Source organism: Sphingobium sp. VMM (assembly GCF_056790315.1).
Map to the genome: position 1 here is coordinate 1 of NZ_JBXGSI010000005.1, position 57671 is coordinate 57671.

Annotated in this window: 50 protein-coding genes and 1 tRNA gene; 22 read left to right on the forward strand and 29 right to left on the reverse strand. The window is 64.4% G+C overall.

All coding sequences use genetic code 11. The annotated features are described in order from the left end of the window. Positions 1-686: PQQ-dependent sugar dehydrogenase (locus ACUCV3_RS08015; protein ID WP_482240532.1), on the reverse strand; the 686-nt coding region annotated here is incomplete at its 3' end. Beyond that, a complete protein-coding gene (locus tag ACUCV3_RS08020; protein ID WP_270094069.1) occupies positions 683-1111 on the reverse strand; it encodes a DUF2231 domain-containing protein in 429 nt (142 codons plus the stop codon). The genes ACUCV3_RS08020 and ACUCV3_RS08015, both read right to left, overlap by 4 nt. Positions 1112-1150: 39 nt before the next feature. Here ACUCV3_RS08020 and ACUCV3_RS08025 point away from each other — a divergent pair, with 39 nt between their 5' ends. After that, the gene (locus ACUCV3_RS08025) at positions 1151-1462 is read left to right on the forward strand and encodes a hypothetical protein (RefSeq protein ID WP_482240533.1); all 312 of its coding nucleotides are present in this window, start codon (positions 1151-1153) and stop codon (positions 1460-1462) included. A 228-nt stretch (positions 1463-1690) separates the two neighbouring features. On the opposite strand, the gene ACUCV3_RS08030 is transcribed toward ACUCV3_RS08025, so the two are convergent. The 6 genes from ACUCV3_RS08030 to ACUCV3_RS08055 all read right to left on the reverse strand — a co-directional run bounded on the left by ACUCV3_RS08030 (position 1691) and on the right by ACUCV3_RS08055 (position 11968). Then, positions 1691-4924, reverse strand: coding sequence for a glycoside hydrolase family 2 TIM barrel-domain containing protein (locus tag ACUCV3_RS08030; protein ID WP_482240534.1), 3234 nt, complete (start codon positions 4922-4924; stop codon positions 1691-1693). Positions 4925-4934: 10 nt separating this feature from the next. Continuing rightward, positions 4935-5771: a 5-dehydro-4-deoxy-D-glucuronate isomerase gene (gene kduI, locus ACUCV3_RS08035; protein WP_279728404.1), complete on the reverse strand. Its 837-nt coding sequence runs from the start codon at positions 5769-5771 to the stop codon at positions 4935-4937. Between the two features lie 20 nt (positions 5772-5791). Continuing rightward, positions 5792-6931 carry a glycoside hydrolase family 88/105 protein gene (locus ACUCV3_RS08040; protein ID WP_279728403.1) on the reverse strand — a complete coding sequence of 380 codons (1140 nt, stop codon included), beginning with the start codon at positions 6929-6931 and terminating at the stop codon, positions 5792-5794. Beyond that, positions 6928-8238, reverse strand: coding sequence for an MFS transporter (locus ACUCV3_RS08045; RefSeq protein ID WP_279728402.1), 1311 nt, complete (start codon positions 8236-8238; stop codon positions 6928-6930). Before ACUCV3_RS08045 ends, ACUCV3_RS08040 begins: the two co-directional genes overlap by 4 nt. Positions 8239-8300: 62 nt before the next feature. Continuing rightward, complete coding sequence (locus tag ACUCV3_RS08050) at positions 8301-11162, reverse strand: TonB-dependent receptor (protein WP_482240535.1); 2862 nt, start codon at positions 11160-11162, stop codon at positions 8301-8303. Between the two features lie 92 nt (positions 11163-11254). Then, entirely contained in the window at positions 11255-11968 is a 714-nt protein-coding gene (locus ACUCV3_RS08055; protein WP_279728399.1) for a FadR/GntR family transcriptional regulator, read from the reverse strand. 123 nt (positions 11969-12091) lie between these two features. On the opposite strand from ACUCV3_RS08055, the gene ACUCV3_RS08060 reads away from it, so the two are divergent. The 5 genes from ACUCV3_RS08060 to ACUCV3_RS08080 all read left to right on the forward strand — a co-directional run bounded on the left by ACUCV3_RS08060 (position 12092) and on the right by ACUCV3_RS08080 (position 17719). Further along, the gene (locus ACUCV3_RS08060) at positions 12092-13066 is read left to right on the forward strand and encodes a DUF4861 family protein (RefSeq protein ID WP_279728398.1); all 975 of its coding nucleotides are present in this window, start codon (positions 12092-12094) and stop codon (positions 13064-13066) included. A 2-nt stretch (positions 13067-13068) separates the two neighbouring features. Continuing rightward, positions 13069-14346 carry a DUF2264 domain-containing protein gene (locus tag ACUCV3_RS08065; protein ID WP_482240536.1) on the forward strand — a complete coding sequence of 426 codons (1278 nt, stop codon included), beginning with the start codon at positions 13069-13071 and terminating at the stop codon, positions 14344-14346. 269 nt (positions 14347-14615) lie between these two features. After that, positions 14616-15590 carry an ABC transporter substrate-binding protein gene (locus ACUCV3_RS08070; protein WP_482240537.1) on the forward strand — a complete coding sequence of 325 codons (975 nt, stop codon included), beginning with the start codon at positions 14616-14618 and terminating at the stop codon, positions 15588-15590. A gap of 4 nt (positions 15591-15594) precedes the next feature. Continuing rightward, complete coding sequence (locus ACUCV3_RS08075; RefSeq protein ID WP_279728394.1) at positions 15595-16770, forward strand: acyl-CoA dehydrogenase family protein; 1176 nt, start codon at positions 15595-15597, stop codon at positions 16768-16770. A gap of 4 nt (positions 16771-16774) precedes the next feature. Further along, positions 16775-17719, forward strand: coding sequence for an NAD(P)-dependent oxidoreductase (locus ACUCV3_RS08080; protein ID WP_004207522.1), 945 nt, complete (start codon positions 16775-16777; stop codon positions 17717-17719). A 141-nt stretch (positions 17720-17860) separates the two neighbouring features. On the opposite strand, the gene ACUCV3_RS08085 is transcribed toward ACUCV3_RS08080, so the two are convergent. Further along, entirely contained in the window at positions 17861-18697 is an 837-nt protein-coding gene (locus ACUCV3_RS08085) for a LysR substrate-binding domain-containing protein (RefSeq protein ID WP_004207521.1), read from the reverse strand. A 267-nt stretch (positions 18698-18964) separates the two neighbouring features. Here ACUCV3_RS08085 and ACUCV3_RS08090 point away from each other — a divergent pair, with 267 nt between their 5' ends. The 8 genes from ACUCV3_RS08090 to ACUCV3_RS08125 all read left to right on the forward strand — a co-directional run bounded on the left by ACUCV3_RS08090 (position 18965) and on the right by ACUCV3_RS08125 (position 26067). Beyond that, on the forward strand, positions 18965-19783 hold the full coding sequence (locus tag ACUCV3_RS08090; RefSeq protein WP_279728393.1) for an ABC transporter permease: 819 nt from the start codon (positions 18965-18967) through the stop codon (positions 19781-19783). A gap of 2 nt (positions 19784-19785) precedes the next feature. Continuing rightward, positions 19786-20577 carry an ABC transporter ATP-binding protein gene (locus ACUCV3_RS08095; RefSeq protein WP_482240538.1) on the forward strand — a complete coding sequence of 264 codons (792 nt, stop codon included), beginning with the start codon at positions 19786-19788 and terminating at the stop codon, positions 20575-20577. Next, positions 20574-21188 (forward strand): cysteine dioxygenase family protein, encoded by a 615-nt coding sequence (locus ACUCV3_RS08100; RefSeq protein ID WP_048936661.1) that lies wholly within the window; start codon positions 20574-20576, stop codon positions 21186-21188. Before ACUCV3_RS08095 ends, ACUCV3_RS08100 begins: the two co-directional genes overlap by 4 nt. After that, positions 21185-22447: a rhodanese-like domain-containing protein gene (locus tag ACUCV3_RS08105; RefSeq protein WP_048936660.1), complete on the forward strand. Its 1263-nt coding sequence runs from the start codon at positions 21185-21187 to the stop codon at positions 22445-22447. Before ACUCV3_RS08100 ends, ACUCV3_RS08105 begins: the two co-directional genes overlap by 4 nt. 21 nt (positions 22448-22468) lie before the next feature. Further along, the gene (locus ACUCV3_RS08110; protein WP_279728390.1) at positions 22469-23557 is read left to right on the forward strand and encodes an LLM class flavin-dependent oxidoreductase; all 1089 of its coding nucleotides are present in this window, start codon (positions 22469-22471) and stop codon (positions 23555-23557) included. Position 23558: 1 nt separating this feature from the next. After that, positions 23559-24512, forward strand: coding sequence for an ABC transporter substrate-binding protein (locus ACUCV3_RS08115; protein ID WP_279728389.1), 954 nt, complete (start codon positions 23559-23561; stop codon positions 24510-24512). A gap of 17 nt (positions 24513-24529) precedes the next feature. Next, positions 24530-25321, forward strand: coding sequence for a class II aldolase/adducin family protein (locus tag ACUCV3_RS08120; protein WP_279728388.1), 792 nt, complete (start codon positions 24530-24532; stop codon positions 25319-25321). 95 nt (positions 25322-25416) lie between these two features. Continuing rightward, on the forward strand, positions 25417-26067 hold the full coding sequence (locus tag ACUCV3_RS08125; protein WP_279728387.1) for a peroxiredoxin-like family protein: 651 nt from the start codon (positions 25417-25419) through the stop codon (positions 26065-26067). A 54-nt stretch (positions 26068-26121) separates the two neighbouring features. Here the strand turns inward: ACUCV3_RS08125 and ACUCV3_RS08130 are convergent, their stop codons facing one another. The 8 genes from ACUCV3_RS08130 to ACUCV3_RS08165 form a co-directional block, all read right to left on the reverse strand. Beyond that, positions 26122-27459 (reverse strand): LLM class flavin-dependent oxidoreductase, encoded by a 1338-nt coding sequence (locus ACUCV3_RS08130; RefSeq protein WP_279728386.1) that lies wholly within the window; start codon positions 27457-27459, stop codon positions 26122-26124. A 114-nt stretch (positions 27460-27573) separates the two neighbouring features. Next, complete coding sequence (locus tag ACUCV3_RS08135) at positions 27574-29721, reverse strand: TonB-dependent receptor (RefSeq protein WP_482240539.1); 2148 nt, start codon at positions 29719-29721, stop codon at positions 27574-27576. A gap of 157 nt (positions 29722-29878) precedes the next feature. Further along, positions 29879-30241: a hypothetical protein gene (locus ACUCV3_RS08140; protein WP_234792498.1), complete on the reverse strand. Its 363-nt coding sequence runs from the start codon at positions 30239-30241 to the stop codon at positions 29879-29881. Continuing rightward, entirely contained in the window at positions 30238-32292 is a 2055-nt protein-coding gene (locus ACUCV3_RS08145) for a TonB-dependent receptor plug domain-containing protein (RefSeq protein ID WP_279728384.1), read from the reverse strand. The genes ACUCV3_RS08140 and ACUCV3_RS08145 overlap by 4 nt, the downstream gene beginning before the upstream one ends. Further along, positions 32289-33050: an energy transducer TonB family protein gene (locus ACUCV3_RS08150; protein ID WP_279728383.1), complete on the reverse strand. Its 762-nt coding sequence runs from the start codon at positions 33048-33050 to the stop codon at positions 32289-32291. The genes ACUCV3_RS08145 and ACUCV3_RS08150 overlap by 4 nt, the downstream gene beginning before the upstream one ends. Before the next feature lie 2 nt (positions 33051-33052). Beyond that, entirely contained in the window at positions 33053-33349 is a 297-nt protein-coding gene (locus ACUCV3_RS08155; RefSeq protein WP_048936651.1) for a hypothetical protein, read from the reverse strand. Further along, positions 33346-33636 carry a DUF3325 domain-containing protein gene (locus tag ACUCV3_RS08160; RefSeq protein ID WP_048936650.1) on the reverse strand — a complete coding sequence of 97 codons (291 nt, stop codon included), beginning with the start codon at positions 33634-33636 and terminating at the stop codon, positions 33346-33348. Before ACUCV3_RS08160 ends, ACUCV3_RS08155 begins: the two co-directional genes overlap by 4 nt. After that, positions 33633-35201 (reverse strand): PepSY-associated TM helix domain-containing protein, encoded by a 1569-nt coding sequence (locus tag ACUCV3_RS08165; protein ID WP_048936649.1) that lies wholly within the window; start codon positions 35199-35201, stop codon positions 33633-33635. The genes ACUCV3_RS08160 and ACUCV3_RS08165 overlap by 4 nt, the downstream gene beginning before the upstream one ends. 496 nt (positions 35202-35697) lie before the next feature. On the opposite strand from ACUCV3_RS08165, the gene ACUCV3_RS08170 reads away from it, so the two are divergent. Next, a complete protein-coding gene (locus tag ACUCV3_RS08170; RefSeq protein ID WP_279728381.1) occupies positions 35698-37818 on the forward strand; it encodes a TonB-dependent siderophore receptor in 2121 nt (706 codons plus the stop codon). 103 nt (positions 37819-37921) lie between these two features. Here the strand turns inward: ACUCV3_RS08170 and ACUCV3_RS08175 are convergent. Together ACUCV3_RS08175 and ACUCV3_RS08180 are read right to left on the reverse strand one after the other, a co-directional pair. Next, positions 37922-37996 (reverse strand) — tRNA-Asn (locus ACUCV3_RS08175). A 145-nt stretch (positions 37997-38141) separates the two neighbouring features. Next, entirely contained in the window at positions 38142-38492 is a 351-nt protein-coding gene (locus ACUCV3_RS08180; RefSeq protein WP_234831776.1) for a cupin domain-containing protein, read from the reverse strand. 185 nt (positions 38493-38677) lie between these two features. Between ACUCV3_RS08180 and ACUCV3_RS08185 the strand changes: the two genes are divergently transcribed. Further along, complete coding sequence (locus tag ACUCV3_RS08185; RefSeq protein ID WP_279728410.1) at positions 38678-40825, forward strand: S9 family peptidase; 2148 nt, start codon at positions 38678-38680, stop codon at positions 40823-40825. A gap of 43 nt (positions 40826-40868) precedes the next feature. Here the strand turns inward: ACUCV3_RS08185 and ilvD are convergent, their stop codons facing one another. Beyond that, entirely contained in the window at positions 40869-42722 is a 1854-nt protein-coding gene (ilvD, locus tag ACUCV3_RS08190) for a dihydroxy-acid dehydratase (protein WP_482240540.1), read from the reverse strand. Between the two features lie 114 nt (positions 42723-42836). On the opposite strand from ilvD, the gene ACUCV3_RS08195 reads away from it, so the two are divergent. Further along, positions 42837-43712, forward strand: coding sequence for a LysR family transcriptional regulator (locus ACUCV3_RS08195; protein ID WP_279728379.1), 876 nt, complete (start codon positions 42837-42839; stop codon positions 43710-43712). Positions 43713-43887: 175 nt separating this feature from the next. Here ACUCV3_RS08195 and ACUCV3_RS08200 read toward each other — a convergent pair whose 3' ends face one another. The 8 genes from ACUCV3_RS08200 to ACUCV3_RS08235 form a co-directional block, all read right to left on the reverse strand. Continuing rightward, positions 43888-44442, reverse strand: a complete 555-nt coding sequence (locus tag ACUCV3_RS08200; protein ID WP_279728378.1) for a nuclear transport factor 2 family protein — start codon at positions 44440-44442, stop codon at positions 43888-43890. Between the two features lie 15 nt (positions 44443-44457). Then, on the reverse strand, positions 44458-44871 hold the full coding sequence (locus ACUCV3_RS08205) for an EthD domain-containing protein (protein WP_010338972.1): 414 nt from the start codon (positions 44869-44871) through the stop codon (positions 44458-44460). Positions 44872-44887: 16 nt separating this feature from the next. Then, positions 44888-45403 (reverse strand): nitroreductase/quinone reductase family protein, encoded by a 516-nt coding sequence (locus ACUCV3_RS08210; protein WP_279728377.1) that lies wholly within the window; start codon positions 45401-45403, stop codon positions 44888-44890. A gap of 93 nt (positions 45404-45496) precedes the next feature. After that, on the reverse strand, positions 45497-46360 hold the full coding sequence (locus tag ACUCV3_RS08215; RefSeq protein WP_279728376.1) for an SDR family NAD(P)-dependent oxidoreductase: 864 nt from the start codon (positions 46358-46360) through the stop codon (positions 45497-45499). Positions 46361-46439: 79 nt separating this feature from the next. Continuing rightward, entirely contained in the window at positions 46440-46904 is a 465-nt protein-coding gene (locus ACUCV3_RS08220) for a VOC family protein (RefSeq protein ID WP_279728375.1), read from the reverse strand. Positions 46905-46907: 3 nt separating this feature from the next. Beyond that, the gene (locus ACUCV3_RS08225) at positions 46908-47690 is read right to left on the reverse strand and encodes a sterol desaturase family protein (protein WP_279728374.1); all 783 of its coding nucleotides are present in this window, start codon (positions 47688-47690) and stop codon (positions 46908-46910) included. Between the two features lie 98 nt (positions 47691-47788). Continuing rightward, positions 47789-48418 (reverse strand): TetR/AcrR family transcriptional regulator, encoded by a 630-nt coding sequence (locus tag ACUCV3_RS08230; protein ID WP_279728373.1) that lies wholly within the window; start codon positions 48416-48418, stop codon positions 47789-47791. Next, positions 48415-50049, reverse strand: a complete 1635-nt coding sequence (locus tag ACUCV3_RS08235) for a Na+/H+ antiporter (RefSeq protein ID WP_279728372.1) — start codon at positions 50047-50049, stop codon at positions 48415-48417. Before ACUCV3_RS08235 ends, ACUCV3_RS08230 begins: the two co-directional genes overlap by 4 nt. A gap of 199 nt (positions 50050-50248) precedes the next feature. On the opposite strand from ACUCV3_RS08235, the gene ACUCV3_RS08240 reads away from it, so the two are divergent. From ACUCV3_RS08240 to ACUCV3_RS08260, 5 genes are all read left to right on the forward strand, one after another. Further along, on the forward strand, positions 50249-51808 hold the full coding sequence (locus tag ACUCV3_RS08240; protein ID WP_432215151.1) for an inorganic phosphate transporter: 1560 nt from the start codon (positions 50249-50251) through the stop codon (positions 51806-51808). 67 nt (positions 51809-51875) lie between these two features. Beyond that, entirely contained in the window at positions 51876-52835 is a 960-nt protein-coding gene (locus tag ACUCV3_RS08245; RefSeq protein ID WP_279776160.1) for a transporter, read from the forward strand. A gap of 110 nt (positions 52836-52945) precedes the next feature. Next, complete coding sequence (locus ACUCV3_RS08250; protein WP_048936636.1) at positions 52946-54118, forward strand: hypothetical protein; 1173 nt, start codon at positions 52946-52948, stop codon at positions 54116-54118. A gap of 17 nt (positions 54119-54135) precedes the next feature. Then, positions 54136-55329 carry a sulfotransferase family protein gene (locus ACUCV3_RS08255; protein ID WP_048936635.1) on the forward strand — a complete coding sequence of 398 codons (1194 nt, stop codon included), beginning with the start codon at positions 54136-54138 and terminating at the stop codon, positions 55327-55329. Further along, positions 55326-56336: an alcohol dehydrogenase catalytic domain-containing protein gene (locus ACUCV3_RS08260; protein WP_279728369.1), complete on the forward strand. Its 1011-nt coding sequence runs from the start codon at positions 55326-55328 to the stop codon at positions 56334-56336. Before ACUCV3_RS08255 ends, ACUCV3_RS08260 begins: the two co-directional genes overlap by 4 nt. Here the strand turns inward: ACUCV3_RS08260 and pncB are convergent. After that, the gene (pncB, locus tag ACUCV3_RS08265; protein WP_279728368.1) at positions 56333-57637 is read right to left on the reverse strand and encodes a nicotinate phosphoribosyltransferase; all 1305 of its coding nucleotides are present in this window, start codon (positions 57635-57637) and stop codon (positions 56333-56335) included. The two genes, ACUCV3_RS08260 and pncB, sit on opposite strands and share 4 nt — an antisense overlap. Between the last annotated feature and the right edge of the window lie 34 nt (positions 57638-57671).

The following is a 57671-nucleotide window of genomic DNA, read 5'->3' on the forward strand; positions in this document are numbered from 1 at the left end:
CCCTCCACCGCCATGCCGCGTTCGCCGACATTGCTGTTGGAGCCGATACCGACATAGAGTTTCGATCCGTCCGGGCCGGCTGCCAGCGACTTGGTCCAGTGATGATTGATGCGCGAGGGCAATCTGGTCACCTCGATGCCCGGTATGGTGATGCGCGTCTCGCCCTCGCGATAGGGAAAGCGCAGCAGCGCGTCCTGTGTCGCGACATAGAGCTGGCCCTCGACCAGGGCGAGGCCATAGGGCGCATTCAATCCGGTGATGAGCGGACTGCGCAATTCGGCGCGGCCATCGCCATCGGCATCGCGCAGCAGGGTGATGCGATTGCCACCCTTGACCGATGTCTTCCCCATGGCCTTGATTTGGGTCGCGATGAAATCCTTGGGCCGCAGGGCAGGGGCCGAACCGCCCGACCCTTCCGCCACCAGGATGTCGCCATTGGGCAGCACCATCATCTGGCGGGGAATGGCGAGCCCCGTGGCAAAGGCCGTCACGCTAAAGCCGGCCGGTGCCGTCGGCTTTTCATTGCCCCAGCCAGCGGGCGTCGCGATTTTCATCGGCGGCAGCAATGTCTGGCGCTGATCGGGCAGGTCCGGCCGCGCGCCGGTCTGGTCAAGGCCGGGCTGGCTGCGCCCGCAGGCGGCAAGGGCCAGGAGACTGGCGCCCAGGATGAAGGTACGCACGGTCATGGCCGAACCTCCCGATAGCCGGCGAAGGCCACCCAACCGGCGGCAAGGGCAGCCAGGCTGCTGAGGAGGGAGAGGATAAGGCCGATGGTCCCGACCGAACTCCAGCCGTCGCGGCTATGCTGAAAGGCGTTGATCAGCCCGCAGGCCCACATCAGCGCCAACAGCAGCAGATAAAGGCCATGCTGTCGGCGTGCCGGCCCTTTGGCGCGCGCCAGCGCGATCAAAGCCCATAGCAGTACCAGGCCGCCGCCGATCAGTGCGCCGGTGATCAGCCAGGCCGAAAAATTGCTCCACTGGATTTCCGCGCTGTTGAGATAGGTGATGTCCGACAGCAGGGCAGCGGGAAACAAGGCGACCGGCCAGGCGAGCAGCAGGCCGTGAAGCGGATGGAGCAGGGGCCGGGTGCGCGGCGGGGCGCTGGGCAAGACGGGTCTCCTTGTCGAAGCAAGAATGATCCCTCGCCAATGCGCCGGATGGCTTTTGGTTTCGCCGACACCGGCAATTCATCCACTTGTTACGAAACAGAAATGTTTGAACCGGATGCCGCTTCGCGTGCTGGCATTAAAGACGCTGCACACCGGATGCGGCGCGAAAGGGGTGACGCGGGCGCAATGCGCAATCCATGGCTCTGGACCATTTTACTGCTCGGACTTGGCGCCTGCAATGCGCAGCAGTCGGCCCTCCATGTCTTCGGCGCCGAAGCGCGGCAGGTGCGCTCAGACATCGTAGCGGCATGCGGATCATCTTGTGGCTGGGCGCCATCGGCCCGGCCCTGATCCTTGGCGCGCTGCTTCTCTATGCTTTGCCTGCCATGCGTCCGCGCGAGACAGCGCCTGGCGACCTCACTATTCGGGTCGAGGGTGAGCAATTCTGGTGGCGGGGTTCCTATCCATGTTTGTCACTCACTCCAGTTCTGCGATTTTGTTTGATGTAGGAGTGCGCCTACATCAATCACGCACTTCACAATTTTCGCCGTCAACTGGATGGGAGGTCGCCAGCCTCTATCACTCAATTTCCGTCGCGCGCGCCGGCTTCGCCTTGCCGGGCGTGGTGCCGGTGCCCGCGAAGGAACTCAGGCGGAAGCTGAAGCGCGTCGGCGCGCTGGTGGTGCGATAGGCGGCCATGGGCTTGCCGAACTCGCTCCACTGGGTGTCGCCGCCCACGCCCCATTGCGCCGCGTCGATCAGCAGCGTGCCTTGGTCGTGCGGCCGGATGTCCGACGATTTCCAGGTGCCCGGCTTGTGCCGGTCGAGATCGGCATAGGGGAAGGCGAGGGCGTTCATCATCATCGGCTGCTCGCTCTGCACGCGCAGGCCTGCGCCGCCGCCGGACAGTTCCATCCAGCGGACATCGACCTTGTTGCCGGTCTCCTGCGGTCGGATATAGTCGTGATTCTGGTCCGCCAGCGCGCCGCGCCACAGGCCGATCGGCGCCGATGTCCTGCGATCGACATAGCTTTCATGCGGGCCGCGGCCATACCATTCGACTGTATCGAGATCGGAGGGAAAGCTGAAGACCAGGCCGATGCGGAAGGGCGGCGGCAGGTTTGGTTTGGCAGGGGTGAAGCTGCCGGAGACGGTCACCGAACCGTCGCCGGCCATGCGGTAGATGCTGGTGAAGCTGGCCGCGCCATCGCCCAGTTTATAGTCGACCTCGACGGCGCGGCTGCCGTCGGTCTGGAGCGTCAGGCGGATCGCGCTGACCTTGCGCTGCTCGCTCATCCCCTTCCAGATCGCGAATTGCTTGTCGGTGCCGATGCCAAGGTCATTGTCGGTCACCGCGCGCCAGAAATGCGGCGCGCCACCCTGTGCCAGCATCCGGCCGCCCTTGCTGTAGGAACGGACCAGGCCGCTCGCCCGGTCGATCACCAGCGCTGCGTCACCGGCGTTGAGGCTGATCGCGCCGCCCTTGTCGCTGATAGCAACGGAGCCGCTGGCGGCGGCGGGCAGGGCAGGTGTGTCCTGTTGCAGGGCAAACTGTTCCCACCCGACCAGCGCATTAGTTTCCACGGCGGGGATGGTCCCAGCTTTTGCGCGGGCGCTGATCGTCACGAAATATTCCGACCCGGCCCGGCGCGGCATGGTTGCGATCGGCAGCGTCATTGCAGCCGCGCCATGGGCGGGAACATTGGGCGCGGCGAGCGACTCACGCGCAATCTCCACGCCATCCTCCAGCAGTGCCCAGTCGAAGCTGAAGCCCGACAGGTCGATAAAGTCATGCCGGTTGCGCACGGTCAGGCGGCCGCTCGCCGGATCGAAGCCGTCGAACTGGACCGGCGCGTAGACTTTGCGCAGTTCGTAGAGGGCGGGATTGGGGGTGCGGTCGGACTGGAGCAGGCCGTCGCCAAATTCGATGTCGCCGCCCGGATTGGGGCCATATTCGCCGCCATCACCCCAATAACGCCGTCCGTCCTTGGTGTAGCGATACATGGACTGGTCGACCCAGTCCCAGATGAAGCCGCCCTGCAGCTTGTCGGGATGGGCGTAGATCGCGTCCCAATAATCCTTCAGATTGCCACCCGAATTGCCCATCATATGGGCATATTCGCACTGGATCATCGGCTGCCGGAAATTCCAGTTGGTGGCATAGTCGACCAGCTTGGCGACCGGATCATACATGGGCGCATAGATGTCGGCATAGTCATTGGGGCGGTGATCGCCGATCCCGTCCCATGTGCCCCAGCCCAGATAGCTGATCAGGCGATCGGGATCGCGCGCCTTGGCGGCGGCCGCGGCGGCGGCGAAATTGGGGCCGATCCCTGCTTCATTGCCCAGCGACCAGAAAAGGATCGAGGGATGGTTCTTGTCGCGCTCCACCATGTTGGCTACGCGGCTGACATGGGCATCCTTCCAGGTCGGGTCGAAGCCGATCTGGAATTCGGCGCGCCGTTCGCCATGCTTGTTGGCATAGTCCATATAGGCGTGGCTCTCGATATTCGCCTCGTCCATGACATAGAGGCCATAGCGATCGGCAAGCTCGTAGAGGCGCGGATCATTGGGGTAGTGCGACGTACGGATCGCATTGATATTATTGCGCTTCATCAGCTGGATGTCGCGCTCCATCGATTCCAGCGAGATGACGTGGAAGGTTTCGGGATCATGTTCGTGGCGGTTGACGCCGCGAATGGTGATCGGCTTGCCGTTCACTGTCACGACGCCATTCTGCATCGCCACGGTACGGAAGCCGATCCGCGCATAGCTGGACTGGATGATCCGCCCCTGCGCATCATAGAGTTCGACCAGCAGCATGTAGAGATTGGGCGTCTCGGCCGTCCATGGCTTCACCTTGTCGACCAGGCCGGTCAGTGTCACGCTGCGTTCGGCCTGGCCTGTCGCAACCGGCTGGCGGCCTTCGATCACGGTGCGATCGCCGTCCATCAGGACATAGCGGGCGCTGGTCGCGGCCCCCGGCGTCACCGCGACATCGACCGCAAGCTTGCCAGCGCCCGTCTTATTGTCGAAGCCGGCATGGGCGAAGAAGTCGCGGATGCGCGTCCTGGGCGCGGCCATCAGGAACACCTCACGCTCGATACCCGACACGCGCCAGAAATCCTGATCCTCCAGATAGGAGCCGTCCGACCAGCGGAATATCTGGATGGAGATGCTGTTGCGGCCGGGACGGACGAAGCGAGTGACGTCGAATTCCGACGGCAGCTTGCTGTCTTCGGAATAGCCGACCTTCTGGCCGTTGACCCAGACATAATAGGCTGAACCCGCCGCCCCGATATGCAGCACGACATCCTTCCCGTTCCAGCCAGTCGGCAGGTCGATGTCGCGGCGATAGGAACCGACCGGATTGGTCGCATGGGGGATCAGCGGCCGGTTGGCGGGGAAGGGGTAAGTTATATTATTGTAGCGGGCCTGGTCATAGCCCTCCGCCTGCCAGTCGGCCGGCACCTTGATCGATTTCCAGCCTGACACGTCGAAATCGGGCCGCTCGAACCCGGTGGGCAACGTGTCGGTATCGGGCGAAAAGGCGAATTTCCATTCCCCGTTCAGCGACAGGAAGCGGTCCGATTGGGTGCGATGGCCGGCCAGCGCGCGGTCCCGGCTCTCGAACGGAAAGGCGGTGGCGCGGGCGGGCAGCTTGCCGATTGCGAAGATGGCGGGATTTTCCCAGTCGGGCCGGGCAGGATCGACCTGCACGGGCTGCACCTTCGGCGGCCCGCCCTGCGCCAGCGTGCCGCCCGCCAGCGCCACTGTGCTGACCGCCGCCAGGGTCCAGATCCGTCCGTGCATTGCCATCCCCTTATTTCAACTGGCAGATATCGAGGACGTCCATGTCCTCATAATCGAGATTTTCGCCGGCCATGGCCCAGATGAAGCTGTAGTTGCGGGTGCCCGCGCCCATATGCACCGACCAGGGCGGCGAGATCACGACGTCCTCATTCTCCATCACGATGTGCCGCAATGCGTCCGGCTGGCCCATATAGTGGAAGATTCTATCCTCATCTTCCAGATCGAAATAGAGATAGATTTCCGATCGCCGCTCATGGACATGGGGCGGCATCGTATTCCAGACGCTACCGGGCTCCAGCCGGGTGAGGCCCAGGCACAGCGACGCGCTCTGGCACAGATGGGGCAGGATCAACTGATAGATGGTTCGCTCGTTGGACGTTTCCAGGCTGCCCCGCTGCATCGGGTTGCTATCCGCCTGCGACAATTTGCGTAGCGGAAAGGCAGCATGAGCCGGGACGCTGAGCAGATAGAAACGCGCGCCTTCACCGCTGAAGCTGACCGCCTGTGACCCCATGGGAATATAGAGCGCCTCATAGCGGGCGAGCCTGTGGTCGGTGCCATCGACGCGGACCTTGCCGTCGCCCTTGCCGATATTGACGACGCTCATCTCGCGTCGTTCCAGCAGCGGATGGCCGGCCGCACTTTCCGGTTCGGTCTGGCATGGCAGGTCCAGCGTCCCCGCGCCCGGCACCGCGCCGCCAATGATGAAGCGCTCACCATGGGAGTAGGTGAGGCTGATTTCACCCGCGCGGAACAGGCCTGATACCAGATGCCGGTCGCGCAGATCCTCATTGCTGGCACCGTCCATCATCGCCGGATGGGTGGCGTAATAGGTTTTTTCGAACATGCCGCTGATCCTCCCGCGCGTCAGCGTTGCGCATCGAGCGCGGCCACCGCAGTCGCCGCCATCAGGAAGGCGCCGACGCCATAATATTGGGTGTCGCTGGCGGCCACCTTGTCAGGCCGGTCGCCAACCTGCTGGACCCAGCCCAGTCGGCCGTCGGGTTGGATCGCCTTTTGCAGCGCGGCCCAGCCCTTGCGCACCACCGGCTCATATTCGGCGCGGGGCAGCAGCCCGGCCTTGATCCCCCAGGCAAGGCCATAAGTGTAGAAGGCGGTGCCGCTGGTTTCGGGCGGCGCATTTTCCGGTGCCAGCAGCGAGGGCGCCCAATAGCCGTCGGGCTTCTGCAGCATCTTGATCTTCGCCGCCATCTCCTTGAACAGCGCTTCCATCCGGCTGCGGTCGGGGCTGTCCTGCGCCAGCAGCGGGAGGACGCGGGCGATGCCGCCGAACACCCAGCCATTGCCCCGGCTCCAGAACTGCTTGCGCCCCTTATCGTCGCGTCGCTCGAAGAAGCGGCTGTCGCGATAATAGAGATGCTCGGCGGGGTCGAACAGGAAGTCGGTGGTTGCCCAGAATTCCTTCATCGCAAAGCGCATATAGCGATCATCGCCGGTCTGGCGCGACAGTTCGACAAAGGCGGGCGGCGCCATGAACAGCGCATCGCACCAGCACCAGCGCTTGAGACATTCGGTCGCGCCATAGCCCTGGGGCGGGATGGCGAAGGCAAGGGTGGTGACCGCCGGCTTGTCGACCACCGTGTCGAACGCGGCGCGGGTCGGCGCCAGCGCATCCTTGCCAGCGCCATGGGCCACGGCCCAGAGATAGGCCTGGGCGATCGCCTGGTCGTCGGCGAAATAGAGATTGTCGCCCGGCTTCCAGCCATTGCGCTGGCCCATCGCCATGATCGCCTCCTTGATCCGGGGTGGCGCGCCGGCGTCGGCGAGGGCGGTCATGCCAACCCAGAACACCGCCTGTTCCCAGCCGCGCGTCTTGCGCGTCTCGTCGGTGGCGCTGGGAATGTGCGACAGATCGTCGAGCCGCGCCAATTGCCAGTCGGCCAGCTTCACCGCCGCCTCGATCGGCATGCGGGCTGGCTGGGCGGCATGGGCCGGCGCGGCGATGGCGCAGGCCAGCATGATCGGCGCGAAGGAGCGGAAGGTCATGATGCAAGCTCTCCAGTAGGCAAGAGACGGGGACTGATGATGTGGAGCAGCGCCAGCGCCACCAGATAGGCGCTGCCGGCGACGGCGAAGATCAGGGCATAGCTGCCGGTCATGTCCAGCACATAGCCGACGAACTGGGCGATCAGCATGCCGCCGATCGCGCCGGCCGTGCCGCCGATGCCGACCACCGATCCCACGGCGGCGCGCGGGAACAGGTCGGACGGCAGGGTCAGGATATTGGCGGAAAAGGCCTGGTGCCCGGCGGTCGCAAGGCCGATCAGCAGCACCGCCGCCCAGAGATTGTCGATTGACTGGACGGTCACCACTGGCAACACCGCCAGCGCACACGCCAGCAATGTCGCCTTGCGTGCTGCATTGACGCTCCAGCCCCGCGCGATCAGCCGCGACGATGCCCATCCGCCCAGCACGCTGCCGGCGTCCGACATCAGATAGATGACGACCAGCGGCGGGCCGAAGCTCTTGAGGTCGAGGCCGTAGCGCTTGCCGAGGAAATCGGGCAGCCAGAAGAGGAACATCCACCAGATCGGATCGATACAGAATTTGGGCAGCGCATAGGCCCAGGTCTGGCGGATGGTGAACAGGCGCGACCAGGATATGGGCGCGCTGGCGCGCACCGGATCGCTGCGGATATAGGCGAGTTCACCGGGGGATACGCGCGCATGATCCTCTGGCCGGCGATAGAGGAGCAGCCAGGCCGCCACCCATATCAGGCTGGCGAGACCGGTGACGATGAAGGCGGCGCGCCAGCCATAGGCGATGGTGATGGCGGGCACGATCAGCGGCGTGGCGATCGCGCCGACATTGGCGCCGGCGTTGAACAGGCCGATCGCCAGCGCCCGTTCTTTCTGGGGAAACCATTCGGCCACGACCTTCAGGCCGGCCGGGAAATTGCCCGCCTCGCCAATGCCCAGGGCAAAGCGGACGGCGATGAACTGGGCGATGCCGCTGACCAGGCCATGGGCAGCATGAGCGAGCGTCCAGAAGGTGAAGGCGGCGGCATAGCCGATCCGCGCGCCGACCCGGTCCATGAAGCGGCCCATCGCCAGGAAACCGAGTGCATAGGCGCACTGGAACCAGAAGACGATATTGGCATAGTCGCTTTCGCGCCAGCCCAGTTCGGCCTGCAACACGGGCTTGAGCACGCCGATCATCTGTCGGTCGACATAGTTGATCGCGGTCGCCGCGAACAGCAGCCCGCAGATCATCCAGCGATAGCGGCTGGCCCGATCGCTGGCGCCGGCAATAGCATCATCGATATTATCCGGGGCGGGATGCGGCATGGTCATGATCGTCTCACGAAAAGATGGGCACCGGGGCGTGCAGTCCCCGGTGCCCAAGGGGGGAGGGGTCAGAATTTGCCGCGAATGCCGAGCGAAATGGTGGTGCCGTTGAAGAAGCTGTTGTCGCGCCGCGACTGGCCATTGCCCTTCGGTCCGTCCGGATCCTGATAATAGATGTACACATTCTCGTTGGTGATGTTCAGCGCATCGACGCGCACCTCCAGCGCATCGCTGAACCGGTAGCTGATCGTCCCGTCGAGGAAGCCCTGCGGCGCGGTATAGGGGATCTGGTCGTTGCCGGTATTTTGCGAGGTGATGCCGGTCTTGGCGCGGTAATTATAGGAACCGCGGATCGCGAACGGGCCCTTTTCGTAGAAGAGCGTCGCGCTGTAGCTATATTCCGGCACGAAGGAGATCGGCACGCGCGTTCCTTCGGTGGTGACGAAATCATCGCCCTTCTGGTCGATTAGCGTCAGGCTGCCGGTGAAGCCAAGCCCGTCGAACGGCTTGGGCAGGAAGGTGAAATTCTGCTGATAGGCAAATTCCAGCCCCTTCAGCTTCAACTGGCCCTGATTGATATATTGGGTCCGGCGGATCAGGAAATCATCCGGGATGGTGCCGCTGGGGAAGCCCAGCGAGGTCGTGTTGAACGCGCTCGACGGCAGGCCGAGCGAGCCGAAGGTGACGAAGTCCTGCACCGCGGTTGCGCGATCGGTAATGTCCTTCTTGAACGCGCCGACGCTCAGCAGCGCGCCGGGGGCGAAATACCATTCGACGCCGGCGTCATATTGGGTCGCGACCTGGGGCCGCAAATTGGGATTGCCGACCGTGACGTCGGGATTGAAGACGTTGGGCACGATGGTGCCGCCGGCAATGGCGGTCAGCGCCGCACGGGTGATCGTCTTGCCGGCTGACGCACGCAGCAGCAGATTGGACGTCAGGTCATAGGCCAGGCTGGCCGATGGCAGCCAGTTTTCATAGCCGCCCTCGCGCCGCTGCGGCAGGAAGACGCCGGCGCCCGCGCTCTGATAATTGTTGATGATGGTGCGGGTGTCGGAATAGCGCAGACCGGCATAGCCACGCAGTTCCTTGCCGAACAGCGGCAGGGCGAAATTGCTCTCGAAGAAGGCCGTCTTGACGATTTCCTTCGCGTTGAAGGCAGCGTTGAGATTGACCTTGGCCGCTTCGTTCGCGCCGTTGGCGTCGAGATAGTCCATCACGAAGGAGCGCGGGAAGCTCGCAAATTGGGACGGATAGCCCGAATTGCCGCCGTCGCGGATCGCGCCATATTGGATATAGGGATCCATGTAGGAAAAGACGTCGAGGCCGGCCAGCTTGCCGGCCGCGATGCTGCTGCCGTCCTGGGTCGAGATGCGCTTGCCCGTATTCACATAGCTGCCGCCGATCTTGAGTGCGAACCGGCGTTCGCCATCGTCCAGCAGCGACCAGTCGAGGACGGCGCGTGCCGTCTTCTGCTTGTCGATCTCGCGGTTGAGCGAGAAGCCCAGTGTCGGCGTGGTGTAGTTTGACGGATCGGTGAAATCGACCGGCGAGCTGATGGTCGGATAGGTGACATTGCCGGTCGGGTCGAAGGTGCTGGTCACGCCATAGATGTTGCTGACGATCCGGTTGGCGGTGTAGCGGGCGTTGCTCTCGCTCAGATTGGCCTGGGCCGACAATTTCAGATTGTCGGTGAAGTCATAGACGCCCCGGATGATGCCATATTTGAAGCGGGTGCGGGCATTGCGGAAGAAATTCTCGTTGATGAAGCTGCTGTTCCCGAACGTGCCGTAGAGATTATTATATTCGTCGATCTTCACGTCGAGCGGGATCAGGCCCGAATTGGTGCCGGTGCCCGGTGCGCTGGTCGACCCCGGCACGGTGCGGGAGTTGCGCACTGCGACGCCGAAGGTGAACTCGTCCGCCTGATCCTTGAGCTGCGAGAAGATGCCGTCGGCGCTCAGTTCCAGCCGATCCGACTTATATTGCAGCGACCCGACCAGGCCCAGCCGCTCACGCTCATTGTTCGAGGTGAAGACGCGATAGAAGCGCGGCATATAGGCATTGGCCACCTGGTCACGGGTCAGCGATCCATAATTGGCCAGCGGATTGTCGAGGTCGAGCTGGAACTGGAACGGGCCGCCGGTCGTGGTCGGGCCGGCATAGGCACGCGAACCGATAACCGAGCTGTTATAGCCGCCGGTCGACTGGAAGCCGGACCGTTCATTGACATTCTTGGCATAGGCCGCGCCCAGCAACACACCGAAGTCGCCCCATGTGTCGCTCAGCAGCAGCGATCCGCGCGGCTGCCACTTCTTCGACTGGGTGTTGTAATTGGCCTGGGCGGTATAGCGGATGACCCGGTCCTTGCTGTCGAAGGGGCGGGGCGTCTGCAGGTCGACATTGCCGCCGATGCCGCCTTCTTCCAGATTGGCGAGCGGGGTCTTGTAGACATCGACACGGCCGAACAGTTCGGATGGGAAGACGTCATAATTGAAGTCGCGGGTCGAACTGCCGACATTCTGTGACGATGTCGTGCGCACCGGCGCGCCGTTGATGGTGGTGACGGTGAATTCCGATCCCAGGCCGCGGATGCTGATGCGCTGGCCCTCGTTCGATGCACCGTCGCGGCTGAGGAACACGCCCGGAATACGCTGCAGGGAATCCGCGACATTGGCCTCCGGGAATTTGCCGATGTCCTCGGCAACGATGGAGTCGCGCACGCCCACGGCTTCGCGCTTCAGTTCGATCCCCTTTTGCAGGCTGCCGCGAAAGCCGGTGACGACGATGTCGGCGGTGGTGGCTTCACCCTGTGATGCATCGGCCTGGGGTGTCGGCTGGGGTTCTGCCTGGGCCAGTGCGGGGGCCGAGGCCGCAATCATGGCCAGCATGCTCACCGACATGGCGACGCACGGAAACGCCTTGTTCATATCCATCCTCCCTCATCACGACTCTGATCGTGTTGATCAGGTTATCATACAACTTTGAGGAGGATGTCAATTGTCAGACTTTAGTCATGCAATCATTCGTCCCGGCTGATCAGGTCGTTGAGTTCGGAATGGCGCAAAAGGCTTTCCTGCATGTGATGGCGGGCGGCATGGCGCGCCTTTTCGATGTCCATGCGGACGATGGCGTCAAGCACCGCGTCATGCTCGTCGCTGACCTTGTGGGTATAGGCGTCGTGCGATCTTTCTGGCTGATATTTGAGGTAGAGGCTGCTTGGCGGCACTAGGCGGACGCCCAGAAATTCGACGAAGCGGGCGTAATAATCATTCCGGGTCGCGCGGGCGATCGCCATGTGGAACTGGCTGTCGGCTGTGGCAGCGACGGCCGGATCCTCGGCCTCGCGGATGTGGCGTAGTGCGTCGCGCATCGCCGAAATATCTTCGTTCGTGCGGCGGGCAGCCGCAAGACCGGCCATTTCGGTCTCGATCGCCAGGCGCATTTCCAGCAATTTGATCACGTCCGATAGCTCGGACAATTCATCCTTGGTGACCTGAAAGGCGCGGTAGCGCGCGGCATCTGACACGAACACGCCCGATCCCTGGCGGGCGACGGCAAAGCCCTGTGCCTCCAGCCGGGCGACCGCTTCGCGGACCACGGTGCGGCTGACATTTTCCTGCTCGGCAATGTCCTTTTGCGCGGGCAGGCGCGATCCGGGCGGGATGCGGCCGGACAGGATATCCTCTTCCAGCTTGGTGTAGAGCATGTCGGCGAGTGAGGCGGCTTTGGCCATGATGTCGTTCCAGTGAATATTCTTTTTCGAGCCTGCCAGCCTGCGGCAATGTGAGCAAGGGCTTGGCAAGTTTGATTCGATGATTTATCAGCTTATCATACAAATAATCGAGAGGAGCCTGTGGTGAACCGCCCCCAGCCAACAGCATCGTCACGCCGGATCCGGACGCCCTATCTGTCGATCGGATTGGTGGCGATCGGTCTTTGCGTCGGCGCGGCCCTGGCGCAGGGCGATGGGGCGGGCGATCGTCTGCCGGTCGAGAAACGCCTGCCGCCACCGCCCAGCCAGGTGGCGGCCGCCGTCGCACTGGTTGCATCCTATCGCTATGACGACCTGCTGTGGGAAAATGACAAGACCGCCCATCGCATCTATGGCCATGCGCTGGAGGCGGCCGAGCCGCCATCGGGATCGGGGATCGACAGTTGGGGCAAGAATGTCGCCTGGCCCTTCGCCGATCGCCAGCTACGCAGCGGCGACCAGCATGGCTATCATGGCGAGGGGCTGGACTTCTACAATGTCGGCACCACGCGCGGCGCGGGCGGCCTTGGCATCTGGCATGACAACAAGCTGTGGACGTCGCGCAACTATGTTCGTGCCCATATCCTGAAATCGGGCGGACAGGTCGCCGACTTCAGCGTCGATTATGCGCCCTGGCCAGTCGATGTCGATCGCAAGGTATGGGAAACGCGCCGCTTTACCCTTCCGCTTGGTACCCATTTCACCCGGCTGGTCTCGACCATAGGATCGGACAAGGCGACGCCGCTGACGGTCGGCATCGGTATCGGCAAGCGCACCACGGGGCAGGGGGCGGGTGACCTGACCGTCGATCGTGCCGGTGGCCTGATCAGCTGGTGGGGGCCGGAAGATGGTGCGCATGGCCGGATGGCGCTGGCATTGCGGGTCGATCCGGCACAGATCGCCGATATCCGCGCGGATGCCGACAATCAACTCATCCTGCTGACGGTCAAGCCGGGTCAGCCCTTCGTCTATTATTCCGGCAGTGCCTGGAACAAGGGGGAGGGTGGCTTTTCCACCCGTGCCGCCTGGGATGCCTATGCCGCCGGCCAGTCGCTCGACTTCACCCCGCCCAAGGATTGATCATGACCAGCCATATCGACCGTCGCGCGATCCTGACCGGCATGGCGACCGGCACTGCCGCTTTCGCCGCCATGCCCTCGCTTGCCAACGCCGGGGAGGCCGCGCCGGTCGCCGCCGATGCGGACGACCGCAGCTATGCCCTGGCGCTGCTCGAACGCATGGCCAGCCCCGTGCTGTCGCGCATGGCCAGGGGGCAGTTGCAGGCGCAGTGGAAGCCCGAACTCAGCCCGACCTGGGATGGCCGCAATCCCAAGGTCGCCTTTCTGGAAGCCTTTGGCCGGCTGATCGACGGCATTGCGCCCTGGCTTGCGCTGCCCGATACCGATGGCGCGGAAGGGCGACTGCGCGCCCGGCTGCGCGATCAGGCGCTGGCGAGCTATGCCCACAGCGTCGATCCCAAGAGTCCCGACTATCTGCTCTGGCAGGCGGAGGGGCAGCCGCTGGTCGATTCCGCCTATTTTACCAGCGCCCTGCTGCGCGCGCCGCAGACATTGTGGGAGCCGCTCGACCGGACAACCAAGGACCGGATCATCAAGGAGATACAGGGGCTGCGCCGGGTCGCGCCGCCCTATACCAACTGGCTGCTGTTTGCGGCGATGAACGAGGTGTTCCTGCTGTCGGTCGGGGCGCAATGGGATCCGATCCGGGTCGACCTGGCGCTGCGCAAATTCAGCGAATGGTATGTCGGCGACGGCTGGTATGCCGACGGCGAGCATTTCCATTTCGACATGTATAACAGCTATGTCATCCACCCGATGCTGACCCAGATTTGGGACGTGCTGGTCCGCTGCAATGCGCGCTTCAACGCGCTCGATCCCAAGGAGCGGCTCGCCATCCAGATCCAGCGGATGCAGCGTTTTGGCGAGGCGCTGGAGCGGATGATCGGCCCGGATGGCGCCTTCCCGCCGGTCGGCCGTTCGCTGACCTATCGCACCGCCGTTCACCAGCCGCTCGCCTATCTTGCCTGGCGCAAACTGCTCCATGCCAAGCTGCCCGAGGGCCAGGTGCGCGCCGCGACCATGGCAACCCAGCGCCGTATCTTCGTCGATCCCAGCAATTTCGATGCCAATGGCTTCCTGACGATCGGCTTCGCCCGGCACCAGCCGAGTCTGGGTGACGTCTATTCCAACGCCGGCAGCATGTATATCACTTCGGAAAGCCTGCTGGCGCTCGGCCTGCCTGCCTCCGACAGCTACTGGACCGCGCCGGCCCAGCCCTGGACCATGCGCAAGGCTTATGCGGGCCAGGATTTCCCGAAGGACTATTATATCGCCAATTGAGGTGGCCGCCGCCGCCCGATGAAGGTCAAGCGTTTCTAATAAGCGGCCCAGCAAAGCTTGACAGACATATCTCTACTTAATTGGCAGATAAAGTCCTCTCATATCAGACGAGGACTTGGATATCATGGGGTGGACGCAGCGGTGGACGGATAGGCTGGCCCGGTTCAGGGCGGCGGCCCGGCGCGACTTGCTGCGCGATCCGACGGTAATCTTGTTCGGATGCGGCCCGAGCGCAGCAGGCGTGCGAGAAACGAGCGGCGGTCGCTGAGATGTTGTCCAGACGCAATCTGCTGGGCGCGGCGGCGGGCAGCCTGCTGCTCACCGCCTGCGGCAGCGCTGGCGAGGGCCGGCCCAAATTGCGGGTGTCGATCACCGGCAAGGGCGACGGGGACACGCGGCTGCTGTTCAAGGCGGCCGGCATCCAGCCCAAGGACTTTGACCTTGTCTATAGCGAGTTCCAGTCCGGCCATCTCGTGGTCGAGGCGCTCAATGGCGGATCGCTCGACTATGGCGGGATGAGCGAGATCCCGCCGATTTTCGCCGCCGCGTCGACCATCCAGAGCTTCCGCCAGATCGCGGTCGCCCATGGCGACGTCAACAATCAGGTGGTGCTGGTTCCGAAGGGATCGAGCGCGCGCTCCATCGCCGACCTCAAGGGCAAGCGCGTCGGCTATGTCCGCGCTACCACCGCCCAATATTTCCTGATCCGGATGCTGGAGGAGGTCGGTCTGAGCTGGGACGACATCACCCCGGTCGCGATGGGCGTGTCCGATGGCGCCGCCGCCTTCTCGCAAGGGGCGCTCGATGCCTGGGCGATCTATGGCTTTCCGATCCAGCGGGCGATCGCGACCGAGGGCGCGCGGATATTGCGCACCGCCGATGGCATTCTCTCGGGCAATTATCTCGTTTCCGCCCATGTCGATGCACTGGCCGATCCCGACAAGGCGGCGATCATCCGCGAATATCTGGCGCTGGTGCAGCAGGGCTTCGGCTGGGCGGCGGCGCATCAGAACGAGTGGGCCGGCATCGTCGCCCAGGATATCGGCGTGCCGCGCGACTATGTGCTCGACCAGTTCCGTCGCAAGAGCGCGACCTATGAACTGCGCCCGGTCACGCCCGAGGCGATCGGATCGCAGCAGCAGGTCGCCGACGTCTTCTTCAAGGCCGGGCTGGTTCCCAAGCGGGTGGATGTCCGCCCGCTATGGGATGCCCGCTTCAATGACGCCATTCCCAAGAGAGGCTGATATCATGGCGAGCCAGGCAATATCCGTGCAGCCGCAGCCGCCCGAAGAGCAGGTGCCGGCCGACAAGCTCGACCGGCTGACCCGGTTGCTCGCGGCGAATGCGGAACAATATGACCGCAGCGCCGAATTTCCCCGCGCCAATTTCGACATATTGGCGCAACAGGGGCTGATCGCGCTGACCGTGCCACGCACGCATGGCGGGCGCGGTGCGTCGGTTTCCGAAGCGCTTCGGGTGCTGGCGGCGGTGGCGAAGGGCGATCCTTCGACCGCGCTGATCCTGTTCATGACCTATCATTATCACGCCACGCCCAACCGGACGCGCGGCTGGCCGGCGGACATCTATGAGACGCTGGCGCGCGATGCGGTCGCGGGCCGGGGCCTGATCGGCGGGCTGCGGGTCGAACCGGAACTGGGCACGCCCGTGCGCGGTGGCCTGCCTGCCACGATCGCGCGGCGCACGGCCCATGGCTGGGCGATCAGCGGCACGAAGATCTACTCGACCGGATCGACCGGGCTGGACTGGTATGCGGTCTGGGCCAAGACCGACGAGGATTCCCCACGCGTCGGCAATTTCCTGGTCCGCGCCGGTAGTCCGGGGGTGGAGATCGAGCCGGCCTGGGATCATCTGGGCATGCGCGCGACGGTCAGCCATGCGGTTCATTTCACCGATACGCCGACGCCGGCCGACCATGCGGTCGATATTCGCCGGCCGGAGGAATGGGGCGCGCCCGATCCGGTCCAGACGCTGTGGAATGCGCTCTCCATCTCGGTCATCTATGACGGGGTGGCGCGCGCCGCGCGCGACTGGCTGCGCGCCTATCTCAACGATCGGGTGCCGAGCAACCTCGGCGCATCGCTCGCCACCCTGCCGCGCGTGCAGGAGAAGTTCGGCGAGATCGAGGCGCTGTTGCAGGTCAACCGCACGCTGGTGCGCGACGCGGCGGCGCGGATCGACGCGGGCGATCCGCCGCCGGCGGTCGAGGCCAATGCGATCAAATATGTCGCCACCGCCAACGCCATCCGCGCGGTCGAGATCGGGCTGGAGCTGACCGGCAATCCCGGCATCAGCCGCCATAATCCGCTGGAGCGCCATTATCGCGACGTGCTGTGCAGCCGTATCCATTCGCCGCAGACCGACACCATCCTGATTGCCGCTGGTCGCGCGGCGCTGGGGAATTGAGCCCATGTCCCTGATCATCGCCAGCCAGATGGAGCCGGATTTCAACCGGAGTCTGGCCCGTCATCCGTCCGCCCCCGTGCTGATTGACGTTGCCGAGGACGCGCCCTGGAGCGCCGCCGACGAGGCCGACATATTGCTGATCCGCCCGTCGCCGGCCTGGCGCGCGCCGGAGGTGCGTCGTCCCGCACCCTGGCCGGGGCGCCTCAAATGGGTCTACAGCGCTTCGGTCGGGGTCGATTTCTATCCCGACTGGCTGCTTGACGCGCCGCTCGTCACCTGTGGCCGCGGCGTCGCGTCGGAGGAGATCGCCGATTATGCGATCGCCGCCATCTATGCCCATGCCAAGAATCTGGACGCCGTCACCGTCCGTTCGCGGGCACAATGGGGGCCGGCGCAACTGGGCCGGGTGTCGGGCACGACCATCGGCATCATCGGCATGGGCGCGATCGGCGCGGCGGTCGCACGACGCGGCCTGGCGCTGGGCGCGCAGGTGATCGGCGTGCGGCGATCCGGCGCGCAACCCAGCGTGCCGGGCGTGCAACTGGTCGGCGATGTCGGGACTTTGGTGGAGGAGGCGGATCATATATTGCTCGCCGTCCCCGCCACTGCCCAGACCCGCCATCTGGTTGACGATGCACTGCTGGCGCGGGTGCGGCCGGGCGCGCACCTCATCAACGTCGCGCGCGGATCGGTGGTCGATCAGGCGGCTTTGGTGCGGGCGCTGGATGATGGCCGGCTGGGTTTTGCGACGCTCGACGTCACCGACCCCGAACCGCTGCCCGAGGGCCATGTCCTCTACACCCATCCCAGGGTGCGGCTGACCCCGCATATTTCCAGCAATTACCAACTGGTACGCCATCGCCTGCTGGAAAAGATCCAGGACGATCTGACCCGCTTCGTCCGGGGCGAGGCGCCGTCCGACATCGTCGATCCGGCGCGCGGCTACTGAGGTCTGGAAGACGGCCGTAAAAGAGCGATGGCTTGCCCTTGAAACGTCATTGCGAACGAAGTGAAGCAATCCACCCGAGCGATGTTGGATTGCTTCGCTGCGCTCGCAATGACGCAGTGGATCAGTCTACATCATTCCGATCTAAAGCCCGGTCACCGTCTCGCGCGCCAGTTCCGCCAGCCGGTGCGCGGCGCGATCCAGCTTGTCGCTGGTGCGCAGGATCGCGGCGACGCGGGGCAGGGTGGGCAGCCGCTCATGCTCCAGCACTGTCATGTCATCCTGGAATAAATGGGTCCGCGCGGTGATGCCGAGGCCTGCGGCCACCGCGGCGCGCAGCGTGGCGAGGTTGGGCGTCTCGACCGCAATCCGCCATTGCAGCCCCATATCCTCCAGCGCGCGGATCGCCGCCTCGCGGAAACGGCACGGCTCCTCCAGCACCGCCAGCGGGATGGTGTCGCGATCGACCAGTTCGGCCGTGCCATACCAGCTCATCGGCGCCACCGTGACTGCGCTACCGTCATTGGGGGCGGCAAAGCCCAGCAAGATATCCAGTTCGCGGCGGTCGAGCAGCGCCTGCAACTCGGCCGTGCCCGCGACCCGCGCATAGATTTGCGCGTCCGGGTGCAGTTCGGCAAAGCGGGAGAGCAGGCCGGAAAGCAGGCTGTCGGCAAAATCCTGTACCATGCCGATCCGCGCCGGGCCGGCGAAGCGCCCGGCACTGACCGCCGCCACCGCCTCGTCATGCAGGCTCAGCACCCGGCGCGCATAGTCGAGCAGCACCTCGCCCGCCGCGGTCAGGTGCAGGCGCCGGCCTTCGCGCAGGAACAGCGACTGCTGGACCAGTTCCTCCAGCCGCTTGATCTGCAGGCTGAGGGCGGACTGGGTGACGAACACCTGTTCCGACGCATTGAGCATCGACCCGGTGTCGACGATCGCGACGAAACTGCGCAGGAGATTGGTCGGCAGATTGACCGGCACGGCATATCCTTCTGATGATGAAAAGGGGGCCGATCCGATGCCGGGCACGGGCCTGTGCTTATGATCCATGGCAATATATCAATCAAAATAGTAGAGTTTGTCCGGGGGCAGGAAAAGCTATCCCGCCCGTCGCGCGCCGAAACGCCCGGAATCGTGGGCGAATGACCACCTATGATTTTCCCTCATAGACCTGTCAGATAAAACTCAATTGAATGAGTAGAGAATTGATGTTGGATGAAGGCGACTTCACCAGCATGACGGATGGACATGACCGCATTGGCAATAAGGGGCGACACGCCGCCGCAGCGCGCCAGACGCCGCTTCTCCCTCGCCCGCTTCGGCGGTCGATGGTTGTCACCTTTGCTGTTACTTTTGCTGTGGGAACTGGGCTCGCGCACCGGCCTCATCCCCGAACGGACGCTGGCCGCGCCCTCTGCCGTGATCGGCACGCTGATCCAAATGGTGCTGAGCGGCGAACTGCCCTCCAACCTGCTCGTCTCCTTCGCCCGCGTCGCGGTCGGCCTGCTGATCGGCGTCGGCCTGGGGCTGGCGCTGGGGCTGGCAGCGGGCCTCTCGCGCGGCGCGGAACTGGCGATCGACCCGCTGATGCAGATCAAGCGGACCATTCCCGCACTGGCGCTGACGCCGCTGTTCATCGTCTGGTTCGGTATTGGCGAGACGCCCAAGATCGCGCTGATCGCCTTCGGCACCATCTTCCCGGTCTATCTCAACCTCTATGCTGGCATTCGCGGCGTCGATCCGCGCCTGCTCGATGCCGCCAAGAGTTTCGGCCTCAGCCGCTGGGAACAGGTCTGGCATGTCGTGCTGCCCGCCGCCTTGCCCTCGCTGCTGGTCGGGCTGCGCTACGCCCTGTCCATCTCGATCCTGGTGCTGGTGGTGGCGGAACAGATCAACGCCTCGGCCGGGCTTGGCTATCTCATCAACAATGCCCGCGACTTCATGCGCACCGACATCATCGTCGTCTGCCTCATGGTCTACGCCATTCTCGGTCTTGGCGCCGACTGGCTGGTCCGGTCCCTCGAAGCCCGCGCCCTCGTCTGGCGCCCCAGCATAGTGGAGAATTGATCATGGACGCGCGCCTCGGCTTTTCCACCATCGACAGCGCGGCCCACCAGCCGCATCCCGAACCGGTCGTCCGCCTGCAGCACTTCACCCGCAGCTTTGGCGCCAACCGCATCATCGACGGGCTGGACCTGGAAATCGCGCCGGGCGAGTTCATCGCCCTGCTGGGCCGGTCGGGATCGGGCAAGACCACCTTGCTGCGCACCCTCGCCGGGCTGGACGATGCCGGCGCGCAGGATGTGGAGGTGCCCGACAGCCGCGCCGTCGTGTTCCAGGATGCCCGACTGCTGCCGTGGAAACCGGTCTGGAAGAATGTCGCGCTGGGCCTGAAAGGCGGTGCCATCCGCGACCGGGCGCAAGCCGCGCTGAAGGAAGTCGGCCTTGGCCATCGGCTGGACGCCTGGCCGCTCACCCTGTCCGGTGGGGAAGCGCAGCGCGCTGCGCTCGCCCGCGCGCTGGTGCGCGAACCCCAATTGCTGCTGCTTGATGAGCCCTTTGCCGCCCTCGACGCGCTGACCCGCTATCGCATGCATGAACTGGTTCTCTCGCTCTGGCGGACGCACAGGCCCGCGGTGCTGATCGTCACCCATGATGTCGAGGAAGCGATTGCGCTGGCCGACCGGGTGCTGGTGCTCGACAAGGGGCGGATCGTCGCGGAGGAGCGCATTCACGCCGCGCGCGGCGAGCGCGCGGGCCTTGCCGGCCGGCTGCGCGAACAGCTTCTGTCCCATCTGGGCGGCGACCATCATGGCGAGGGTGTGGTGCCCTTCGCCCGCCAGGCGGAGGCGGCGGAATGAACGCCGTCACCACGATCGACCGGCCGGTCGATACCAGCCGCCTGCGCGGTTTCGTCACCGCCTTGGCCGATCTGATCGCCTGCACCCGCGACGAACAGGCGCTGCTGGAAAGCGGCCGCACCCTGCTTGCCCGGTTGATCGCCCGCGACGACTGGCTGCCGCCCGAATATGCCCGGCCCGATCCCGATCGCTATCAGCAATATCTGCTTCATTGCGACAGTCGCGAGCGGTTCAGCATCGTCAGCTTCGTCTGGGGGCCGGGTCAGTCGACCCCGATCCACGACCATGGCGTCTGGGGGCTGGTCGGCGTGCTGCGCGGCAGCGAGCAGGTCGAGCGGTTCCATCGCCTGCCCGGCGGCGGACTGGTCGCGCAGGGCACAGACATATTGCGCGAGGGCGAGGTCGATGCCGTGTCGCCCCGGATCGGCGACATTCATCGCGTCTCCAACGGCCGGGCCGACGCCCCGTCGGTCAGCATCCATGTCTATGGCGCCAATATCGGCGCGGTCGAGCGCGCGACCTTCGCCGCCGACGGCGCGCCCAAAAGCTTCATCTCCGGATACGCCAACCGCGTCATCCCCAACCTCTGGGACAGATCGAGAAACGCATGACCACCGACATATTGGACCGCATAGAGGTCGCTACCCCGGCCGATATCCGCACCGCGCTGATCGCCCGCGACGAGATCGCCCTGATCGACGTGCGCGAGGAGCATGATTTTGCGCAGGGCCATCCGCTCTTCGCTGCCCAGATCCCGCTGCGCCGCATCGATGAGGAAGCGCGCTGGCGCATCCCCCGGCTCGACACGCCGATCATCGTCTATGATGCGGGCGAGGGGCTGGCGCGCCGCGCGGCCGTGCGGCTGCAGGGGCTTGGCTATACCGACGTCCGCGAACTGGAGGGCGGGCTCAGCGCATGGCGTGATGCCGGTTATGAATTGTTCGAGGATGTGAACAGTTACTCCAAGGCGTTCGGCGAACTGGTCGAGCATCGCCGCCATACGCCCAGCCTTGCGGCGGAGGATGTGCAGGCGCTGATCGACGAAAAGGCCGACATCGCGATCCTCGATGCGCGCCGTTACGACGAATATCATACGATGAGCATCCCGACCGGGACCAGCGTGCCGGGCGCCGAACTGGTGCTGCGCGCCTGCACAATCGCCCCCGATCCCGACACCACCATCATCGTCAATTGCGCCGGCCGTACCCGGTCGATCATCGGCACCCAGTCGCTTGTCAATGCCGGCCTGCCCAACAAGGTCTATGCGCTGCGCAACGGCACGATCGGCTGGACGCTGGCCGGGCAGGGGCTGGAAACCGGCCAGGTGCGCGCCGCGCCGGAGGTCGATGGCAAGGCGATCGAGGCTGCCCGTGCCCATGCCCGCGATGTCGCCTACCGCGCCGGGGTCAAGTGGATCGGCTGGGACGATCTGGAGCATCTGAAGGCCGACACCGCTCGCACCCTCTATCTCTATGATGTGCGCCAGCCGCGTGAATATGAGGCGGGGCATCTGCCCGGTTTCCGCAATGCGCAGGGCGGCCAGCTGGTGCAGGAAACCGACCATAATGCCCCGGTGCGCGGCGCCCGCATCGTCGTCACCGACGATCTTGGCCCGCGTGCCGACATGAGCGCCTCCTGGCTCGCCCAGCTTGGCTGGGAAGTCTATGTCCTGTCCGTCGACTGGTCGGCGGTGGTGCTGGAACGCGGCAGTGACGGCGCGCCGGCCCCGCGTGGACCCGAGGGCCGCTACAAGCGCCCCTATGAGGGCACCGACAACAAGGCCGAGAAGATGCAGGCCTATCTCGATTGGGAATATGGCCTTGTCGCCCAGCTCGAAAAGGACGGCACCCACGGCTTCTACGTCATCTGATCAGCGGGAAGGAATGACCCCATGAGCGTCAAGTTCATCGGCTATATCGGCTTCAACAATGGCTCGGAAACCCAGGCGGCGGTGCGCAGCCGCGTGCTCGACAAGGATTATATCGAGGCCGCAGCCAGGGCGCAGGAGGAGGGCGGCTTCGACCGCGTCCTCATCCCCTTCGGCTCCAACAGTCCGGAAAGCCAGATTGTCGCGGCCCATGCCGCCGCGCTGACTAGCAGGCTGGGCTTTCTGGTCGCCCATCGGCCCGGTTTTACCCAGCCGACCGTGGCCGCGCGCCAGCTGGCCACGCTCGACCAGCTATCGGGCGGGCGGGTCGCGGTGCATATCATTACCGGTGGCGCCGACGAGGAAATGGCGCGTGACGGCGACACCGGCACGGTCAAGGCGCAGCGCTATCAGCGCACCGACGAATATCTGACCATCCTGCGCCAGGAATGGACGGCGGCCCAGCCTTTCGACCATCAGGGTGACTTTTACGACATTCGTCAGGCCTTCAGCGCGATCAAGCCGGACAATCTGCCGGTTTTCTTCGGCGGTTCGTCGGCCGAGGCGATCGAGGTCGCCGGGCGCCATGCCGACGTCTATGCGCTCTGGGGCGAAACGCTCGAAGCGGTGCAGGACACGGTACGCCAGGTGCGCCGTGCCGCCGTCCGTCATGGCCGCAATCCCGGCTTCTCGCTGTCGCTGCGTCCGGTGATCGCCGATACCGAAGAAGCGGCCTGGAAGCGCGCGGCGGAGATTGAGGAGCAGGTGCGCGCCAATCGCGTCGCCGCCGGACTTCCGCTGACCGGCCATCGCCCGTCCAATGTCGGATCGCTGCGCCTGCTGGAGGCGGCCAGGGCCAACCGGCAGGACAAGCGGCTGTGGACCGGCGTCGCTGCGCTCACCGGCGCGGCCGGCAATTCCACCGGCCTGGTCGGCACGCCCGAACAGGTGGCTGATGCGATGCTCGATTATTATGACATCGGCATCGATCATTTCCTGATCCGCGGTTTCGATCCGCTGGGCGATTCCATCCTCTATGGCCGCGAACTGCTGCCGGTCGTCCGCCGCAAGGTGGCCGAGCGGGAGAAGGTCGACGTCGCGCTCGCGGGCTGACATGGCGAGCAAGAAATCGATCCTGATCGTCGGCGCGCTGATCGCCTCCGCCGGTGTCGCCTTCGCTGTCACCCAATATCGCACTGAACAGGTGCCGGTGCTGCGCGTCGCCAACCAGAAGGGGCAGGTCAAGGCGATGATGCTTGCCTCTGGCGCGCTAGACGGCGCCTCCTACAAGGTCGAATGGTCGGAATTTCCCGCCGCCCAGCCGCTGCTGGAAGCGGTCGGTGGTGGCGCCGCGGACCTTGGCCTTGCCGCCGACGCGCCCTTCATCTTCGCCTATCAGAGCGGCAGCCCGGTCAAGGCGATCGCGGTGCAGGCACCCGCCAACCAGGCGGCCGAGGCGCTGGCGATCCTGGTGAAAAATGGCTCGCCCATCCGATCTGCCCAGGATCTGGTCGGCAGGACGATCGCCACCACGCGCGGATCGATCGGCCATCACCTGCTGCTCCAGGCGCTGGAGCGGGCGCATATCCCCGCCGACAAGGTCAAGGTCACCTTCCTGCCGCCGGGCGATGCCAAGGCTGCCTTCGACAGTGGATCGATCGACGCCTGGTCGACCTGGACCCCCTATACCAATGTCGCGGTCAAGGAAGGGGCGCGGGCGGTTGCTGACGCCAAGGATTACGGCCTGCCGCTTTATATCGACATCGCCCATGATGCCTCGATCGCGCCCAAGCGTGCGCTGCTGGCCGATTTCCTCCAGCGTGAGGCGACGGCGGTCGCCTGGGCCCGCGCCCATCCCGACCAGTTCGCCGCCGTGCTGGCCAAGGAAACCGGCCTGCCGATCGACATCGCCCGCGCCAGTTTCGAACGCAGCAACCGCATTTCGCAGCCCGTCGATGCCAAGGTGATCGCCCATGAGCAGGCGATCGTCGACCGTTATCGCCGCGCCGGCCTGATCGATCCCAAACGGGACGTGGCGCAGGCCTTCGACACCAGTTTCGGATCCTGACGCAAGGAGCTTTCCCCATGGCCACCATCCTCAAGGATGATCGTTTTTCGCGCACCGGCATCAGCGAAGCCGAATGGAAGGTGCGGGTCGATCTCGCCGCCTTCTATCGCCTTTCGGCGCTCTATGGCTGGGACGATTTCATCTACACCCATATTTCCGCCTGCGTGCCCGGACCGGACCATCATTTCCTGATCAACCCGTTCGGCCTGATGTTCGACGAGATCACGGCGTCCAGCCTGGTCAAGGTCGATCTCGACGGCAATGTCATCGGGGAGAGCGACTATGGCATTAACTATGCTGGCTATGTCATCCATTCGGCGATCCACGGCGCGCGCGACGATGCCCATTATATCGCCCATTTCCACAGCGCCGACGGCATGGCGGTTTCGGCCCATGCCGAAGGGCTGCTACCCTTGAACCAGCGCGCGCTGGCCCTGATCCCGCGCCTGTCCTATCATGACTATGAGGGCGTGGCGCTGAACCTGGACGAGCGCGAACGGCTGGTGGCGGACCTGGGCGATACCAAGGTCATGCTGCTGCGCAACCATGGCACGCTGGCGTTGGGATCGTCTCCGGGCGAGGCGTGGAGCGGCATCTATCAGCTCGAATCCGCCTGCATCGCACAGGTTCGTTCGCTCAGCGTCGGGCGCGACAATGTGCTGATCGCGCCGGAGGAGGCGCAGGCGGAAGTGAAGCGCCAGATGTCGCGCGAGCGCCAGCCGGTCGAAGGGCGGCGCACCCATTATGACCTGGTCTGGGAAGCGGCGCTGCGCAAGGCATCGCGCCAGGCACCGGGCTATGATGCCTGATCTATAAGCATTAATCGGCGGCTTCCCGCCAAGTCTCATTGGCGTCGCGTGCCCCGCGGCGCCATTTTCCTATCTCCGGCAAAGGAGACAGGCAGATGGCGACGATCGTTGGCGACAATTTGAGGGCGCGCTATGCCGCGCTTCAGGCGGAACGGGAACGGGACTGGGCACCCGCCCAACTGGCGCGCAACGCAGCGCAGCGGCAGCAGTTGCTGGCGCGCTTCGATGCGGCGACGGTAGCGCAGCCCGGCGATGTCCTGCCCGATCTGGGATTCGATGATGTCGATGGCGGCAGCCTGACGCTCTACGCGCTGACGGCGCAGGGGCCGGCGCTGCTGATCTTCTTCCGCTTCGCCGGCTGCCCGGCCTGCAACATCGCCTTGCCCTATTATGCCGAGACGCTCTGGCCGGTGCTGCGCGCGCGCGGCATCCCGCTGGTCGCGCTCAGCCCGCAGCAGCCCGATCGGCTGGCGGAGATCAAGCGCCGCCACGATCTGCCCTTCGCCGTCGCAACCGATCGCGACAATCAGCTCGCCCGCCTGCTCGGCATCGCCTTCGTCCCCGATGATCGACCGTCGCCGCCGCCCGCCGGCTGGATCGGCGAAGTGACCGGCACGGGCAGCTGGGAATTGCCGCAGCCCGCGGCGCTGCTGCTGGGGCCGGGTCGGGTGGTGCAGCGCTTGCAGGTCAGCCCCGACTGGCTCGACCGGCCGGAGGCGGATGATATCCTCGCCTGGCTGCGCTAAACGCAAGAAAAGGCCCGGCAATTTGATTGCCGGGCCTTTTCTTGTTCGATGGGATCAGGCGGCCGACTTGGCCTCGCGCGCAACGCTGTAGCGATTGTCCGGTACCGACAGGCCCAGATGCTCGCGGAAGGTCGTCCCTTCATAGTCGGTGCGGAACAGGCCACGCTGCTGCAGGATCGGGATCACCTTGTCGACGAACAGGGCCAGTTGTCCCGGCAGCGGCTCGAACAGGACGAAGCCGTCGGCCGCGCCACTTTCGAACCAGCGCTGCAACTGATCCGCCACCGTTTCGGCCGAGCCCACGAAAGCGCCGCGCGGCGTCGCCAGCCGTTCGGCCACCTGGCGCAAGGTCAGCCCCTCCGCCTCGACTTCGGCCAGGATGCGCAGCGTCCCGCTCTGCTGGCTGTTGAGGCCCAGATGCGCGACATCGGGGAAGGGGGCGTCCAGATCATATTGGCGGAAATCATGGTCGTTGAAGGTGCGCGACAGGAAGCCAAGACCGGTGTCGATCGACTCCAGCGCGGCGAGTTCGCGGTAGCGCGACTCGGCCTCCTCATCGCTGTCACCGACGATCGCGGCGATGCCCGGCAGGATGAACAACTGGTCGGCATCGCGGCCAAAGCCCTTCGCCCGTGCCTTCACATCGGCATAATAGGCCTGGCCCGCCTCGATCGTCTCGGCATGGGTGAAGATCACCTCGGCCCGTCGCGCGGCGAAGTTGCGGCCATCGTCCGACGCGCCGGCCTGGAAGATGACCGGCTGGCCCTGCGGCGTGCGCTTGATGTTGAGCGGGCCGCGCACCTGGAAGAACTCGCCCTTATGATCGAGCGCATGCAGCCGATCGGGATCGACGAACTGGCCGCTTTCCTTGTCGGCGACATGGGCGCCGTCTTCCCAACTGTCCCACAGGCCTTGGACCACATCGAGATATTCGGCAGCGATGCGATAACGCACGGCATGGGCGGGATGTTCGCTCTTGCTGAAATTGGCGGCGGTGTCGCCCAGCCAGGACGTCACGACATTCCAGCCTGCGCGTCCGCCGCTCAGATGATCGAGCGAGGCGAATTGCCGCGCGACGTTGAATGGCTCGGAATAACTGACCGTCAGCGTGCCGACCAGGCCGATCCGGCTGGTGGTCGCCGCCAGCGCGGACAGGATGGTGATCGGCTCGAACCGGTTGAGATAATGGGGGCTGGATCGTTCGGTGATCGACAGGCTGTCGGCGACGAACAGGAAGTCGAACTTGCCCCGTTCGGCGGTCGCCGCCTGTTCCTGATAGCGGGCAAGGCTGGTGCTGGCATTCACATCACGATCGGGATGGCGCCAGTCATGCCAGGTGCGACCGACGCCATGCAGGATGAAGCCGAGCTTGATATGCGGAGAACGGGCCATGGCCTTGTCCTTCTGCTGGAGGGGAGGGGGAGCCCATTCCATTTACGCCCGGACGGTTCGCGCGACCAACGCGGTCTCCTCAAGCCCATATGAAATGGGCCAATAGAGCGAGGGTCAGTAGGAGAAGCGAGCGCTCAGCATCACCGTCGCGGGATCGGCATAATTTTTATAATAGACTCCGGTCGAGGGGATGTAGGTCGAACTGACCGGCTTGTTCGCGCCCAGGATATTCTTGCCCTGGATGGCGAACTGGAAACGGTCGTCCGGCAATATCCAGGTGATTGAGCCGTTGACGAAGGTCTGGCCCGGCACTTCGTCCTGCGGCCGGGCAAGGGCGTTCTGATAGAAGCTGCTCTGATATTGGGCATTGGCCGACAGCCGCAATGTGCTGCCGGATGCGCCCAGCGGCAGCGCATAATTGGCGCCGCCCGACAGGGACCATTTGGGCGCGTTCAGTAGCGGATTGCCATCGGCGTCCACGCCATTGCCGCCCGCGCCCTTATAATCGTCATAAATGGCCTTGAGATAACCGGCCGATGCCTGAAGCGAGAAGCGATCCGACAGGCGCAGGTCATTTTCCAGGTCCACGCCCCAGCTATGCGCCTTGCCGGCATTGCCCCGGCGTGAGCCGACATAGGCCGGGTCGTAGAAGGATACCTGGAGATCCTTGTAATCATTGTAGAAGATGGCGAGATTGCTGCGCAGCGCGCCACCGAACAAGGTGGCCTTGAGCCCGCCTTCATACGTCGAGACCTTTTCCGGATCGAATGGCAGGGTGGCCAGGTCCAGCCGGGTCGCGCGATTGTCGAACCCGCCAGATTTGAACCCGCGCGAATAGGTGAGGTAATTGAGCAGATTGGGCGTCCATTGCGCTTGCACCGACAATTTCGGTGTCAGCGCCTTCCAGGTCTTTTCCGCCTCACCGGCGATCGACTGGGCCACGACATTGCGATCATCGTCGATCACCTTGTTGTCGAAGACGAAACGCTTCTTCTCGATGGTGCCGCGCAGGCCGGCGGTCAGGCTGAATATATCGTTCGCCTTCCAGGTGCCCTCGCCGAACACGGCATAGGCATCGGTATAGGTGATGTTGTGGGCGCGCAGCCGGTTGATGGGCGCGGTCGCGGCCGTGCCGGTGCGGCTGAAGGCGTCGCGCTCCACGAAGAAACGTTCGTGCAGGTAGAAGAGGCCGCTGGTGAAGCTGAGGTCGCCAAAGTCGCCGTTCAGCTGCACCTCCTGGCTGAAGGCCCGGTCATTATAATGGATCAGGTTCTTCTGGATCAGCGCGGCCTCGCCGTCATTCTCGTAATTGACGGGATTGAGGTTGAAGCCGGTATAGGCGCTGATCGACTTGATAGAGAGGGTAGGCGAGAGGTCATAGACCAGCCGCAGCGAGGCGCTGCGCGAATTGAGATGCTGGTCCGGTTCGACCTCCGAATAGGATCGGCGGCGGCTGAAGCTGCCGGGCTGGTTGACCGGAATATAGGACCGTGTATCGCTGCGATCGCGCAGGATATTGACGGTCAGCAGCGCGTCGAGATTGGCGATGCCGGTATAGCGCAGCTTGCCGCGCCAAGCGTCGAGGTCGATCCGGTTGACGTCATGGCCCAGCGTCGGGTCATAGGTGACGCCGTCGCGGGTACGATGGATCCAGGCGACGCTGCCCGACAGGTCGCCCGCGATCTTGCCGCTGACCAGCGCCCGGCCCTGTACGTCATTATAGCTGCCATAGCCCAGTTCGGCGGTGACATGGGTGGTCTCGTCGGGCGCGCGGGTAATGATGCGCAGCGCACCGGCCGACGAGTTGCGGCCATAGAGCGTCCCCTGCGGCCCGCGCAGCAGCTCGATCCGTTCCAGATCGACAAATTCGCTCATCGAGGCGATCTGACGGGGGATGTAGACGTCATCGACATAGATGGCGAGCACCGGCTCCTGGATCGGATCGGATTCGCCCACGCCGCGCAACGAGAAGGTCTGGGTGGTGTGGCTGATCGATGTCCGCGCGACGAAGAGGTTGGGTACCTGGCCGGCCAGGTCGCGGACATTGGTGATGTTGCGCTGCTCCAGCGTCTCGGGCGTGAAGGCGGAAATCGCGATCGCGGTCTTCTGAAGGTCCGTGGCGCGCCGCTCGGCGGTGACGATGATACCGCCGCCGGCGTCGCCATCCTCTGCCGGCGCTGGCGCCTGTGCCCAGGCCGACCCGGCCATTGCCGCGGCCATGATCGCGCTGCAACCAGCGGCCAGGAAAATCCCTTTTTTCATTGTTCCCCACTCAATCTTGATCCGCCGCAGCCGGGGCTCAGCGTTAACTGTCAACTAAAGTTGTAGACAATTTGCGCAAATGAGTTCGGGCAATCTGGCGGGAGAATGGCTCATAGATTTGCGCGGCAGAGATGGGCGCGCCGATCATCGGCTGTGGTCAGCTTCGGCGTGCTCCGCGCCCGCTATAAAGGGTAAGGGGCGATAGCCGCAGATTATTCCGGATCAGCAGCTCCGCGCAGGAGCGGATATCGGCGGTCAGCCGTTCGTCCAGGGGTATTGTGGGGGCAGAGCTGAGGCGCTGGGCATCGGCCAGCGAGGCAAGCAGGACCAGTTCGTCGTCACTGACATAGCGGGCGCCGGGCGGCTGGATGCGCAGGCCGCATTCGATGGCGATCCTGCGCAGGCGGGCGAAGCTGTCGATGGCCGCGAGACCGATCCGCTGCTCCTCGCCCCGCAGCATTGCGAGCACCCGGCGCTCGGTCCGTGTACGGCGGTGGAGGGGCAGGGTAGAGCGGTTCACAGCGCACGCGCCAGTGTCAGCGAGACGACTGCACCCTCCCACTGGTTGCGCTGTTCCTGCCCGCTATAGCTGCCTGCCCGGCTCGGGCTGTAGAAACGGCGCAGCCGATGATAATCCTGACCGTTGAGCGCGCTGGCCCGCAGCGTCGTCTTGAACCCTGCCAGCGCCGTGGTTTCGACATAGGCATCGAATGCGGCATCGTCGCGCCAGGTCAATCGCTCGCCGGTGTAGAAGACATCGCCCTGTTCGGCGGCGGTATAGCTGATCCCCCAGGATGAACGCAGTTTCGGCACGTCGTGGCGGAACTCGGCGCTCAGGCTGCGTGGCGCGATATCGTCCATCTTCCTGCTGTCTCCGGTTACAGGGTCGCGCATGCGCGATCCCCGTAGCGTGCCGTCGAGCGTGAGCCGCGCGCCACGCAGGGCGGCCTCGAGCGGGACGGTCGCCTGGGTGCTGATGCCCCATTGCCGGGCATTGCCGATCGTCCCCAGCGCTTCGTCGCCCGTGGGGAGGAGGAGATAGCCGAGCATCCCCTGATGCCATTGATGATAGGCCTCGACCGCCAGCGCGCCGCCCTTGCCCCAGCGATGGTCGGCACGGGCGAGCGCCCGAGTGACGCGGGCCGGGCGCAACTGGGCATTGCCGCCAAGCGGCCGGCCGTCGGCCTGATTTACCGACGCAGCGAAGTCGCCGAAGTCGAGCTGATCGACCGTGCGGCGAATGCCCAGTCGCAACTGGCTGGTATCGCGCGGCGACCAGACCAGAGCGGCAGACGGTTTCCAATAGGACAGGCTTTGCTCGTTCGCAGCATCCCCCGTAACGCGGATACGCGACAGTTCGAACGCCATGCCGCTTTCCAGCGTCCAGCGTTTGCCGAGGCGCAGCGTGACATTGGCAAAGGCCTCGCCCCGCAGTTCGGATACACGGCTATTGGCGTTGGCCAGGGTGATCGGCGTCAGGCCGCTGACATTATCCTCCGCATAGTCGAGGGCGCTGCTGAGCCGGTTATAGGCGATCTCCATCCCCAGTTCCGGACGGAGCATATGGTCGCCGCCCCGCGTCAGCGTCGTGCGACCGACCAGCTCCAACGGCTTCTGCGCCAGCGCCGAAACGCCACGATAGCCCGGCTCGACATAGTCCTCGTTGGTGGTCAGGCGTTCGACTCGGCCGAGCCCCACCAGCTTTGCCGACCAGTCCTTGCCAAGAGCGCGGGTCCAGTCGAGCCCCAACTCGCCACTGCGCCCCTTTTCGTCATAGCCGATGGTCCGCTCGATCATTGCTGCACCGTCAGCCGGCGTGATCATGATTGCCCGGTCGGATTCATAGCCATCCCGATTGAGCCGGAGATTGAGCGTCAGCGTACCGCCGGCCAGCGTGCCCGATGTCGATGCCGCAAGCCCGATCTCCGGTGCCTTGCCGATGATGCGCTCATGCCGGGTCTCGGTCGGCATGCCGTTGCCGTCGCTGATATGATAGATGCCGTCGATCGGATAGTGGACCTGCTCGACCGACAGTTCCACATTGCTTTGCCAGCCGGCAATCTTGCGTGCGTGGCTGATCTGGGCCGAGGGCGATATTCGGCCGTCGCGGGTATGGCTGAGCTTTAGCGAGGCATTGCCCGATCCGCCCCCATCGGTGCGCAGGATGACATTGGCCACCAATGTCTGTCCCTGTGCCTCGGCCGCGTCGGTCCCGCGCAGCAGCACGACCCGCTCGACGCGTGCGGCACCGATCCGGCGCAGCACCTCGGTAATGCCGCCGGCCTTCACCGTCGGTCGCTGACCATCGATCAGCACATTGCCGGCCGCGCCGCCAAAACCGCGCAGGCTGTTGCCCTCGCTCAACAGGAAGCCGGGGGTGCGCTCCAGCATGTCGAGCGCGGTCTGGGGTTGGAAGGGCGCGTAGAAATCGGCCGGATAAACCGGATCAGGACCAGCCGGGACGATCGGCGGATGAGCTGGCGGACTATTATCCTGCGCCCCTTCCTGTTCGTTCGCCATCACGCCCGCCGTCATGGCGAGGCCGGCCATCAGCGCAGGAAACAACATCATCGCAGGAAAAACTCGACCGGCACGACTAGTTCGATGCTGTCGCCCTTCACATCCTCGGGTGGCTTGGGCAGCGGTTGCGCGCGCCTGGGCAAGGCCAGCGCTTCCTGATCGAGCGATCGCACGCCGGATGAGCGCTCGATCCGTGCCGACAACAGCTTGCCGTCCCGGTCCATGACAAAGCGGATATAGGGAACACCCTGCTGCCGCGCGAAATGGGCATCGCGGGGATAATGCTTCACCTTGTTAAGTGCGTCCAGCACCAGTGCTTCCCAAGTGGGCTTGCCGGTCGATATCTGTGGTGCCGGCGGCGCTGGCTTGCTTTCCGGCGCGGTGGTTTCCTTGATCGGCGGTCCGAGATCGGGAACAGGCTTGGCCGCCACGGCCGGTAGTATATTGGCGCTCGGAACGATGATCTTGGGCGGTTCCAGCATCGATTGCTGGGGCGTGGGCTGCGACTTTTCCTTCTGCACCTGTTCGGGACCAGGCGGCACTTCGCGTGCCGGTTCCGGCGGCGTAGCCGGCGGAGCAACGGCAAAAATACTCAGCGTCGGCGTCGATTTCGGCGCGACATAGGTGTGCCAGGTGACAAAGCTCACCGCCAGGGCGGCCAGTCCGATCGCCCCGACGCCGCCCATGCCCGCCAGGCGCGTGCGAAGCGGCATCGCCTGGTCGCTGTAGCGGCTATAGCTCCAGGCCGGTTCGATGCGTGAAGGCGTGCGATTGGTCAGTGGCGCACGGGCGAGAGGAAGTGAAGCCATATCTATTCCGAAAGCGCGAGCAGCAGTAGGGTGGGCGGCAAGGCGAGGAGGATCATGAAGATCCAGACCCGCGCCGGATTGCGCGCGTGAAAGGCGCTCATTGCGATCACCGCGAACAAGGCAAAGCTGGCAAGGGTAACGCCGGTGACCGCCTCGACCGCATCGGTGCCAAGGCGAACGAGCAGGCGGGAAAGGGCCGCAGTGACGAGCGCGGTTAGGCCATAGGCGCCCAGCGTGCAGGCCGTGACCCGACCGGCATTGGCCCAGCGGGCGCGGGCAACAGAACTGAACCCGATCATGGCCGCACCCGCGCGAGGATGCGCTCGCGATTGCAATTGAGCGTCACGATCGTGACGGCGCCGGCGCTCAGCCAGCCGAACCAGGCGATGCTGCCATAACCCCAACCAAGGCCAAGGCCTGCGATCAGGAAGGCGATGCTCAGCAGCGCAAAGCCCGCCCGGCGCAATCGGCGCGATTGCGGGTCGGGCAGCTTGCGACGAAGCCAGTCCTGCTGGTGGCGGGCCATCGCCAGAAACAGCAGCGCAAAGCCGCCGAGGGATAGCAGGGCTGTTGCGACATGGGTCATGCCGGTACCTCCTGAAAATCTCGCTTGGGCTGGCGAATGCGGCTGCGCGCCTTGGCCTTGGACTGGTGGGTTGCCACCTTGCGGGCGGCAAAGGCGAAGCCGGTGGCGGTCAGGATCATCATCAGGTCGAACAGGATGAAGATAGCGTCACCCGCCATCACGCTGGCGGGCAGGCCGCGCGGCGTGGTGGCGGCGTTGACCAGCGGAATGGCGGCATAGAGCAGGGCGCAGGCGGCCAGCGTCTCGACCCAGGCCCGCCGTGCCGGCCGGCCCAGGCTCCACACAAAGATCGCGCCCCAGGCGATGAACAGGGCGTTGACTTCCCAGTCGGCGCGTTTGGCGATTGCCGGATCAAGCAGCCGGTTGGCGAGGAAATAGACCGCGATCCCTGCCGATGCGCCGGCGATGACGCCGATGTTCAGCCGTTCGACCAGACGGAAACCGAAATGGGGCCGGGCCGGATCGGGCAGCTTGGCGCGACGCTTGACCGTCCACAGCACCAGCCCGCTGCCGACCATGATGGTGCCGCCCACGCCGGAAAGGAAATAGAGCCAGCGCAAGGCCGGGTTGGCATAGCGGCCGGCATGGAGGTCGATCATCACCCCCTTGGTCGCGCTCGCTGCACCGCCTTCGCGCGGGCCGGCCAGCGGTTCGCCGGTGGCGCCGTTAAGGTAGAGCATCGGCTGGTGGCCGCCCAGCGTTTCGGTGCGGGGCCAGATGCGGACGATAGCGGCTGCATTGCCGGGATGGCTGATGCTGACATAGCTGGGCTCGAAACCGGGACGCAGAGTGCGGGCACGCTGCAGCAGTTCGGGGATCGGGCGCAAGTCGGCCTTGGTCTCGCTCGGTTCGCTCTTCGGCCCGGACGGGAAGGCGGCCTCATAATAGGCGTCGGTCGACGGGAAATTGGCGCTGATCGCCCAGGGCATCAGGGTGAAAAGCAGGGTGACGAGCCCTGTATAGGTGATCATCAGATAGAAGGGCAGGGCGAGGACGGCGGTCACATTATGGGCGTCGAGCCAGGAACGCTGTCCCTTGCCGAAGCGCAGCAGGAAGAAATCGGTGAAGATCTTCTTGTGGGTGACCACGCCGCTCAGGATCGCGACCAGCATGGCGAGCGCGGCCAAGCTTACGAGCAGGCGCGCCCACATGACAGGCATATAATGAAGGTCGAAATGCATGCGATAGAGGAAGAAGCCACCACGCGTGTCGCGTACGCTGGTGAGAGCGCCGCTGGTCGCGTCGAGCATGCGTTCCTGCTGACTTGAGCGGTCGCCGCCGGCCGGCGTCCAACTGATCGAGAAGCCTTCGCCGCCACGGCTGCCGGGAAGGGAGAGCGTCCAGTCGTCTGCACCCGCGCCTTCCTTGCGCAGGATCGTGTCGGCGGCGTCGATTGCCTTATCACTGATCGGGGCGGGTGTCAGTTCGGGTCGCATCCATTGCGATATTTCCTGCTGGAAGAAGGCAACCGTGCCGAACAGGAAGATGACGAACAGCAGCCAGCCAGGCAGCAGCCCGGTCCAGGTGTGCAGCGTCGACATGGTCTGGCGCAGCGATGCCTTCATGATGCCTTGCCTCCAGCGATCTCTACTGACCTGTGCTCGTGCCTAACCCGCTGTTCGCTAATGCTCATCAATGCCCTGTTCGATTGACGTTTTGCGTGACTGGATTTCCAAAGAAAAACGTCGAGAAAAATTGGAAAGCCGCCCCGTCGCCTACAAAATGCATACCGCATGCGAGTGGTTCGCTTTGCGCATCGCCACGTTGGGATGGTGCCATTAACGCAAATGCGATTTATTTGCAAAACAAGACATTTGATTTTTGCGCGGTTCGCAAAGCCTGCCGCGGCACGGCAAATAGTCCTTGTCGAAGGCGTAATGTGCTCCTTGCTGGACAGCATAAATCACAGTCCTTAATTCGCATATGCGAATCAATAGCAATAAAGAGGCTGATATGCGACATATGCGATGGATGGGGGGGCTGCTTTCTGGGGGCGGTATTGTTGCTGCCGTGGTGCCTGCGTTTGGGCAGGAACAAGCCAGTCAGGATGGTCAGGCTGTCATGCTCGGGTCGGTTCGGGTCGAAGGGGAGGCCGTTGATGATGGGCTGACCAGCGATCCAGCATCTACCGAGGGGACCGGCTCTTACACGACCCGGTCGATGAAGACCGCGACGAAGCTGCCCATGTCGATCCGGGAGACGCCGCAGTCGGTGACCGTCGTCACCCGCCAGCGACTGGATGATCAGGTGATGACCAACATCACCGACGTGGTGAAAAATACGCCAGGCCTGTTCCTCAACTATTCCAGCGGGCCCGGCCGCCCGAGCTTTACCGCGCGCGGCTTCGATATCGACAATATCATGTATGACGGCCTACCGTCCCGCTATCAGGGATGGGTCGTGGGCAGTCAGGCAAATATGGCCGTCTATGACCGGGTGGAGGTGGTGCGCGGCGCTACGGGCCTTGTAACCGGCAGCGGCAATCCATCGGCGGCGATCAATCTGGTGCGTAAGCGCCCGACCCGCGACTTTCAGTTCAATCTCGAAGGATCGGCCGGCAGTTGGGACAATTATCGCGGGCAGATCGACATGTCGGGCGGTGTCGATCAGGCCGGCAATCTGCGGGTGCGGGTCATCGGCTCCTATCAGGACAGCAGCAGTTTCCGCGACGGCGAGGTCATTCATCGCGGCCTGATCCATGCGATCGGCGAATATGATATCGGTCCCGATACGACGTTGATGGTGGGCGTCACACATCAGGATGATTTCTTCAACAGCTTCTGGGGCGGCTTGCCGCTCAGCGCCACCGGCGCCCATCTCGACCTGCCGCGCTCGACCCGGCCCAGCTATGACTGGGAAGGCAAAAGCCAGAAGTCGAACACCGTCTTTGGCGAACTGATCCATCGTTTCGGCCACGACTGGAGCGTCCGGCTGGCGAGCATGAAGGTGTGGCAGGATGCTATGTTCTCCGGCACCTATGTCTATCGGCGGCCCGACCTGACGCTCACCCATTCCGCCTATCAGGCCGCCTATGACGAGGATCAGGCCAGTGTCGACCTCTATGCCAGCGGGCCGGTCACGTTGTTTGGCCGTGACCATGATCTGACATTCGGCGCTAGCCGACGCGAGACCTCAACAGGCACGCAAAATTACAGCGGGGGAGGGCTGCTCGCAGGCAATGTCGACATGTTCGATTTCGACCCGGCCAGCGGTACTCGGCCCAATTTCGTGCCGACGACCTACAGCCGGAACGTCATCACCCAGAGCGGTCTCTATGCCTCGACCCGGCTCAATCCGTTCGACGGGCTGAAGATCATCCTGGGCGGGCGGCTGGATTGGTATGATTATGATAACCGCACGGCTGCGACCGGCGATTACAAGGTCGATGCCCACCAGACCGTCTATGCCGGCGCGATCCTGGACATCGATCGTCATCATTCGTTCTATGCCAGCTTCACCGAAATTTTCCAGCCGCAGACGGCCAGGGGCTTTGCTGTCGACACCGACAGCCAGGCGATCCTGAAGCCGATCACCGGCCAGAATTACGAGGTGGGTATCAAGGGCGAATATCTCGACGGGGCGCTGAATGCGGCGATCGCGCTTTTCCGCATCGACCAACGGAATAGGGCATTCGTGCCGACCGACCAGAGCGGTTGTCCCAGCTTCCCGGCCAGCAGTTGCTCGACGGCTGCAGGTCTGGTGCGCAGCAAGGGCATTGATGCCGAACTTCAGGGCGCGATTACGCCCGACTGGAACATTTCGCTCAGCTATACCTATACCAGCATCGAATTTGTGCGGGACACCAACCCTGAAAATGGCGGCAAGAATTTCGAAACCGACATGCCCCGCCACATGGCGAAACTGTCGACCTTCTACACGCTGCCGGGGAAGCTCAACCAGCTGCGTATCGGCGCCGGACTTAACTGGCAGAGCCGCATCTACAACGACAATAACGGCGCCAATTTCAACAATGTCGCCTTTCGCGTCGAACAGGGGGCCTATGCCGTTGCCGACCTGATGCTGGGATACAAGATCAGCGACCGGTTCGATCTTCAGGCCAACGTCAACAATCTGTTCGACAAGCATTATTACAAGGCGATCGGATATGATATCCGCTGGGGTTCGACTGATGCCTATGGCGATCCGCGCAATATTCTGGTGACGCTGCGCGGCAGAATCTGAAGGCATGCGCTCGCCAGCCATGGTTGGCGAGCGTCGCAATCGTACGATGCGCTGAATTTTTGCTTGTCTGGAGCCAGTCCGGCTTTGCCAAGGGCTGAAATAGTGGCTCCCCGAGTAGGATTCGAACCTACGGCCATTCGATTAACAGTCGAATGCTCTACCGCTGAGCTATCGGGGAGCAGCCCCGCTTGCGCCGGGCAGGCCGCGCATATGCAGCGGCTTGTCCCAAATGGCAAGCGCTGCTTTCGCCATTCCTGAAAAAAATCTGTGCATATGCATGCGCTTGCGGAACGGGCGCATTTTCGTCCTTTTCCGCCGGTTTTTCAGGTTTCGCCGATGTGGATGGCAAGCCAGATGGTCGGCGCGTCCGTATGGGTGACGCGGTGCGGGATGCCCGCTCGAATCAGTCGATGATCCCCCGGTTCCAGGCGATAGGTGCCGATCCCTTCCAGCAGCAGTTCGGCGGTCCCGGTCAGCACCAGCACCCATTCATCCCAATGCTGGACATAGGGGCGCTCCGGCGGTGTGCTGTGGCCGTGGGATATAATCCGTTCGATCCGCACGCCCGGCATCGACACTATATCCTCGAACAGTTCCTCGGCCTCATGTCCGGACGGGATATCGAGCAGGTTGGTCGGCGCATCGACCGGCAATGCAGGAGGTGGGCATGTCATCGGCGCATGATGCCGATTGGCGGAAAATTGGAAATGGGGGTTTTTACCGGGGCGTCAGCCTGTGGGACGGGGCGTGCCATCTCCGTTGTCGCCGCGCTTGTTGCTTGAAATCCTGCGCCTATCGTGCTGACCATGCGGCCTGGCCGTTCGGCCCAATGTCAGAACAGGGGTTTGATACCGTGACAATGATATCCCGTTTGCTGCTGTCGGCGGCAATGGTGGCGGGCGCGTGCGCCGCGCCGGCAATCGCGCAGCCCAAGCAGGTGCTGACCCACGAAACGCTGTGGATGATGAAGCGCGTCGGCGCGCCGGTGGCAAGCCCGGACGGCAAATGGGTGGTCTATGCGCTCAGCGAACCATCCTATGAGAAGGATGGCGCCGTCAGCGACCTGTGGATCGTGCCGGCCAACGGATCGGCGGCGCCGCGCCGCCTGACCGCGACCAAGGCGGGCGAGGGCGATCCGGCCTGGGCGCCCGACAGCCGCCGCATCGCCTTTTCCGCCAAGCGCGAGGGCGACGATGTCGCGCAAATCTATGTGCTGGACCTGGCCGGTGGTGAAGCTCGCCGCGTGACCAGCATCCCGACCGGCGCGGGCAAGCCGATCTGGCGGCCCGATGGTCAGGCGATCCTGTTCGAAAGCGCGGTCTATCCCGGCGCGATGGACGCCGCCGCCAACAAGAAGACGGCCGAGGAGCGCAAGGCGCGCAAATATAATATGCGCGTCTATGAGCATTTCCCGATCCGCTACTGGAACGACTGGCTGGACGACAAGCGGCCGAGCCTTTGGCTCCAGCCGCTGGCGGAAGGTGCGCCGGCGCGCGATATCCTGTCCGCCACCAAGCTGGCGCAGGCCGATGGCTTTGGCGGCAATGCCCAGAGCGACGGCGGCATGACGCTGGCGCCGGTCTGGAGCCCGGACGGCAAGGAGATCGTCTTCACCGCCACCACCGAACGCTGGAATGCGGCCCATGCTCGCGTCAATTTCGGCCTCTATCGCATGCCGGCTGATGGCGGTGAGCCGGTGCTGGTGACGCCGACGCCGGGCGAATATGGCGACATGAAGTTCACGCCGGACGGCAAGAGCCTGATCTTCCAGTTCAACACGCAGGGGCAGGAGGTCTATGATCTGGCCAAGCTGCACCGGGTTGCCTGGCCGGCGGGCGGGGCAGCGACGCTGCTGACCGGCGGCTTCGATCGCGCGGTGGACAGCTATGCCGTGACGCCTGACAGCCGCAGCCTCTATCTGACCGTGCCGGACGCGGGGATGGAAAATCTCTATCGTGTGCCCGTGAGCGGCGGCACGCCCGAACTGGTGATCGCGCCCAAGGTCGGCGGCTATGCCGGGATCGACATTCCGTCGGATGCCAAGTCGACGCAGATCATCGCCAGCTATGGCAGTTCGGTGAACCCGGCGGAAATCGTGCGGATCGACCCGGCCGCCAAGCGGCACAAGAATCTGACCAACGTCAACACCGCGCTCGCCGCGACGATCGACTGGGCCAGCCCGGAACATTTCTGGTTCACCACCGACAAGGGCCGGCGCATCCACAACATGATCGTCACGCCCCCGGCGTTCGACCCGGCGAAGAAATATCCGCTGATGGTGCTGATGCATGGCGGCCCGGCATCGTCCAACATGGACCAGATCGGCCTGCGCTGGAATTATCATCTGCTCGCCAGCGCCGGCTATGTCGTGCTGATGACCGACTATACCGGCTCGACCGGCTATGGCGAAGCCTTCTCACGCGCGATCAAGCTGGACCCGCTGCGTGGCCCGGCGAACGAGATCAACCAGGCGGTGGATGAGGCCGGCAAGCGCTATGGCTTCATCGACACGGCCAATGCCTGCATCGGCGGCGCCAGCTATGGCGGCCATCTCGCCAACTGGATGGAGGCGACCACCACCCGCTACAAGTGCATCGTCAGCCATGCCGGCGAAGTCGACCTGCTGACCCAGTGGGGCACCAGCGACTTCAACTATGGCCGCGAAGTGGCGAGCGGCGGTCCGCCCTGGGGCGACAGCCCGGTGTGGCGTGACCAGAGCCCGATCACCTATGGCAAGGACTGGAAGACGCCGATGCTGCTGACCGCGGGTGAGCGCGATTTCCGCGTGCCGCTGGCGAACACGCTGGAAACCTGGTCGACCTTGCAGCGGATGCAGGTGCCCAGCCGCCTGCTGATCTTCCCCGATGCCTGGCACTGGATCACCAAGCCGGAGGATAGCCGCCAATTCTACCGCGAGGTGCAGGGCTGGCTGGCCCATTATCTGAAAGGGGCGCCGGAAGTGAAGGGCGGCCCGATCGCCGAGCCCGAAGCGGCCAAGGCGCAATAAGCAAAAAAAAGGCCCGGTCGATGAACGACCGGGCCTTTTTCCATCAGTCCTTTTCGACCTGGCTGACGTCGCGCACCGCGCCGCGCGCGGCGTTGGTGGTGAGCGCCGCATAGGCGCGCAGCGCCGGCGAGACATTGCGCTTGCGGCCGAACGGCTTCCACGCCTTCTTGCCGCGAGCGACCATCTCCTCATGGCGGCTGGCCAGTTCGGCATCGTCGACCAGCAGTTGGATGCCGCGATTGGGGATATCGATCAGGATCGGGTCGCCGGTCGCGACCAGCGCGATCAGGCCGCCCTCGGCCGCCTCGGGCGAGACATGGCCGATCGACAGGCCTGACGTGCCGCCGGAAAAGCGCCCGTCGGTGATGAGCGCGCAGGCCTTGCCCAGCCCCTTCGACTTCAGATAGCTGGTCGGATAGAGCATTTCCTGCATGCCGGGGCCACCCTTGGGCCCTTCATAGCGGATGACGACGACGTCGTTCGCCTTGACTTCATTGCCCAGGATGCCGGCGACCGCCGCGTCCTGGCTTTCATAGACACGGGCCGTGCCATGGAAGGTCAGGATGCTGTCGTCGACGCCGGCGGTCTTCACGATGCAGCCCTCGGGCGCCAGATTGCCGAACAGCACGGCCAGGCCGCCATCCTTGGAGAAGGGATGTTCGGCGCTGCGGATCACGCCGGTCTGGCGATCCATGTCCAGTTCCTTCCAGCGGTTGTTCTGGCTGAAGGCCTGGGTGGTGCGCACGCCGCCCGGCGCGGCCTTGAAGAACTCCTGCACCGCCTCGCTGTTGGTGCGGCTGATGTCCCAGCGGTTGATCGCCTCGCCCATGGTGGTGGCGTGGACGGTCGGCAGACTGGTGTCGAGCAAGCCGGCGCGTTCGAGCTGGCCCAGGATCGCCATGATGCCACCGGCACGATGGACATCCTCCATATGCACGTCCTGCTTGGCCGGGGCGACCTTGCACAGGCACGGCACGCGGCGCGACAGCCGGTCGATATCGGCCATCGAGAAATCGACGCCGCCCTCATGCGCGGCGGCGAGCAGATGCAGCACCGTGTTGGTCGAACCGCCCATCGCGATGTCCAGGCTCATCGCATTTTCGAAGGCCGCATGGCAGGCGATGTTGCGGGGCAGGGCGGATGCGTCATCCTGCTCGTACCAGCGGCGCGCGAGGTCGACGATGGTGTGGCCGGCCTCGCGGAACAGCTTCTCGCGATCGGCATGGGTCGCCAGGATCGAGCCATTGCCCGGCAGCGACAGACCCAGCGCTTCGGTCAGGCAGTTCATCGAGTTGGCGGTGAACATGCCCGAGCAGCTGCCGCAGGTGGGGCAGGCCGCCTTCTCGATCGCGGCGACTTCCTCGTCGGTGTAATTTTCGTCGGCGGCGACGACCATCGCGTCGACCAGGTCGAGCGCCACGGTCTTGCCGCGAATGTCGGCCTTGCCGGCTTCCATCGGGCCGCCCGACACGAAGATGACGGGGATGTTGAGGCGCATCGCGGCCATCAGCATGCCCGGCGTGATCTTGTCGCAGTTGGAAATGCACAGCAGCGCGTCGGCGCAATGGGCATTGACCATATATTCGACGCTGTCGGCGATCAGATCGCGGCTGGGCAGCGAATAGAGCATGCCGTCATGGCCCATGGCGATGCCGTCATCGACCGCGATGGTGTTGAATTCCTTGGCGACGCCGCCGGCCGCTTCGATCTCGCGCGCGACCAGCTGGCCCAGATCCTTCAAATGGACATGGCCGGGCACGAACTGGGTGAATGAATTGGCAATGGCGATGATCGGCTTGCCGAAATCCTCGTCCTTCATGCCGGTGGCGCGCCAGAGGCCGCGCGCGCCCGCCATGTTACGGCCGTGGGTGCTGGTGCGTGAACGATAATGAGCCATTTTGCGCCGTTCCTGTAATCTTGTTTCCCTGCAATGGCTGCCCCTACGCCTTTGCGCAAAGGTTGTGAAATATATTATTGAAGCAATATAAGGTCGCAAGGAGACTTTATTGCCATGGACCTTCGCCCGCTGCGTCATTTTCTGGCTGTTGCCGACACGCTGCATTTCGGCCGGGCGGCGCAGCGCCTGGGCATGACCCAGCCGCCGCTCAGCCAGTCGATCTTGGCGCTGGAGCGGGAGCTGGGCGCGCCGCTCTTCACCCGGTCGAAGCGCAATGTCGCGCTGACCGCCTTTGGCCGGCAATGGCTGGAGCATGTCCGTCCGGCGGTGGAGGCGGTGAGCGCGCTGCCGGACATCGCCCGCCGCCTGCGCGACGGCAGCGCGGGGCAGATCGGCCTCAGCTTCGTGAGCACCGCCGACTATAGCCTGTTGCCGGCGCTCGTGCGCGATTATGCCGCCCGTTTCCCGGAGGTGGAGATCGCACTGACCGAGGCGACCAGCGACGTGCAGATTGCCGATCTGATCGACGGGGTGAATGATGCCGGCATATTGATCGCGCCCGATGGCGCGCTACCCGACGCGCTTGCCTATATGCCCTTGCTGCGCGAACCGCTGGTAGTGGCGGTGCCGGAGGGCTGGGTGGCGGACGATCAGGCGCAGGGCGATCCCTGGCTCGACCGGCCGCTGATCCTGTTTCCGCGCCGGGTGGCGCCGGCCTTCCATGATCTGGTGAGCGGCTATCTGGCCGGGCGGGGGCAGCCGCTGCTGATCCGGCAGGAGGCGATCCAGATGCAGACGATCATCAGCCTGGTGTCGGCGGGCATGGGCATCGCGCTGGTGCCGGCGTCGCTCCGCAACCTGGCGCGGACCGGGGTGCGCTATCTCGACCTGCAGGATGCGCCGATCCTGGAGACCGGCCTTGCCTGGCGGCGGGACGATGATGGCGCGACGCTGGCGGGGTTGCTGGGCGTCGCCCGCGCCATGGCCTGAACAGAAAGAGACCCCGTCGCACAAGGGATGCGACGGGGCCGAGGTTCAGGGAGGTGTCACTCCAAGGGGGGAAAGAAGTGACAGCCACATCTATAGGTTCGGTCCATGAACCTTATGTGAAGCAAGCAGAAATTTTCTGCGGGGGCGCTTATGCGCTGAAATTCGCCACGTCGGGCTACCAGCGTTCGCCCTGGGTCGAGGCGACGACGGGGCGCTGGTAGGAGGCGTCTTCCCTGCTCCAGTGGGGCTTGAGGAAGCCTTTCACATTGGCGGAATAGACCCAGCTCGCATCGGTGTCGGCGGTCATCTCGATCGTGCAGCGACGGGTGAGCAGCCGCCATTCGCCGCCGCGCCGTTCCAACTGGTCGATATAGCGGCCAAAGGCGATCGTCGTGGTCTTGCCATCCTGCCAGAACAGGCCGCCGACCGTGTAGCTTTCGCAATAGGCGGTGTCGCCGTCGATCTCGCACAGATGGTTGGTGATATTATGGCTGGTCGACAGGAAGAATTTGCCATGGCCCATATTGGCCCGCGCCGCATAGTCGGGCGCGTGGGTGATGATGGGGCCATGTTCGTCCACGCCATCCTCCCACCAGCAACTGTTGATGATGTCGACATCCTGCCGGTCGCGTCCGCGGCATTCGCGCAGGATGCAATCGCGGATCGCCTGCCGGTCCTGCAGGTCGCGCACGGTGGCGCGCAGCGCGGCGACTTCCTGTTCGAGGTCCATCTCCAGCTTTCCCTTTCAGTCCTGCGGCACCAGTTGCACCTGCATCATCTCGCCATTCGGCCCCATCGGGCTGTCATGTTCCTCGACCAGGCAGACAGGGTTGCTGTTGCTGGCGAAGAGTTGCAGTTCGTCGGCCTTGCGGATGTCGAGCATCGCAGGGTCTGACAGGCCCTTCATCGCGGCCTGATAATCGGCCAGGCTGTTCCACCATATTTCCATGATGCAGTCATAGCCGGGATCAATGACCTCGCCGGTCAGCGGGTTGGGCTGGGGCGTGACATAGCGGCGGACATAGCGCTGGGCGTTGGGCAGGGCGGGCTTGGCGCCCATCTTCTGCGACAGGCGCGAATGCTGGTTCTCATAATAGTCCATGAACTGGTCCATGGAGAGGTCGTCGCGCTTCCTGAGGAAGACGATCTGCTTGATCATGGCTCTCCTCCCGCGCTCAATATTGCCGTTCGCCGGTGGCGTCCGACGCCTTGAAGCCGTCGATCGGTTCAATCGACTTCATCATCACTAGCGGGATCAGGCGGTCGGTCGACTGTTGATAGCCGGCATAGGCCGGGAAGACCTGACACATGAAGGCCCAGACCCGGTCGCGTTCCTCGCCCTCCGGCTCGCGCCAGGTCGCTCGGAAGGCCTGGGTCGCGACCTGGAAATCGACCGTCTCGCTGTCGCGGATGTTGAGATACCATGCGGGATGATGGTCGGCGCCGCCCTTGGACGCGACGATCACCACTTCGCCGCCGATATCGCCATAGATGAGGGTGGTGATGAAGGTCTTGCCGCTCTTGCGGCCGGTATAGCGGATCATGCAGTGGGTGGTGAAGCCATGGCCGCCGACGGCGGTGATGTCCATGATATGGCCCTGCGCCCCGCCCGATCGCAGATACATGTCGCGATGCTCGCTGATCCAGTCCTTGCGCGTGTCGCGGATGGCGGCGGAACTGTCGTCGCTCATGACGGCCTCCTCTCTGTCAACTTCGGTGTAAACCAGCCGGGCGCCCGACGGACCTGAAAAGGGCGTCGCCATGGCGATGCTTGGCCGATCGGATCAGCGGATGATCCGGTCATATTGGGGCAGCGGCGCGACGCCATAGCTTTGCCGATAGGAGGGCGGCTGGCGATCGCCCACGTCGCGCAGCCCATAATGTTCGGCCAGTTCCGCGCCGATCAGCGACTGGCCGGCATGGTCCGCCAATGCCGGATCCTGCGACAGCGCCCAGATGACATGGCCGGTGAACTCGGGCGTTTCGACCATCTTTTCCAGATAGGCATATTTGGCCGGGTCCGACGCGATCAGTTGCAGCAGGCGTCCGGTGCGCAGCGCGCCCATCCAGATCGACAGGGCTGTGACGCCGGTATCGCGCAGGTCGACGGCCATGTCGGCCGCCATCTTGTCCTGGCTGACCTTGTGCGCGCCATAGCCGGGGCCATAGACATAATGGGAGGCGCCCGACCCCGATGTGAAGACGATCAGCCCCTGGCGCCGATCGACCATCATCGGTGCGGCATGATAGCTGGCGACATAGGAGCTGCGGATGCCGACGGTGATGATGTCGGCCAGCTTCAGCGGCTTTTCCCAGAAGCGGCCGGGCAAAGTGAGTTCGTCATGGATGGCGGCGACATTATTGACCAATATGTCGATATGACCCTGTTCGGCGCGCACCCGGTCGAACAGCGCGCGGGTCTGCTCGTCATCGCCATGATCGACACGCACGGCAATGCCCTGTCCGCCAGCGGCCGTCACGGCGGCGGCGGTTTCGTAGATAGTGCCGGGCAGGGGGGCGTCGCCGGCCTTTTCCGAGCGCCCGGTGACATAGACGATGCAGCCATGCTGGCCGAGCGCGGTGGCAATGCCCTGGCCCGCGCCTCGGCTGGCGCCGGTGACGACCGCGACCTTGGGTGTCTGGCTCATCCATTCTCTCCTTGGGGCGCTGGGCTAACCCAAGCAGTCTGTGTCTGGCCATGCAGATGTGGGAGATATCGCTTCGGCGTTAGGCCGGGCTGGGCGGATTGCCGACCAGCTCCAGTTCATGGCCGTCGGGGTCGTGGATCATCAATATGGCCGGCCCCTTGCCCGATGCGCGGATCGCACCGACCGGATAGCCCGCCGCCTGCATGCGCGATGCGACACCCGACAGGTCGGGCACGCGCAGGACGATCTTGGCGATGCCGTTGTCGGCCGGCGGCACCTTCTGCGCCTTGTCGTGTAGCAGGATCAGGGTCAGCCGGCCGGCCTTGCCATCGGCGCAGAGCATGACTTCCGTCACAGGCCCATGTTGCAGCGTGGTCGCGGGGACGAGGCCGAGCGCGGCCTGATAGAAACGCAGCGCCTTGTCGAGATCGGCCACGGGCAGGCCGGGCGCCATCAGGGTCGCGCCGACCGGTGGTGGCGTCTGGGCATGAAGCGGGGCCGCGCCGACGGGCAGCAGGGCGAGCAGCAGGGCGATGTCGCGCATGGATCAGGCACTTTCGCTGGCGGTGGTGGCCGGGGCGTCGTCTGCCCTCCGGCGCTGCTTGATCTTGTCGAAATCCGCCTCGAACTTCGGACGCATGGTGCCGCACAGCCGATCCCAGATCGTCGTGTAGCCACCGAAATTGCCGGTGAAATAGCGATGATGCTGATCGTGGAAGGTGGCGGAGATGAACCATTTGGTCGCCCAACTGCGGTTCCACCAGCGCGGCAGCATCTCATAGCCGGAATGGACATAGAGGCCCATGATGATGTTGGTCGGCACGATCAGCGCCATCGTCGCGTCATGGACGGTGAAGACGGTCAGGAACAGCGGCACGAAGCCGCCATTGATCAGCGATTCCAGCGGGCTGACCGACAGGGTGGTGAGCAGGTTGGGGGATGTCGACTTGTGATGCAGCTTGTGGACCCAGCTATAGACCGGTTCCTTGTGCATCCAGCGGTGCAGCCAGTAGAAATAGGTGTCGAACAGGAAGAAATAGAGCGCATATTCAAGCGCGATCATCCACCAGGTGGCGGGCGCCGGGTTGAAGCTGATCGCGCCGATTTCGACCAGCTTGGTCTTGATCGTGCCGAGCAGCACGCCGGTGATGGCGAGGTTGATGACGGCAAAGCCGGCTTCGTTCCGGAAAATCTTCCACTTGAAGCCGCGCGGCTGGATCTTGCGCGCCTTGAAATAGCCGCTGACGATGCCGGCGCCGATCCCGGTCGCGACAAACAGGCCAAGCCATAGCGAGAGAAGATGCTCGCCCTTTCCCAGATATTCCAGCACGCCGGTCCTTCCCGTAGCAGACAGAAGGGCCTGCTATCACGGGATGGGCCGGGGATTTTGTCGGCGCTGACACATAGGCTGGAAATGCAGGCGGGCGCTCAGCCGCGATTGGCGTTGATCCCGTCCAGCACGAAATCGGCGATCGCGGCGTCGATGCTGGCATCGTCCGCCATGCCCGCCGGATAGAGCCAGTCGCGAAACAGCCGATTGGCGAGCACCGCGGCAAAGGCGGCGCGGACCATCAGGCGCGGATCGACGCGCGGCGTACCCTCGATCCGGGCCGACTGGACGGCGGCCCCCTGCTCGAAATAGGCGGCCAAGCTCTCGATCGGGTTGCCGCTGTCCCCCGCCGGGCCTCCGGCCAGTATCATCGCCCGCAGGAGCGCCTCATGCTCGGTGACGAAACGTTGCAGTTCGGCGATGTAGAGACGCGCCGTGTCCGCCCGGCTGGCATCGTCCTGCGGCACCGGATGATCCGCATTGAAGCGTTCGAGATGCTGGCTGAGCGGGCGGAACACGGCTTCCTGGAACAGTGCGGCCTTGGACGCGAAGCTGCGAAACAGTTGCGCCTCGGTCGTGTCGGCGGCGCGGGCGATCGCGGCGGTCGTCGCGCCGGCATAGCCATGGCGGCGAAATTCCTCCTGCGCCGCCTGGATCAGTCGGCTAGCGACCTCCGCCGAGGATCGGCGCGGCCGCCGGGCCGGCTTGTTGGCGTCGCCGCCGTTCATGCGCGCAGGCGCGCTTCGGACAGGTCAAGCTCACGGGTGAGCTTGCGCCCGACCTCGCTGCCGATCTTGCGGCTGCGCAGCAGGGTGAGGAGGGCGGCGCGTTCCGCCGCGACGCCGACCATGCGGAAATCGCGGAACAGGGCGCCTTGCGCGCGCAGGCTGTCGGCTTCGGCTGCGCCCAAGGCCTCGATTCGCTCACGATACAGGTCCATCACGCGGGCGCCAGCCTCGGCATAGCGTTCGGCATGGCCATGGGTTTCGGCCAGTTCATGCTGATGCCGCTCGATCGCCTGGATCGCTGCCTCGGCGGTGACGATGCGGGCGGCGTCCTCTTCCGCGGCCTTGTTGGCTTCGGCCGGCATGTCGAGATTCTTGAGCAGCAGCGGCAGAGCGACACTGGCCAGGATCAGCGACAGGATGATGACCCCGGCGGCCAGGAAGATGGCAAGATCGCGGGCGGGGAAGGGCGTGCCGTCGTTGAGCGCAAGCGGCAGGGTCAGCACACCGGCAAGGGTGATGGCACCACGCACGCCGGCGAACGATGTCGCCGCCACCAGCCGCCAGTTGGGCCGGCGCGGACCATCGACGCCGCGATACTGGTTGCGCAGGATTGTGAAGCGCAGCGACACCCACACCCACAGGAAGCGCAGCGCAGCGAGGCCGACGACGATCGCGACCGTGTAGAGCGCCAGCCAGCCGGGTTCGCTATGGCCGGTCAGCGCGACCGTGCGCTTCGCTTCGGCAAGGATGCCGGGCAATTGTTCGCCCAGCAGCACGAAGATGATGCCGTTGAGCGTGAACTGGATCGTGTCCCACACCGAATTGCGGCGCATCCGGGTTTCGGCCATCGCCTCGCGCGAGATTTCGGCGAAGGTCATGGTTACGCCGGCGGCGACGGCGGCCAGGATGCCGGAGGCATGGACATGTTCGGCCAGGATATAGGAGCCGAAGGGGATCAGCAGGCTGACCAGGATCTGCGATCCGGTTTCCTCGCCCCAGCGGCGCGTGACCCAGGCCTTGGCGCGCGACACGACCAGCGTGACCCCGACGCCGATCGCGATGCCGGCAAAGGCGAGCCAGAGGAAGTTGAGCGCAGCATCGCCGGCCGAGAAGCTGCCGGTCAGCGCCGCAGCAATGGCGAAGCGCAGGCAGACCAGGCCCGAAGCGTCGTTGAGCAGCGATTCCCCTTCGAGGATGTGCATCATGCGCTTGGGAATGGGCACGCGCGCGGCGATGGCGGACACGGCGATCGGATCGGTCGGCGAGACCACGGCGGCGAGCGCGAAGGCGACGGCGAGCGGCATCGCCGGGATCATCCAGTTGATGAAGAAGCCCATGCCGATGACGGTGGTCAGCACCAGTCCCAGCGCCAACTCGACTACGGTCGAGGCGTCCTTGAGCAGTTCATCCTTGGGAATGCGCCAGCCGTCGAGGAACAGCAGAGGCGGCAGGAACAAGAGCAGGAATATTTCGGGATCGAGCGCGACCCTGTGCGATGTCGACAGGCCGATGATCGCGCCAAGGGCGATCTGGACCAGAGGTGTCGGGATGGAAATCGGCATCATGCGCGACAGAGCGCCACTGACGACGACGGCCAGCAACAGGAATAATACGACCGAAATGACGTCCAAATCTTCGCTCCAACTTATGTGTGGAGCGACCCTAGGCGGACGGATTGCCGATGGGCAAGCGCCGGGGGCGAATTTTCCTTCGATTTCAGCACCGCAACGCGGCTGTCATGCAGCGGACCTAGAGGGTTAACATTATTTGCCGTTCGGGGACGATTCGATGAATGCAAGCGTGGCAATTGGCGGGGCACGCCGGCCCGAGATGGACAAGGGGCTGGGCATGGCTGGCTCGATCGGCTTTGGCGCCGCCATCATCGCCGCGCTGATCTATGTCGTCTACAGCGTCTATAGCGATGCGACGGCGGTGGGCGTGGCGCCGACCGCCTATCTGCCCTTCCTGCTGCTGTTCCTGGCGCTGTTGATCGCGCTTGGCTTCGAATTCGTGAATGGCTTCCACGACACCGCCAATGCGGTCGCGACGGTGATCTACACCAATGCGATGCCGGCCAATATCGCGGTGGTCTGGTCGGGCTTCTTCAATTTCCTTGGCGTGCTGCTGTCGACCGGCGCAGTCGCGTTCGGCATCGTGTCGCTGCTGCCGGTCGAACTGATCCTGCAGGTCGGGTCCAGCGCCGGTTTCGCCATGGTGTTCGCGCTGCTGATCGCGGCGATCCTATGGAACCTCGCCACCTGGTGGCTGGGCATCCCGTCGTCCAGTTCGCACACGCTGATCGGATCGATCATCGGCGTCGGCGTCGCCAATGCGCTGTTGCATGGCAAGAGCGGCACGTCCGGCGTCGACTGGAGCAAGGCGACCGAGATCGGCCAGGCGCTGCTCTTTTCGCCGCTGATCGGCTTTGGTCTGGCGGCGCTGCTGTTCGTGGCGATGAAAGTCCTTGTCCGCAACAAGGCGCTCTATCGCGAGCCGCAAAATGGCATGCCGCCGCCATTGTGGATCCGTGCGCTGTTGATCTTCACCTGCACCGGCGTCAGCTTCGCCCATGGCTCCAATGACGGGCAGAAGGGCATGGGCCTCATCATGCTGATCCTGATCGGCACGGTGCCGACCGCCTATGCGCTCAACCGCGCGGTGCCGGCGCGCTACACAACCGAATTCCACGCCAATTCGATTGCCGCCACGGCGGCGCTAGGCCAGCGCGCGCCCGCCATGATGCAGCCGGCCGAGGCGCGGGCGCAGGTCACGCGCTATATCGCCGACAAGCGCTTTGCCGACACGACCATGCCGGCGCTGTCGCTGCTGATCGCCGATGTCGATCGGCAGGTGATGAATTATGGATCGCTGGCGCAGGTGCCGGCCGCTGCTGTCTCCAACATCCGCAACGACATGTATCTGGCGTCCGAAGCGATCAAGCGGCTGGGCAAGGAAAAGGCGGCAGGTCTTTCCGAAGCGAAAATGAAGGCGCTGACGACCTACAAGGGCTCGCTTGATGCCGGCACCCGCTTCATTCCGACCTGGGTGAAGATTGCCGTCGCCTTTGCGCTGGGCCTGGGCACCATGGTCGGCTGGCGGCGGATCGTAGTCACGGTGGGCGAGAAGATCGGCAAGACGCACCTCACCTATGCACAGGGTGCCTCGGCCGAGCTGGTGGCGATGGCGACGATCTTTGGCGCGGACCATATGGGCCTGCCGGTTTCGACCACCCATGTCCTGTCGTCGGGCGTGGCCGGCACGATGGCGGCCAATGGATCGGGTCTGCAGATGGCGACGGTGCGCAACCTGCTGATGGCCTGGGTGCTGACCTTGCCCTGTTCGATCCTGCTCGCAGGGCTGCTATATCTGGTCTTCGCACAGATATTCTGATCGACAGGAGCGGCATATCGGCGACCGGAACGACCCGCTGATCCCCATCACCTTGCCGGTTCCGGGCATGGGACCGGGGCTGATCTGGGGGCTGGACTTCGCGCCTGATGCGATCAGGGCGGTTGATCATTGCGATGGCGGGACGACGGGCGGCTTTCGCTGGCTGCACCTGAACCTGGCCGATCATGGCACGCGGCAATGGATCGAGGGGGCGGCGATGCTGCCCGAGGCGGTGCGCGAACTGATCCTGTCGCCCGATACGCATCAGCGGGCGCTGGTCGATGGCGACACGGTTGGCTGCGTCCTGCATGATTTCGAGCGGGACTTCGATGTGGCGGATACCGCGCGGGTGGGTGCGCTGCGCATGGCGTTGACGCCGACATTGATGCTGACCACCCGGCTGCATCCGCTGCGCTGCGCCGACATCGCGCGCCATCGGCTGGAGCGGACGAAGGGCGTGATCGGCGGTGCGCAGGCGCTGGACCTGCTGGTCGGCGCCATTGCCGAAAATATCGCCGATATCAGCCGTACCCTGTCGGCCGATATCCAGCGCGCCGAGGATGCCTTTCTGGAGGGGCATCATCCGCCCCAGCCGCGCGACCTGGTCGGCATTCGCCGCCGGCTCGCGCAACTGCATCGGCTGCTGGCCGGCGCCCGCGGCGTGTTCCAGCGGCTGGAGCGGGACGAGGAACTGCCGGACGCGCTGCTGCCCACGGTCGAGAAACTGACCCAGCGGCTGCAGGCGCTGGACGCCGACATATTGGAGGGCCAAGCGCAATTACGGCTGTTGCGCGACGAACTGGACATACAGGCGGCGCAGCGGACCAACCAGAATCTCTACATCCTGTCGATCATCACCGCGCTGATGCTGCCGGCGACCCTGGTCACCGGACTGTTCGGCATGAACACTGGGGGCATGCCCTTTGCCGGTGCGTCGCATGGTACGCTGACCGCGACGCTGGTGGCGGCCGGGGCGGCGGGGGTGAGCTATTGCCTGCTGCGCTGGATGGGGTTCATGCGGCGCTGAACCGCGATCCATCGCGCCGGCGATCTCGGGCCGGGGCCTCTCCTAAAATCAAATGATAGTGAATACTATCTATATGCTGCCCGCCAGTGGCAGAGGAGAGGCATGCCATCATGATCATCGAACCCGACATCCTGGCCTATCTGACTGATCTGGAGAGTGCGGTCGCCAATCTTGGCGACACCTGGCGCCCCGACGATCCGGCCTATCGCGCCGACGTCTATCGCCAGACGATGACCAGCCTGTCCTATGCCTATTTCGCCTATTTCCATGCCACGCCGGAGCATCCCGATTGGGCCCCCTTGTGGAACCCGGTCTATACGCTCCAGCCCAATCCGGACGATATCTACCTCCAGTCGCCGATCCGCGGGGATCTGACCTACCGCATCGCCGGCAATCGGGGCAGTTGCAAGATATTGAGCTTCACCACCCAAAGGGCCTTGTCCGGGACGGTCGATGAAATGCCCCGACCCAATGGCCATCATGAGGTGGACGACAGCGATCTGGGGCTGGAGCCGGGGGAGCATTTCGAACTGATCCTGAGCGCCCGGCGCCCGGCGGGCTATGCTGGCAAATGGGCGCCAATCGATCCCCAGGCGGGCGGGCTGATGGTGCGCTATCGCAGCTATGACTGGCTGAACGAGGTCGATCCGCAACTGACGATCGAATGTCTGGATCCGGTGCCACCCAAGCCGCGCCTGTCGCCGGAGGAGATTGTCGCGCGCATCCGGGAAATGGCCAAATTCCCCGGTCGCAAGACGCGGCTTTATTATCCGATGCAGAATGGCGTGAAGGAGCGGGTTGGTTTCAACCGGTTCGAGCCGGTGCGGATGCCCGGCGCGCTCGCCAAGCAGGTCTACTGGCCGGCCTGCTTCCAGTTCGACGCCGATGAGGCGCTGATCATCGAGACCGATATCCCAGCCCATGCGCCCTACTGGAATATCCAGCTCAACGACCCCTATTTCAACGCGCTGGAATATGTCTATCGCCTGTCAAGCAGCAACGGCCATTATGCGAAGCTGAGCCGTGACGGCAAATATCGGGCCGTCATCGCGCTGGAAGACCCCGGCGTGCCCAACTGGCTCGATCCTGCCGGCTATCGCGAAGGCGGCATCTATGGCCGCTGGTATGATTGCGACAGCGCGCCGGTGCCGAGCATCACGCGGGTGAAGCTGAACGCGTTGCGCATCCATTTGCCCGCCGACACGCCGATCGTCACGCCGCAGCAGCGCGCCGAGGAGTTGCGGCTGCGGGTGCGGGCCTGCCAGCGTCGGCGGCGCTGGTGAAGGGGAGGGGATTGCCAATGATGTCGAACGGATATGAACCGCCGCTACGCTTCGCCGCCGCGCTCGACCAGTTGCACGATCTGGTGACGGCGGAAACCGGCCATGATGATTTTGGCCCCGACGATTATCTGCCGGGGCTTCGCGTGCTGCTCCAGTCGATGGATTATGATCCGCGCTTTACCGCGGCGGGGCGGCGCACTGCCTGGGGGCATGTGGTCGGCGTTCTGCGCGGCCGGGCAAGTGCGATCGCGGCGATGAAGGCGCATCCGGGCTTCGATGCCCGGCCGATCCTGAGCCCTGTCGTCATCACCGGCGTGCCGCGCACCGGGACCACGGCGTTGCATCGGCTGATGGCGGTCGATCCGCGCTTCCAGGGGTTGCAAAGCTGGCTGCTCGATACGCCGCGTCCGCGTCCACCGGTCGAAAGCTGGCAGGACGATGCCGATTTCCGCCGTTCGGTCGCCTTGCTGGAGCGGCGCTATGTCGATGCACCAGCCAAGCGGGCCGCGCATCATGTCGCGGCCGAGGAAGTGCATGAATGCTGCATGCTGCTGCGTCAGTCCTTTGTCTCCAACCTGTGGAACTGCGGCTGGTCGGCGGCGAGCTATGACGCCTGGTGGTGCGCGCAGAGCGAGGCAGCCGGCTATGACCATTATCGCCGCTGTGTGCAGTTGATCGGTGCCAACGACCCGGACAAGCGCTGGCTGCTCAAAAATCCCGGCCATATCGAAAATCTTGACCTGCTCTTTGCCGTCTTTCCCGATGCAAAGGTGATCCAGACCCATCGCGATCCGGCCAAGGCCTTGCCTTCGCTCGTGTCGCTGCTGATGGCGGGGCATGGGGCGATGGAGGAAGGGCGGGCGGCCGAGCGCGGCGCGCTGATGCTGGCACGCGAAACGGCCAAATGGTCCCATGCCGTGCGCAAGGCGGAAAAGGTGGCGGAACGCCATCCGGGCCAATTGCTCGATATCGTCCATGGCGATTTCCATGCGCAGCCCATGGCCGTGCTGGAGCGAATCTATGCCTTTATCGGCATGGAGATGCCCGATGCGACGCGCATGGCCATGGCACAGCGGATCGCGGACAAGCCCGAGATGCAGCATGGCGTTCATCGCTATTCGATCGCTGACTATGGCATGAGTGCGCAAGAGGTGCGGTCGGCGTTCGGCGATTATGTGGCGCGCTTCGACCTGGCGGAGGCAGGGCGATGAAGGCGGCCATCTATCCGGGCGATGGCCAGCCGATCGTCATCGCCGACCTGCCCGATCCGCGACCGGCCATGGGGGAATTGCTGATCCGCGTCCACCGCTGCGGCATCTGTGGCACCGACCTTTCGATGACGAGGGGCGGCATATGGGATTATGGCCGCGGCGTGCAGATCGGCCATGAATATGCCGGCGAAGTGGTGGACGTCGGCGCGGGTGTCGATCGCTTTCGGGCTGGCGACCGGGTCGCGGTCATGCCCTCGATCGGCTGCGGCCAGTGCAGTCCCTGCCAGGAACATGGCAATCCGGTATTGTGCGGGGCGAAGCCGGGCGGCGCGATGCGGGGCTTTGCCGAATTTGCGGTGGTGCCGGCCGGTGCGGCGGTACGCCTGCCCGAAACCCTGTCCCTGGCCGATGGCGCGCTGATCGAGCCGCTGGCCGTCAGCCTGTATGGCGCGCGCTTTGCCGATATCCGTCCCGGCGACCCGGTGCTGGTGCTCGGCGGGGGCACGGTCGCTCTCTATGCCATCTATTGGGCGCGGCGATTAGGAGCGGGGCGGATCGTGGTCCTGTCGCGATCCGACCGGCGGCGTGATCTGGCGATCGCCATGGGTGCCAATGCCTTCTTCTCTTTTGGTGACGAGGAAAAGGGGCAGGTGATCGAAGCGCTGGGCGGCGCGCCCCGGATCGTGTTCGAGGCTGTCGGGGTGGACGGAATGCTGGGGCGGGCGGTGAACCATGTCGCGCCATTCGGGCGGATCGTGTCGCTGGGCTTCTGCACGGCGCCGGATGCGGTCATTCCGGCGCTGGCATCCTATAAATGCGCCAACCTGCAATTTGCCGTCGGCTACCGCATGGCGGAATTCCTGCACATCGCCGACCAGATGGACAAGGGGCATGTCGACCCCAAGGCGATCATCAGCAACGCGATCGCGCTGGATCAATTGCCGGCGATGATGGCGACGCTGCGCGGGACCAATGAAGAGACCAAGGTGCATGTCCGTTGCGGCTAGACCTGGACGGCGACCGCCTTTCGCCCGTCGCCGCCGAAGACGCGCAGATAGCGATCGATCTCGGCCGGATCACCGGTCGCCTTGGCGGGATTGTCCGACAGCTTGACCGCCGGGCGACCATTGGCGTCCACCACCTTGCACACCAGTGAGATCGGGTCGAGCCCGTCGGTTTCGAACGGGGCGCAGCCGCGAAAATCATTGGTGAGATTGGTGCCCCAGCCAAAGCTCATCCGCACGCGGCCATGGAAATGGCGATAGGTCGCCTCGATACTGTCGACGTCCATGCCATCGGAAAAGATCAGCAGCTTGCTGCGCGGATCACGCCCCTTTTCCTGCCACCAGCGGATGATCTGCTCACCCGCCTCGATCGGTGGCGCGCTGTCGGGACGGAAACCGGTCCAGTCGGCAACCCAGTCCGGCGCGTCCTTCAGGAAGGCGGCGGTGCCGAACGCGTCGGGCAGGGCGATGCGCAGATTGCCGCCATAATGGGCCTGCCATTGTTCCAGAACCGCATAGGGCGCGCGGGCCAGTGCCGCGTCATCCGGCGCCAGCGCCGCCAGCACCATAGGCAGTTCATGCGCATTAGTGCCGATCGCTTCCAGGTCGGCATCCATCGCCAGCAGCACGTTGGATGAGCCGATGAAACGGTTGCCCAGACCTTCCTTGAGCGCCTCGACGCACCAGCGCTGCCACAGGAAGCCGTGGCGGCGGCGCGTGCCGAAGTCGGAGATGACGAGATCAGGCAAGGCGCTCAGACGCTCGACCTTCTCCCACAATTTCGCCTTGGCACGGGCATAGAGCACGTCGAGCGCGAAGCGGCCACGCCCCTTCATCGCCGCGCGCGATCGCAATTCGTTGATGATCGCGAGGGCCGGGATCTCCCACATCATCGTCTCGATCCAGAGCCCGTGAAAGCGCAGCTCATATTGGCCGTCGACCTGGCGCAGCTCATATTCCGGCAGGCGAAAGTCCGCGAGCCAGGCGATGAAATCAGGGCTGAACATCTGGGTCCGGCCATAGAAGCTGTTGCCCGCCAGCCAGATCAGCTCCTTCTTGCCGAACCGTAAGGAGCGGGCGTGGTCGAGCTGGGCGCGCAGTTCGCCTTCATCGATGATGTCGGCCAGGCGCACATGGTGGGTTCGGTTGATCAGCTTGAAGGTCGTCTGGACGTCGGGATGCTGCTGCCGGATCATCTGCAGCATCAGCAGCTTGTAGAAGTCGGTGTCGAGCAGGCTGCGCACGATCGGGTCAAGCCGCCAATTATGGTTGTAGGTGCGGGTGGCGATATCGGTGAAGACCATGAAGAACCTGATGGACAGCAAAATTGACAGGGGC

Coding starts and splice junctions, on each gene's coding strand:
- ACUCV3_RS08025 (WP_482240533.1), top strand. CDS start 1,151: ATGCGCCGGATGGCTTTTGGTTTCGCCGACACCGGCAATTCATCCACT.
- ACUCV3_RS08030 (WP_482240534.1), bottom strand. CDS start 4,924: ATGCACGGACGGATCTGGACCCTGGCGGCGGTCAGCACAGTGGCGCTG.
- kduI (WP_279728404.1), bottom strand. CDS start 5,771: ATGTTCGAAAAAACCTATTACGCCACCCATCCGGCGATGATGGACGGT.
- ACUCV3_RS08040 (WP_279728403.1), bottom strand. CDS start 6,931: ATGACCTTCCGCTCCTTCGCGCCGATCATGCTGGCCTGCGCCATCGCC.
- ACUCV3_RS08045 (WP_279728402.1), bottom strand. CDS start 8,238: ATGACCATGCCGCATCCCGCCCCGGATAATATCGATGATGCTATTGCC.
- ACUCV3_RS08050 (WP_482240535.1), bottom strand. CDS start 11,162: ATGAACAAGGCGTTTCCGTGCGTCGCCATGTCGGTGAGCATGCTGGCC.
- ACUCV3_RS08055 (WP_279728399.1), bottom strand. CDS start 11,968: ATGGCCAAAGCCGCCTCACTCGCCGACATGCTCTACACCAAGCTGGAA.
- ACUCV3_RS08065 (WP_482240536.1), top strand. CDS start 13,069: ATGACCAGCCATATCGACCGTCGCGCGATCCTGACCGGCATGGCGACC.
- ACUCV3_RS08070 (WP_482240537.1), top strand. CDS start 14,616: ATGTTGTCCAGACGCAATCTGCTGGGCGCGGCGGCGGGCAGCCTGCTG.
- ACUCV3_RS08075 (WP_279728394.1), top strand. CDS start 15,595: ATGGCGAGCCAGGCAATATCCGTGCAGCCGCAGCCGCCCGAAGAGCAG.
- ACUCV3_RS08080 (WP_004207522.1), top strand. CDS start 16,775: ATGTCCCTGATCATCGCCAGCCAGATGGAGCCGGATTTCAACCGGAGT.
- ACUCV3_RS08090 (WP_279728393.1), top strand. CDS start 18,965: ATGACCGCATTGGCAATAAGGGGCGACACGCCGCCGCAGCGCGCCAGA.
- ACUCV3_RS08095 (WP_482240538.1), top strand. CDS start 19,786: ATGGACGCGCGCCTCGGCTTTTCCACCATCGACAGCGCGGCCCACCAG.
- ACUCV3_RS08100 (WP_048936661.1), top strand. CDS start 20,574: ATGAACGCCGTCACCACGATCGACCGGCCGGTCGATACCAGCCGCCTG.
- ACUCV3_RS08105 (WP_048936660.1), top strand. CDS start 21,185: ATGACCACCGACATATTGGACCGCATAGAGGTCGCTACCCCGGCCGAT.
- ACUCV3_RS08110 (WP_279728390.1), top strand. CDS start 22,469: ATGAGCGTCAAGTTCATCGGCTATATCGGCTTCAACAATGGCTCGGAA.
- ACUCV3_RS08115 (WP_279728389.1), top strand. CDS start 23,559: ATGGCGAGCAAGAAATCGATCCTGATCGTCGGCGCGCTGATCGCCTCC.
- ACUCV3_RS08120 (WP_279728388.1), top strand. CDS start 24,530: ATGGCCACCATCCTCAAGGATGATCGTTTTTCGCGCACCGGCATCAGC.
- ACUCV3_RS08125 (WP_279728387.1), top strand. CDS start 25,417: ATGGCGACGATCGTTGGCGACAATTTGAGGGCGCGCTATGCCGCGCTT.
- ACUCV3_RS08130 (WP_279728386.1), bottom strand. CDS start 27,459: ATGGCCCGTTCTCCGCATATCAAGCTCGGCTTCATCCTGCATGGCGTC.
- ACUCV3_RS08135 (WP_482240539.1), bottom strand. CDS start 29,721: ATGAAAAAAGGGATTTTCCTGGCCGCTGGTTGCAGCGCGATCATGGCC.
- ACUCV3_RS08145 (WP_279728384.1), bottom strand. CDS start 32,292: ATGATGTTGTTTCCTGCGCTGATGGCCGGCCTCGCCATGACGGCGGGC.
- ACUCV3_RS08150 (WP_279728383.1), bottom strand. CDS start 33,050: ATGGCTTCACTTCCTCTCGCCCGTGCGCCACTGACCAATCGCACGCCT.
- ACUCV3_RS08155 (WP_048936651.1), bottom strand. CDS start 33,349: ATGATCGGGTTCAGTTCTGTTGCCCGCGCCCGCTGGGCCAATGCCGGT.
- ACUCV3_RS08160 (WP_048936650.1), bottom strand. CDS start 33,636: ATGACCCATGTCGCAACAGCCCTGCTATCCCTCGGCGGCTTTGCGCTG.
- ACUCV3_RS08165 (WP_048936649.1), bottom strand. CDS start 35,201: ATGAAGGCATCGCTGCGCCAGACCATGTCGACGCTGCACACCTGGACC.
- ACUCV3_RS08170 (WP_279728381.1), top strand. CDS start 35,698: ATGCTCGGGTCGGTTCGGGTCGAAGGGGAGGCCGTTGATGATGGGCTG.
- ACUCV3_RS08180 (WP_234831776.1), bottom strand. CDS start 38,492: ATGACATGCCCACCTCCTGCATTGCCGGTCGATGCGCCGACCAACCTG.
- ACUCV3_RS08185 (WP_279728410.1), top strand. CDS start 38,678: ATGATATCCCGTTTGCTGCTGTCGGCGGCAATGGTGGCGGGCGCGTGC.
- ilvD (WP_482240540.1), bottom strand. CDS start 42,722: ATGGCTCATTATCGTTCACGCACCAGCACCCACGGCCGTAACATGGCG.
- ACUCV3_RS08195 (WP_279728379.1), top strand. CDS start 42,837: ATGGACCTTCGCCCGCTGCGTCATTTTCTGGCTGTTGCCGACACGCTG.
- ACUCV3_RS08200 (WP_279728378.1), bottom strand. CDS start 44,442: ATGGACCTCGAACAGGAAGTCGCCGCGCTGCGCGCCACCGTGCGCGAC.
- ACUCV3_RS08205 (WP_010338972.1), bottom strand. CDS start 44,871: ATGATCAAGCAGATCGTCTTCCTCAGGAAGCGCGACGACCTCTCCATG.
- ACUCV3_RS08210 (WP_279728377.1), bottom strand. CDS start 45,403: ATGAGCGACGACAGTTCCGCCGCCATCCGCGACACGCGCAAGGACTGG.
- ACUCV3_RS08215 (WP_279728376.1), bottom strand. CDS start 46,360: ATGAGCCAGACACCCAAGGTCGCGGTCGTCACCGGCGCCAGCCGAGGC.
- ACUCV3_RS08220 (WP_279728375.1), bottom strand. CDS start 46,904: ATGCGCGACATCGCCCTGCTGCTCGCCCTGCTGCCCGTCGGCGCGGCC.
- ACUCV3_RS08230 (WP_279728373.1), bottom strand. CDS start 48,418: ATGAACGGCGGCGACGCCAACAAGCCGGCCCGGCGGCCGCGCCGATCC.
- ACUCV3_RS08240 (WP_432215151.1), top strand. CDS start 50,249: ATGGACAAGGGGCTGGGCATGGCTGGCTCGATCGGCTTTGGCGCCGCC.
- ACUCV3_RS08245 (WP_279776160.1), top strand. CDS start 51,876: ATGGGACCGGGGCTGATCTGGGGGCTGGACTTCGCGCCTGATGCGATC.
- ACUCV3_RS08250 (WP_048936636.1), top strand. CDS start 52,946: ATGATCATCGAACCCGACATCCTGGCCTATCTGACTGATCTGGAGAGT.
- ACUCV3_RS08255 (WP_048936635.1), top strand. CDS start 54,136: ATGATGTCGAACGGATATGAACCGCCGCTACGCTTCGCCGCCGCGCTC.
- ACUCV3_RS08260 (WP_279728369.1), top strand. CDS start 55,326: ATGAAGGCGGCCATCTATCCGGGCGATGGCCAGCCGATCGTCATCGCC.
- pncB (WP_279728368.1), bottom strand. CDS start 57,637: ATGGTCTTCACCGATATCGCCACCCGCACCTACAACCATAATTGGCGG.